The following is a 57,671-nucleotide window of genomic DNA, read 5'->3' on the forward strand; positions in this document are numbered from 1 at the left end:
GAGCTGCCGCGTTCGAAGCGGCGGGCGACGGTGTCGTAGCAGAGCTCGGGGACGTCTGGCGGGATGTGCGTGCACAGCACGTCCACCGACCCGACCGCCTCGATCTTGGCGGCGTACTCCTCGTCACTGATCTCGTACGGCGTGCGCATCGCCGTGCTCAGCCCGCCGCCGACGAACCCGAAGACCAGCCCGCCGATCTCCACCCGCTCGCCGTCCAGCACGGTGGTACCGGGCCCGGCGTACTCGTGCCACAGACCCGGCATGTCGACATTGCCGTAGGTGGCGTACGTCGGGGTGGGGAAGGCGGCGAACAGTTCGGCGTACTGCTTGCGGACGGCCTGCTCTATGACGGCCTGCCGCCCGCCGGGGAGGTCGGTCACCCCGCCCCACAGCCGGCGGCCCAGTTCCCGGGCCTCCTCGAAGCGGCGGGCGTTGCGCAGCTCCACCAGCCGGTCCGCGTTCTCGACGCCGAACAGGTCGGGGAAGATGCCGCGCGAATGGTCTGCGTAGTCGAGGAAGAGGACGAGGTCGCCCAGGCAGACGAGGGCGTCGGCGCCGTCGCCCGCCGTGGCGAGGTCCCGGCTGTTGCCATGTACATCACTGACCACGTGCACGCGCATGACGGCCACCCTAGATCCCTCCACCAGGTCTCCGGGAGGGCCCTGCGACCTGCGGTTACTTCCGCGTCACCGAAAGCCTGGTCTAGTCTGCGCCCAGTCGTCCCAAGGGGTGAGCCGCCGGGCCCTCCGCGGCGTGTGACGCATCGAACATCTGGCCACGACCCCCTATCCCTAAAGCAATACCGGTGGGTAACGTCCGGGCAGTCCAAATCCCCCTGCCCGATCGTGGACCGCAGCCGGCCGGCACACAGCGGCGTGACGCCAATGAGGAGCAGCAGTCTTGCGCGAGTTCAGCCTTCCGGCCCTGTACGAGGTCCCCGCGGACGGCAACCTGGCGGATCTCCCCCGCCGCAACGCCGCGCAGCGCCCAGACATCGCCGTCATGGGCCGCAAGGTCGACGGCCGCTGGGAGGACGTCACCGCCGCCGCCTTCCTCGCCGAGGTCCGCGCCGTCGCCAAGGGCCTGATGGCGGCCGGCATCCAGCCCGGCGACCGGATCGGGCTGATGTCGCGCACCCGGTACGAGTGGACGCTGCTGGACTTCGCCATCTGGAGCGCGGGCGCCGTCACCGTCCCCGTGTACGAGACGAGCTCCGCCGAGCAGATCCAGTGGATCCTCGGCGACTCGGGCGCGGTGGCCTGCCTGGTGGAGAGCCCCGCCCACGAGGCCGCGGTGGAGTCCGTCCGGGATCAGCTGCCGGAGCTGGCGAACATCTGGCAGATCGAGCGGGACGCCGTCGCGCGGCTGCGCGCGGCCGGCGGCTCGGTCTCCGACGAGGAGGTGGAGGAACGCAGCGCCCTCGCCGACGCCGACTCCCCCGCCACCATCGTCTACACCTCGGGCACCACCGGCCGCCCCAAGGGCTGCGTGCTCAGCCACCGCAGCTTCTTCGCCGAGTGCGGCAACGTCGTCGAACGCCTCAAGCCCCTCTTCCGCACCGGCGAGGCGTCCGTCCTCCTCTTCCTCCCGGTGGCGCACGTCTTCGGCCGGCTGGTGCAGGTGGCCTCCGCCATGGCCCCCATCAAGCTCGGGCACGCGCCCGACATCAAGAACCTCACCGACGACCTCGCGTCCTTCCGGCCCACGCTGATCCTGGGCGTCCCCCGGGTCTTCGAGAAGGTCTACAACGGCGCCCGCGCCAAGGCCGAGGCCGACGGCAAGGGCAAGATCTTCGACCTGGCCGCCAACACCGCCATCGCCTACAGCCGCGCCCAGGACACCCCGCGCGGCGCCTCCCTCGGCCTGCGGATCAAGCACAAGGTCTTCGACAAGCTCGTCTACGGCAAGCTGCGCGCCGTCCTCGGCGGCCGGGCCACCCACGCCATCTCCGGCGGCGCTCCCCTGGGCGAGCGGCTGGGCCACTTCTACCGGGGCGTCGGCTTCACCGCCCTGGAGGGCTACGGCCTGACGGAGTCGTGCGCGGCGACCGCCTTCAACCCGTACGACAAGCCGAAGATCGGCACCGTCGGCCAGCCGCTGCCCGGCTCGGTGGTGCGGATCGCCGACGACGGCGAGGTGCTGCTGCACGGCGAGCACCTGTTCACGGAGTACTGGAACAACGAGAAGGCGACCAAGGAAGCCCTCTCCGACGGCTGGTTCCACACCGGCGACCTCGGCACCCTGGACGCCGACGGCTTCCTGACGATCACCGGCCGCAAGAAGGAGATCCTGGTGACGGCGGGCGGCAAGAACGTCGCGCCCGCCGTGATCGAGGACCGCATCCGGGCGCACGCGCTGGTCGCGGAGTGCATGGTCGTCGGCGACGGCCGCCCCTTCGTGGCCGCGCTGGTCACCCTGGACGAGGACTTCCTGCCGCGCTGGGCCGCCGACCACGGCCGCACCGGCCGCAGCACCGCCGAACTCCGCGAGGACCCGGAACTGCTGGCCGCCGTCCAGCGGGCCGTGGACGACGGCAACGCGGCGGTCTCCAAGGCCGAGTCCGTCCGCAAGTTCCGCATTCTGCCGACCCAGTTGACGGAGGAGTCGGGGCACATCACGCCCTCGCTCAAGCTCAAGCGGAACATCGTGGCGCGCGACTTCGCCGAGGAGATCGAGGCGCTGTACCGGAAGTGACGGGGTCCCCTCAACGGCGAGGGGCCGACGACAGGGAAGGGCCGATCGCGTCGTAGTTCGCGACCGGCCCTTGCCTCGTCAGAGAGGGACATCAGCCCCTCCCTCCCCTACAGCAACTCCCGCAGCCGCTCCGCCAGCAGGTCCCAGCGCCACTTCTCCTCTACCCAGGCGCGGCCCCGCTCGCCCATCTTGCGGCGCAGACCGGGGTCCTGAAGGAGGGCCACCAGCCGCTCGGCGGTGGGGGTGGGGGCGCCGCCCGGCACCACCCAGCCGGTCTCGCCGTCCAGCACCGCGTCCGGTGCGCCGCCCGAGTCGCCCGCCACCACCGGGAGCCCGGTCGCCGACGCCTCCAGGTAGACGATCCCCAGCCCCTCGACGTCCAGCCCGCCCCGGCGGGTCCGGCACGGCATGGCGAAGACGTCCCCCGCGCCGAAGTGCGCGGGCAACTCCTCCCACGGCACCGCGCCCGTGAAGCGCACCGCGTCCGCGACGCCCTTCTCCGCGGCGAGCGCGCGCAGCCGGCCCGCGTACGGGCCACCGCCGACGATCAGCAGCACCGCGTCCGGGACGGCGGCCAGCACCTGGGGCATCGCCTCGATCAGCGTGTCCTGCCCCTTGCGCGGCACCAGCCGCGACACGCACACCACCACCGGCCGCCCGGTCAGCCCGAGCCGGGCCCGTACCTCGTCCCCGCCCGAACCGGGGTGGAAGGTCGTCTCGTCCACGCCCGGCGGAAGCTGCACCATGCGCGCCGCGGCGGCGGGCGTCAGCGCGCGGGCGATCCGGGAACGGGTGTACTCGCCGAGATAGGTGATCGTGTCGGTGCCCTCGCCGATGCGGCGCAGCAACTCCCGCGAACCGGGGAGCTGCGCCCAGCCCGCCTCGTGCCCGTGGGTGGTCGCCACGATCCGCCGCGCGCCGGCCCGGCGGAGCGCCGGAGCCATCAGGCCGAGCGGAGCGGCGGCCCCGAACCACACCGACGTGCAGCCGTGTTCCCGCAGCAGTTCCACGGCGCGGGCGGTGACGCGGGGCGTGGGCAGCAGCATGGTCGTACGGTCCCGCACGACGGGGTACGGCTGCTGCGCGTCGAACCGCGCGGTGGCCTCGGCGCCCTCCCGGCCGCGCTTCCAGGTCGAGGCGTAGACGACGACCCGTTCCGGGTCCAGGCGCAGCGCCATGCTGTGCAGGAACGCCTGGATACCACCAGGTCGGGGCGGGAAGTCGTTCGTGACGATCAGCGTCTTGTCCATTGCCCTGGCACAGTACCGGGTTCTCTTCACGGGCCGGGTGAGGGCATCGCCTCATTCCCGGCCCGCCCGGTGCCCGGCTCCGGCACCGGGAGCCGAGGCCCGCACCTTTCGGGCCGGGCCCGCCATATTCCAGCCCGTCCGGCGCTTGAGGACACAGTGACGGAAGCCGCGACGAGCCGCGATTTCCCTGCCGGGCCGAGATCGGGCCGGGCCCGCCACCTCCAGCCCGTCCGGCGCTTGAGGACGCAGTAACAGGAGCCGCCACGAGCCGCAGCCGGCCACATCCGTGCTCCGGGAGCCGAGCCCGCCACATTCCAGCCCGTCCGGCGCTTGAGGACACCCCGGCGAGCGCGGGTACAGGCTCACGGGCGGGCGGCAGGTGATTCTGGGACCCGGTAAACGCCGGAGGCGTTGTCCTCAAACGCCGGACAGGCTTGATACTGCCGAGCCACCGTCTACTGGTACAGGCCGGGCGAGGGCAACGCCTCATCTCCAGCCCGTCCGGCGCTTGAGAACACCCCGGCGAGCGCGGGTACAGGCTCACGGACGGGCGGCGGGTGATTCTGGGACCCGGTAAACGCCGGAGGCGTCGTCCTCAAACGCCGGACGGGCTTGATACTGCCGGGCCACCGTCGCAGGTTCAGGCACAGGCCGTACGCCCCCGCACGCCCGCCACAACCTCCGGCAAACGATCAACGACGCCGCGACCAGCAACCCGTTCCGCACCGCCAGCAAGGCGATACCGAGCCAGTCGCCCTCCACGACGTGCGAGAACCAGATCGGGAACTCCAGGAACGTCACCCCGGTCGCGGCCAGCACCAGGACGGCGGGCAGGCCCTGGCGCCCGGACCGCGCGGTCACGCAGACGGCGGCGAGGCCGACCAGCCAGACCATGTACTGCGGGCTGATGACCCGGCTGGTCGTCGTGAACAGCAGCACGGCGGCGAACGAGGCGTCCGCGAGCACCGTGGGCGGGAAGGCGCGGGCCCGCAGCCGCCACAGCAGCAGCCAGCCGAACGCCGCGCCGGTCAGCGCGAGCGCCGCGCCGCTGACGACCCCGACGTAGGGGCCGACGTACTCCACGGAGCCGTAGTTCAGCAGCACCTCACCGGGCCAGCCGAAGTGCCGGGCGACGTGGAAGACGAGCGCGCCCAGCGACTCCACCTCCGTGCCCCGGTCCCGTTGGAAGGACAGGAAGGCCAGCGCGCCGGGCGCGGCGGCCACCAGGAGGACGGCCAGCACGACGACGCCCGCCAGCGCCGCTCCCCAGATGGCGCGGGCCCGCCGACCCCGTGCCGCGCCCCACAGCAGCAGCGCGGGCCAGACCTTCAGCAGCGCGCCGAAGGCGATCAGCGCGCCCGCCACGCGCGGGTGCCGGGCGGCGGCGAAGAGGGCCGCGACGGCGACGGCGGTCACCATCAGGTCGTACCGGGCGTAGGCGGTCGGCCCCAGGAGCGGAACCCCGGCGACCCACACCCACGCCCCGGCCAGGCGTTTGCCCGGGCGCCGGCCCGCGTACAGGAACAGCGCGAGCACGGCGGCGTCGGCGGCGCAGGCCAGGACGAAGAAGGCCGGCGCGTAGCCGAGGAAGGGCAGCAGACGGGGCGCGAGGACGGGCAGCGCGGCGGCCGGCGGATACTGCCAGGTCACGTCGTCCATGGGGAAGGTCCCGGTGCCCAGCACCTGGGCCCAGCCCTGATAGATGACCGAAACGTCACTGGTGACGTCCGGGCCCGAGGGCGTCAGCACCTTGAAGACGCAGAGCAGCAGCACGGCTCGGGTCGCGGCCCACCCGGCGATCGGCGCCGCGACACGCATCGCGCCCACCCTGCCGGGGACGCGCCGGGCGCGGTCACCGTCCCTGGTCCTGGTCCTGGTCCTGGTCCTGGTCAACGCGCACCTCCGCCAGGTTCGTCCGCCGTGCTCACCGGCCGTTCCGCTGCCTGCATCATGCCCGTCGCCCGCGGTCACGACCGTGGACGAGGACGGCGCGGCGCGGCGCCCCACAAGCAGCCGCCCACAAGCGACGCACCACAAGCAGTCTCCCGAGCGACGCAAGCGATGCCCCACAAGCAGCCCCCGAGCGACGCCCACCAGCGATGCACCACGAGCGACGCCCCACAACCAGCCGCCCTACGACCGACGTACCGAACACCGCCCCCGAACAAAGACCACGGGAAGCACCTCCGGCCGGACCGCATCAAGCCACCAACCGACCGCATCAAGCCACCAACCGGACCGCATCAAGCCACCGGACCGCCCGCGCCCGAACCCCGGAACCGGAAAGGGCCACCGACCCCCACGGCCCGGACCCCTCAGTCCAGCGCCCCCACCACATAAGCCCGCCACGCCCGCGTGAACTCGCCCAGATCCACTCCCAGCTCGGCGCGCAGCGCCTGCCGTACGCCGTGCGCCCGCGCCCCGCTCCGGTCGGCGGCCGTGCCTTCGGCGGGGTCCGCGGGTGTCGTCCGCCTGCCCACCGCCTGGTAGAAGGACGTCAGCCGCCGTTCCCCCCACTTGTCGGCGATCATGCGGCAGGCCAGCCAGCCGCCTTCGTACGCCTGGGCCAGCTGGTCCGCGTCCCGGCTGAAGGTGAAGTCGCCGTCGGCGGGCAGGGCGCGCGGGGTCCGGCCGGTGGCGACGGCGCGGGAGAGTTCGGGGGCCGCGATGCCCGCCGGGCGTTTCGTGCCGCGGTAGGCCACCCAGTCCGCGAACCCTTCGGAGAGCCACAGCGGGGTCGCGGGCGTCGTGGCCGTCCGCGTCGCGACGTGGGTGGTCTCGTGGGTCAGGACGATCTGCCGCCCGAGGTCGTTCAGTTCCTCGTACGCCTCCGGATTGACGATGACCCGGTCGGCCGGGGTCGCCCCGGACGCGGCCCCGGTCTCGCCCGTGGTGACCGCCGCGATGCCCCGGTAGCCGCTCGGGTCCGTGGCGCCCAGCAGCTGCGCCATCCGCTCCAGCGACGCGGGGGCCTGCACCACCACCCGCCCGGCCCACTTGCCGGGCCACGCCTTCCGCACGGCGGGCACCGCCGCGTCCGTCCGCTCGGCCAGCTCGCGCAGCCGTCCGGGATCGCCCGCGCCCAGGACGATGCTGTGCCGGCCCCGGACGAGGTCCACGGGGCCCTGGTCCCACAGTTGCCGCGCGGTGCGCCGTCCGGTCCGCGCGCCGTCCGCGTCGGAGGCGATGCGCCAGCGGCCGTCGCGGTCGACGAGCGTGAGGTACTGGACGGCGGTGACCGGCGCGGTGTCGTATCCGTCGAGCCGGTACCGCAGCCGGACTTCGGCCGCCACCCGCCGGTCGCCGGAACCGGCCGCAGGGAGGTCGAAGGCGCCGGTGCGCACCAGCTCGTAGCGCCAGTCGGCCAACGGCACCTCGGCGAGATTGGCGAACATGCGCCGCTCCCGGTCGCGGAAGCCGGTGGCGCGCGGATCGACGGTGGTGAGGAAGGCGCCGGCGTTCCGGTCCAGCACCGCCGCCGCCCGGGCGTCCAGGAGCCGTTGGATCTCCGGCGTGCCGGAGTGCCCACCGCTCGGCCCCGTACAGCCGGCGACCACGACCAGCAGCAGAACGAGCAGCACCGAAGATCCCACGACTTTGAACGGTCGTCCCCGGCCCGGCCGTCGCTCCGCCCGTCGGCCCACCCGTTGACCTGCCACGAAACTGATCGTATGGGTGGCCCGCACGGGACGGGAAACGAGCGGGAAAGGAAATAGTCAGCCCGGAACGCGCCACTGACCAGGGACGATCGAACACCGACCGCCACGACGCGTCACAGCACCAACGAGGGCCGCTGGTGCCCGGCCCCACCCCGAAGGCGAGGCGCTCACGGCCGCGTCACCGACGACACCGGCATCATCCCCACCGGGTCGTACCGCACCCGCGCGCCGGGGTAGGGCGCGTGCACCACCTGCCCGCCGCCCACGTACATGCCCACGTGGCTCGCGTCGCTGCGGTAGATCACCAGGTCACCGGGCCTGGCCTGGCGCAGCGACACCGCCCGGCCCGCCGACCGCTGCGCCTGCGAGGTGCGCGGCAGCGAGACCCCGGCGCGGGCGTAGGCCCACTGCATGAGCCCGGAACAGTCGAACGCCGAGGGCCCGGACTGCCCCCACGCGTAGGGCAGTCCGACGGCCGACCGCGCCGCCGCCACCGCGATCGCGGCCCGCCCGGACGCGGCGACCGCGCCGTACAGGCCGGGCAGCGTGCCATCGCGCCCGTCACCCCGGGAGGCCCGGTCGTACGCCTTCCGCTCGGGGGGCGCCATGGAGTCCAGCAGCCGCCGGGCGGCGGCGAGCCGGTGTTCGACGGACTTCTTGTGACGGGCCACCTCACGGCGGCTGGCCTCCATGTCGGCCAGCCGCTCCCCCGTCTCGTGCCGCCGCTGCTTCAGCGACCGCTGGGCCTGCTGGAGTTCGCGCACCTCGTCGGCGTGCACGCGGTTGACGCGGTCGAGGGCCGCGGCCTTGTCGAGGTAGTCGGCGGGGCGCTCGGAGAAGACGAGCCGGACGGTGGGGTCCATGCCGCCGGAGCGGTACTGGGCGGCGGCGAGGGCGCCGATCCGTCCCCGCATCCGGTTGATCCGCTCCTGTTCGCGGGCCATGCGGTCCTGGAGGCGGGCGGTCTCGTCGCGCAGCTTCTTCACGCGCTCCTCGGCCGCGTTGAACTTCTCGGTGGCGCGCTCGGCCTGGACGTAGAGGGCGTCGACACGTGCCCTGACGTCGGAACGGGAGGGGTGGGGGTCGGCGTTGGCGGGGGCAGCGGGGGTGAGCGCCGCGGCGGTGGCGGCGAGGGCGGACAGAACGGTGACCCTGGTCACCGCGACCCGTCCGGGTTGCGAGGTACGGCGGTGGGACGCCACGTGGGCCGCACTCCTTCCGTAGGCAGCCGCTGCCGCCCGGGACGGGCGGTCGCTGACCGGCGGCTGCGCTGCGAGGGCAGACAGTAACCGCGCCGATACGCCGCGGCCAACGACCTCCGCTCGTGCGACAAAAGCCGCCCCGCCGACGACTTCGCAGGTCACCGGCGGCGCGGGAAGTCAGCGGCGGGGGCCGCGATTCGCTCGATCGGGCGGCACGTCGGAGTGGGAAGGGCCCGTTCGGCGCGCGCCCCGTCGCTCAGCGTGGTCATACGGGCGTGAGCGAACGGCCTCCGGACGGCGCCCGGGACCGCGCGGACCCGCGCGGCGGGCGGCATACGGGGTCGCACGCCCGTACGCTCCGGACGCGAACACACCGGCCGCGTCCGCTCCGTACGAGCCGCCGCCCGCCCTCCCGTCCTCAAGGACGCCACGGCCCGGACGCGCCGCGGCACGCCCCGCACGCGCGGTCGCACCCCCTCAACACACATGTGTGGGCCCCGGGAGCACCCGGGGCCCACACATCGGCACAGCTCGCTGGGATCCGCACGCTTCGGATCCGCACTCTTCGGCGTCGCGCGCCCCCCACCGCGCACGACGCCTCAGATCCGTACGCCCTCAGAGGCGGACGCCTTCAGGCGCGTACGCACCGGTCGCATACGTCTCAGGCGCGTACCTGCCGGCCGCGCACATCTCGGACGCGTACGCACCGGTCGCGCACGTCTCAGGCGCGTACCTGCCGGTCGCGCACATCTCGGACGCGTACACACCGGTCGCGCACGTCTCAGGCGCGTACCTGCCGGCCGCGCACGTCTCAGACCCGCACGCCGAACTGGAACGGCATGTTGTTGATCGACTCGTAGCGCACCGACGCGCCCGGCTTCGGCGCGTGCAGGACCTGGCCGTTGCCCGCGTACAGGCCGATGTGGTGCAGGTCGCCGTAGAAGAGGACCAGGTCGCCCGGCTTGAGCTGGCTCATGCCGAGCCGGGTGCCGGCCCCGGCCTGCGCCTGCGAGGTGCGCGGCAGCGGCTGGCCGGCCTGCTGGTACGCCCAGGAGGTCAGGCCCGAGCAGTCGAAGGACGAGGGGCCGGTGGCGCCCCAGACGTAGGGCGAACCTATCTTCGTGGCCGCGGCGGCGAGCGCGGCGGCGGCGCGGCCCGAGGACGGCGCGTCCTTGCCCAGGTCCGGCTTGGCCGTCGTCCCTCCACCGCCGCCGTTCAGGGTCGGCCGGTCGCCGGTGCCGCGGCTGGCGCGCTCCTGCTCCTGCTTCTGGAGTTCCGCGCGCTCCTTGGCGGTGAGGGAGTTCAGCAGTTCCTGGGCCTTGGCGAGCTTGCCCTTAACCTGGTCCTTCTGGTCGCCCAGCGACTTGCGGGTGTCGGCGAGGTCCTGAATCTTCTTCGAGGCCTCGTCGCGCTCCTGCGCCAGACGGTGCTGCTTGTCCGCGATGGCCTGCAGCTGCTGGGCCTGCTGGCCGCTCAACTGGTCCAGCGTGGAGGCCTTGTCCAGATACGTCTCGGGGTCACCGGAGAGGAAGAGCTGCACCGACGGGTCGATGCTGCCGCTGCGGTACTGGCCGGAGGCCACCGCACCGAGGCCCTTGCGGAGCTCGTTGAGCTCGTCCTGGCCGCGCGCGACCTTGTCCTGGAGGCGGTCCACCTCCTTCTGCAGCTTCTCCTGCTTCTCCTTGGCGCCGTTGTACTTCTCGGTGGCCTGCTCCGCCTGCTCGTAGAGCTTGTCCACCTCGGCCTTCACGTCCTGCTTGGAAGGCTTCGGGGCGGCTTGGGCGGCAGCCTGCGATGACAGAGCGACAGCAGCCGCTGCGGTGGCGGTGAGCACGGTCACGCGAGTACGGCTCGGCTGCTTGGGTCGACGGTGGGACGCCACGAAGGCGAGCTCCTTCTTCCTCCAGCCGCCTACCGGGTAAGTGGGGGGTGTCAGACCCCGGCTCCGCGCGAACGCCGCGGACTCGGCGGTTCCTTCACTGTTCATCCCCGATGGATGATCACCTGCATGAAGGTTCGAGGCCCGACCTTAGTAACCGAGTTGTGATCCCTTCAAATCCTCATAGGAAAAATCTGCGTCACGGGCCCCATCCTTTACCAACGTCACACGGGCCGTAGTGAGGACTTGACGCTCCGGCAGCAACCCCCGACCCGCACCAGGCACGTGACGGCACGACAACCGACACACACCGAGCACGGGACGGCACGACAACCGACAACGCCGGACACATGACGACACGACACCCGGCACGCACCTGGTCATCGCGACGACACGGCACCCGGCACTCGGCAACCGAGACCCGGCACCGACGGCCGACCCCTCAGGTCCGCGCCAGCCGCTTCAGCAGCAGCGCCGACGCCACCGGCCGGGCACCGGCCTTCGCCACCCCGTCGGCCACCTCGCGGTCGGTGGAGACCACGACCACCGGGCGGCCGGGCGGCTCGGCCCGCACGAGCTGGCGGATCAGCTCGTCCGCCGTCACGCCGGGCTTGCTGAACAGCACCCGCACCCCGCGCGGCGGCGCGAGCAGCACCGGCGCCGCCAGCTCCGCCCCGTCGAACACGCAGGTCATCTCGGCGCCGGTCTGCGCGGCCAGCACCGCGAGCCCGCCCAGCAGCCGCAGCCGCTGCTTGTCCAGGGGCATCGTGGGATAGCCGGTCTTGGTGACGTTGTAGCCGTCCACGACCATGTGGGCCTGCGGCAGCGCGAGGAGCTGGTCCAGCAGCGCCGGGTCGGTCTCCGAGAGGGCGCGGGTGGCGATGTCCTTCGGGGTCATCTTCCCGGGCGCCACCGCGTCCACGGTGTCCGCCGGGCGGACGCCGGCGGGCGGCAGCGCCAGCTCCCGGCGCAGCCCCTGGGCCGCGTCCAGCACCGTGTCCAGCAGCAGGCGCAGCCGGACGTCCTCGATGCTGCGCCCCTCGCGCGTCGCGCGGCGGCTGGCCTCCAGCGCCGCCTCGGCCTCCGCGACCCGGGCGCGCAGCCGCCGGTTCTCGCTGTCGGCCTGGGCCTTCTCGGCGGCGGCCAGCGCCCGCATGGATTCGATCTCGCCCTCGGCCTTGCGCACCGCGGCCTCGCCGCGCCGCACGTCGTTGAGGGCGCTGCGCAGCTTGCGCTGCAGCGAGTCGTTCTCCTTGCGCGCGGCTTCCAGGTCCGCGCGCACCCGCTCGGTGTCGGTCCGCGCCTGCGCGCGCGCCTGCGCGAGCTCGTCACGCAGCCGTGCGAGCTCGCGCTCGGCCTCCTCGCCGGCCCGTTCGGCGCCCGCCCGCTGCGCCTCTTCTGCCGCCGCCTCCACGATCTTGACCCAGCCCTGCGGGCGCAGCACGTAGGCCGCCGCCGCGACGTCCAGCGGGTCGGCGGCGGCGGGCGGGGTGCCGTGGTCCAGCGCTTCGGCCAGTTCCGCGTGGGCCAGCCGGACCTTGCCCGCGATCCGCTGCCGGAAGACCGCGTCGTTCTCCAGCGCGGTCGCCATGGCGTTCCCGGCGAACTTGGCCCGGCGGCCGGGCGTGAACCGGGCGTACTGGCGCAGCGGCGGCGGGAGTTCGGCGACCGTCAGGCCGCCGAACGCGTCCGCGGTGAGCGCCACGACCCGGCGCCGCACGCCTTCGGGCAGTGGACGGTCCAGCACTTCTTCGGCGTCGGCCGCCGCACCGCCCACGGCATCGTGCTCCGCCGCCGCGGACTCTTCTGGACGCTCCACCACTACTGCATCGCTCCGTTCTCAGGCGCTGGTCTCAGGCGCTCGCGCCCGGCCGGTCCACCAGTTCGATCTGGTCGACCGCGTCGCACCAGCGGCAGCGCACGGACTCGATGCTCTCACTGAGGACCTTGCGTTCCTCCACGTTCGGCACCCCGGCCAGGTCGAGGTGCACGTACTCCACGGTCTCCGACCGGCGCGTCACGTCAAAACGCGTCAGGTTGCCGCACAGGGCGCAGCGCCACCGGGTCCCGTCCGTCGGCAGGGGAACAGCCATGATGTCGTCCTCTTTCGTCAGGCTCGACGGCCCGTGCGTACGCGCGGACCGTCGTTCGGGGGATGCACGCGGTGCGCCGTCGGACTGCGTCGGTACGTGTCGTACCGACCGTTACCCTACGGCCTGACGGACACCGGATGCGGTGCGTGCCCACCGGGGAGCCTACGGCGAGGCGCTCTGTCCTGATTGCGACCGATTGCGCCATGATCACTTCATGACGGCCCCGCTCCGGTCCCTTCTTCCCCGGTCGCCCCGCGCGGCCCGTGCCGTGTTCTCCCGGATGACGAACGTCCTGATCGCCGCCTGCTGCGTGGTCTTCCTCGTCGGGCCCACCTGCGGGCTCACCGGGACGTACGGCGCCGGTGCCGCTCTCGTTCGGGCCCAGACGGTGTATTTCGAACGGTGGGGGGTCATCCCGCGCGAACTGTGGAGCGGCGCCACGCGCGCCCTGGCGACGCCGCTGACCGCGCTGTTCGTCCACGGGGGCTGGCTGCACCTGCTGGGCAACATGCTCTTCCTCCACGTTTTCGGCGGTATGACCGAGGCGCGGATGGGCCGACTGCACTTCGCGGTCTTCTACGTCCTGACCGGCTACGTCGCGCTGCTCGGCTACGCCGCCGCGCATTCCGGGTCCGACGAAACCCTGGTCGGCGCCTCCGGATCGATCTCCGGGGTGCTCGGGGCCTTCCTCTATCTCTTTCCCCGGGCGCGGGTGACCAGCCTCTACCCGTTCCTCTTCTTCCTGCCGCTGCGCTTCCCGGCGTGGGTGGTGCTGCTGTTCTGGTTCGCCCTCCAGGCGGTGGCCGCCCAGCGGGACGCCGGCGGGCCCGGCGTCGCCTACCTCGCGCACGTCGTGGGCTTCTCCCTCGGATTCCTGTACGCGTGGGTGCGCTACCGGGGAGATAGTGTGGTCGCCGGCAAGGCGGAACGGGCGACCGAGGGAGAGAGCCAACCGTGATCACGTCGATCGTGCTCATCAAGACGAGCGTGGACCAGATCCCGGAGATCGCGGAGAAGATCGCCGCGCTGGAGCACGTCAGCGAGGTCTACTCGGTCACCGGTGTGTACGACCTGATCGCGCTGGTCCGCGTGCCCAAGCACGACGACCTCGCGGACGTCATCCCGGGCCGGATCAGCAAGATCCCCGGCGTGGCCGGCACCGAGACGCACATCGCCTTCCGTACGTACTCCCAGCACGACCTGGAAGCGGCGTTCGCCATCGGCCTGGACTCCTGAACCGGCGGGCGGGCCGACGGGGTGGTGACGCCCCGCCGGCCTCGCTGCATCAGGCCGACGCCCCACCGGCACCGCGCCGTCACGCCGACGCCCCACCGACCCCCAGGGTCACGCCGACGTGTCCGGCACGCACCGCCCGCCCTCGGTCCGGTAGTTCCAGCGCGCGCCGTCCCGGACGAGTTCCCCGACGGCCCGCAGGAACCGCTCCACATGCTCGTCCGGGGTACCGGCACCGAAGCTGACCCGGATGGCGTTCAGCGGCTTCTCGCCGGGCGCCGCGTCCGGCGCGCCGCACTCCGCCGGGCTGTCCGGCTCGCCGCCGAGCAGCGTCCGCACCAGCGGGTGGGCGCAGAACAGCCCGTCGCGCACGCCGATCCCGTACTCCGCGGAGAGCGCCGCCGCGAAGTGCGAGCTGTTCCACCCCTCCACCACGAACGACAGCACGCCCACCCGCGGCGCGTCGTCCCCGAACAGCGAGAGCACCTTCACCTCGGGGACCTCGGCCAGCCCCGCCCGCAGCCGCGCGATCAGCGCCTGCTCGCGGGCGACCAGGTTCTCCAGGCCCGCCTCGGTGAGCGCCTTGCAGGCGGAGGCGATGGCGTAGGCCCCGATGACGTTCGGGGAGCCGGCCTCGTGGCGGGCTGCCGTGGTGTGCCAGTCGACGGCCACCCCGCCGTCCGGGCGCCGGGTCACCGACCGGCTGGCGCCGCCGCCCGCGAGGTACGGCTCGGCGTCCCGCAGCCAGTCCGCGCGTCCGGCCAGCACGCCGGCGCCGAAGGGCGCGTACAGCTTGTGGCCGGAGAAGGCCACCCAGTCGGCGTCCAGTTCGGCGAGGTCCACGGGGTGGTGCGGGGCGAGCTGGGCCGCGTCCAGCACGATGCGCGCCCCGTGCGCGTGCGCCGCCGCCGCGAGCTCCCGCACGGGCCACAGCTCGCCGGTCACGTTGGAGGCACCCGTGACGCACACCAGCGCGGGCCCGTAGGGCTCCCGCTCCGTCAGCGCCCGCTCCAGGATGTCCACCGCCTGCCCCGGCGTGCGCGGCGCGTCGAGGTAGGTCACCGCGAGGTCGGCGCGCCGCTCCCAGGGCAGCAGCGAGGCGTGGTGTTCCGTCTCGAAGACGAACACCCGGGTGCCCGGCGGCAGTACGGCGGCCAGCAGGTTCAGCGAGTCGGTCGTCGAGCGGGTGAAGACGACCTGGTCGTCCGCCCGGCAGCCGAGGAACTCCGCGACCGTGGCCCGGCTGTTCTCGAACAGGTCGGTGGAGAGCTGCGAGAGGTAGCCCGCCCCGCGGTGCACGCTGCCGTAGTACGGGGCGTACGCGGCGACGTCGTCCCACACCCGCTGGAGGGCGGGCGCGCTGGCCGCGTAGTCCAGTGCCGCGTAGTCGATCTGCCCGCCGGTGACCAGCGGGACCAGGACGTCGCGCCCCAGGACGGGCAGCGGATCGCAGACGGCGGTGTCGGTGGCGACGGCGGAAACAGACATGGCGAACTCCGTGGAGAGGCAGGCGAACGCACCGCGTGCGCGGGCACGGCGGAGCGGAAGGAGAAGCGGAACCGCAAGCGGTCCGAAGGAGCCGGAAGTGGCCCCGGAAGAACCGGAAACGATCCCGAAGGAACCGGGCTACGCGCCCGGAGAAGCGGAGAAGGGGGCCGACGGCCCTATCGCATTCGCTGAATCACGGAAGAACTCCCTCGAAGACCAGGATCCCTGGCGAGGGATCCGCGCTTGCCGCAGACCTCGTTGCCTGCGACCTGGTCATCACCCGGGGCACCCCGCCACGGACGGAGGGTTGCCGGACAGCGGGCCGGGGCCTGTGTCGCTGTCACTCGTGACCTGTCCTGCATCATGCCACACGATCAACACTGCACAAGGCCGGGTCCGCATTCCGGAACCGGCCTTGCCGCAACAGCTGTTCATCGCCCCGCACGCCTCACGGGACATTCCCGTACGCCTCACGGAACATCCACGGACGGACGCCTACGAAGCCCCTATCCGTCCCCGTTCCGCCGCAGGGCACTCTCACGGGCAGACGGACACGAACGAACCCCGCCCGTCCCCGTCCCGCCCCAAGGCCCCTTCACGGACGGACGGACACGAACGAACCCCGCCCGTCCCATCCCGCCACACGACACCTTCACGGACGGACACGAACGCGCCCGCACTTCTCAGAAGTCCTCAGAGAACGATCACCAACGGACGCCTACGAAACCCCGCCCGCGCCTCCTCAAGGGACGTACGCGCGAGGACGCGTACGCGCCCCCGCCCCGCCTCACGCGTTGCTCGCCACGACCCACCGCTCCAGCACCCGGCGGGCCGCGCCCGAGTCGATCGATTGGGCGGCCCTGGCCATGCCCGCCGTGATCTGCTCGGTCAGCGGCGCGTCCGTGGGCTCCAGCGCCACCAGCGCCGCCGCGGAGTTGAGCAGCACGGCGTCGCGGACCGGGCCGTCCTCGCCGGACAGCAGCCGCCGGGCCACGTCCGCGTTGTGCGAGGCGTCGCCGCCGCGCAGCGCGTCCACCGGCACCAGGTCGATGCCCACGTCCCGCGGGTCGAAGGACTCGGCGCGCACGGCGCCGTCCCGGACCACCCAGACCTTGGAGGTGGCCGTCGTCGTCAGTTCGTCCAGGCCGTCGTCGCCGCGGAAGACCAGGGCGCTGGAGCCGCGTTCGGCGAGCACCCCGGCGAGGATGGGCGCCATGCGGGCGTCCGCGACGCCGGTGGCCTGGGCCCGGACGCGGGCCGGGTTGGTCAGCGGGCCCAGCACGTTGAAGGTGGTGCGCACGCCCAGTTCGCGGCGGGCCGGCGCGACGTGCCGCAGCGCGGGGTGGAACTTCACCGCGAAGCAGAAGGTGATGCCCGCCTCGGCGGCGACCCGCACGACCTGGTCCGGGGACAGGTCGAGGTTGACGCCGAGCTTCTCCAGGACGTCGGAAGCCCCGCTGGCGGAGGAGGCGGCGCGGTTGCCGTGCTTGACGACCTTGGCGCCGGTGCCCGCGACCACTATGGCGGACATGGTGGAGATGTTGACGGTCTTGGCGCCGTCGCCGCCGGTGCCGACGATGTCCACGCTCGGTCCGGGCACCTCGATCAGGCGCGCGTGCGCGTACATCGCGCGGACCAGGCCGGAGATCTCGGCGACCGTCTCGCCCTTGGCCCGCAGCGCCACCGCGAACCCGGCGACCTGCGCGTCGCTGGCCTCACCCCGCATGATGCGGTCCATGGCCCAGGCGGTGTCGTCGGCGGCGAGGTCCCGGCCTTCGAGGAGGGCGTTCAGTACGGCCGGCCAGGTGTGGGCCGCCACGCTGCCGCCGCCGTCCGGGGTCACAACGTTCATGGTCCACGCTCCTGGTTTCGTCTGCCGTGTTGGACAAAACCCTATCCGGACGCGGACATGCCGGAGGGCCCCGTCCATATTGGGGACTCCCCTGCTCCGTGCGGAGCGCGGGGAGGGACGGGGCCCTCTGGGTGGCGTACTACTGCTGCGTCCTGGCGGACGCGGGGGAGATCAGTGGTGGCCGTGGCCGCTGGTGATCTCCTTGTACTCCTCGACGGTGGCCTTCGGGATGACGTTGTCCTCCCCGTAGAAGCCCTTCGAGAGCTTGGCGCGCAGCTTCTGCGAACGCTTGATCTTGCGCTCCACGCCGTTCTCGTCGATCTCCGGACCGATCTCCAGGGGCTGGGGCTGCTCGTGCTGCGTGAGCTTGTGCAGCTGCTCCTGGTTGAGCGGCTCGTGGACCTCGATGAACTCACCGTGCGGCAGCCGCTTGATGATGCCGGACTCGCGTCCGTGCAGCACCTTGTCGCGGTCGCGGCGCTGGAGGCCCAGGCAGATCCGCTTGGTGACGATGAAGGCGATGACCGGCCCGACGAAGAACCCGATGCGGACGAACCAGGTGATCGAGTTGATCGACAGGTGGAAGTGCGTGGCCCACAGGTCGTTGCCACCACCGACGAGCATGATCAGGTACGCGGTCAGCCAGGCGACACCGAAGCCGGTGCGCGTCGGGGCGTTGCGCGGGCGGTCCAGGATGTGGTGCTCGCGCTTGTCGCCGGTGACCCAGGACTCCACGAAGGGGTAGACCGCGATCGCGACCAGCACCAGCGGGAAGATCAGGATCGGGATCAGCACACCGAAGTTGATGGTGTGGCCCCAGATGTCCCACTCCCAGCCGGGCATCACACGGACCAGGCCCTCGGCGAAGCCCATGTACCAGTCGGGCTGGGCGCCCGTGGACACCTGATCCGGCCGGTACGGGCCGATCGCCCACACCGGGTTGATGCTGGCGACCGCCGAGATCACCGCGATCACACCGAAGACCAGGAAGAAGAAGCCTCCGGCCTTGGCCATGTAGACCGGCAGCAGCGGCATGCCGACGACGTTGTTGTTGGTCTTGCCGGCACCCGGGAACTGCGTGTGCTTGTGGTAGAAGACCAGGATCAGGTGCGCCACCAGCAGGCCCAGCATGATGCCGGGCAGCAGCAGCACGTGGATCGTGAAGAACCTCGGGATGATGTCGTGCCCCGGGAACTCCCCGCCGAAGATGAACATCTGCAGGTACGAGCCGATCAGCGGCATCGCCAGGATGACACCCTCGATGAACCGGACACCCGTACCGGAGAGCAGGTCGTCCGGCAGCGAGTAGCCGGTGAAGCCGGTGAACATGCCGAGCACCAGCAGCAGGAAGCCGAAGAGCCAGTTGACCTCGCGCGGCTTGCGGAAGGCGCCGGTGAAGAACACCCGCATCATGTGGACCATCATCGCGCCGATGAAGATCAGCGCCGCCCAGTGGTGGATCTGCCGGATCAGCAGACCGCCGCGCACGTCGAAGCTGATGTCCAGCGTCGACTCGAACGCCTGGGTCATCCGGATCCCGTGCATGGGCACGTACGAGCCGTGGTAGACGACCTCGGCCATGCTCGGGTGGAAGAACAGCGTCAGGTAGACACCGGTCAGGATGATGATGATGAAGCTGTAGAGGCAGATCTCACCCAGCATGAAGGACCAGTGGTCCGGGAAGATCTTGCGCATGTTGGCCTTGGCCAGGCTGTAGATGCCCAGCCGGCCATCGGCCCAGTCGGCGATCCGCTCGCCCCGCGGCGCCGGGCCGCGGCGCGCCGTCGTGGCGCCAGTCTTGTTACTCATCCGCGCTCCCAGAAGCTCGGGCCGACGGGCTCCGCGAAGTCGCTGACGGCCTCAAGGAAGCCGTCCTTCACCGTGATGTTCAGCTGCGGCAGGGCGTGACCGGCCGGGCCGAAGATCACGCGACCACCGTCGGCGAGGTCGAAGGTCGACTGGTGACACGGGCACAGCACGTGGTGCGTCTGCTGCTCGTACAGGCTGATCGGGCAGCCGACGTGGGTGCAGATCTTGGAGAAGGCCACGATGCCTTCGTGCGACCAGTCCAGTTCCTGCTTGTCCTTGATGTTCTGCGGCTGGAGCCGCACGAGCATCAGGGCGTCCTTGGCGATCTTGTTGTTGAACTCGTGGTCGTCCTCCTCCAGGCCCTCGGGCTTGGCGAAGGTCAGCGAGCCGACCGCGATGTCCTCAGGACGCAGCGGGAGGTTGGTGGCCTGGTTGACCAGCCGCACACCCTTCTTCCAGCTCGTCGTCCGCAGCTTCTTCTCCGGCAGCGGACCGAGGTCGCGCAGCAGCACCACACCGGAGAGCGGCACCAGGGCCAGCGCGCCGTACATGGTGTTGCGGATCAGCTTGCGGCGGCCGAAGCCGGACTCCTTGGCGCCGGCGGCGAAGTCCTCAAGGACCTTCGCCTTGACCTCGGGGGCCGCCTCGATCGGGTGCCGCTCGTCGGCGACCTCGACGTCCGACATCAGGGTGCGGGCCCAGTGGACGGCGCCCGCGCCGATGCAGAAGAGCGCCACACCGAGCGTCAGGCCCAGCGCGAAGTTCAGCGCGCTGACGTGCCCGAACGGCCAGATGTAGACGATCTTCTCGATGGGGAAGATCACGTACGAGGCGATGAAGCCGACCGTCGCGAGCATCGACAGGGCGAACAGGAAGGCGACCACGCGCTCGGAGCGCCGGGCGGCCTTCTCGTCGATGTCCTGGATGCGGTGCTCGTGGGGCGGCAGCCCCGGGTCCGCGAACGGGTTGTCCGCCTTGCTCACCGCGCCCTCGTGAGCGTCCCGCTCACTGGGGAGGTTTTCTTCTGGCACGTCGTTGTGTCGTCCAGTCTGACTCATGACTTCTTGGCCTTCGTTGTCCGGGCTGCGACCCAGATGGCAACCGCGATCAGCGCGGTGAGGCCCGCGATCCAGCCGAAGAGGCCCTCACTGACCGGTCCGAGACCGCCCAGGCTCAGACCACCGGGGTTCGGAGTGTCATCGCTGTTGACCGCGCCGAGGTACGCGACGATGTCCTTCCGGTTCTGCGCCGACATGGTGCCGTCGCCGAAGGAAGGCATGTTCTGCGGGCCGGTTTCCATGGCCTCGTAGATGTGCTTGGGTTCCACGCCCTCAAGCGTCGGTGCGAACTTGCCGTTGGTGAGGGCGCCGCCCTTACCGGTGAAGTTGTGGCACTGCGCGCAGTTGGTGCGGAACAGCTCGCCACCCTTGCCGATGTCGGCGCCCTTCGGACCGTAGTCGTCCGCGTTCGGGATGGCGGGACCAGCGCCCAGCGAGGCCACGTACGCGGCGAGCTGGTCGATGTCCTTCTGGCTGTAGATGTTCTTCTTCCGCGGCACCTGAGCGCCGGGCTGCTGCGCCGGCATCCGGCCGGTGCCGACCTGGAAGTCGACCGCGGCGGCGCCCACGCCGACCAGGCTCGGGCCGTCGGACGTACCCTGGCCGCCGGTGCCGTGGCAGCTTGCGCAGCCCACGGCGAAGAGCTTCTTGCCCTCCTTGATGGCTAGAGACTGGGCGGTGTCATCGGCCTGAGCCTTGTCCGCGGGCGCGAACGCGGCGTACAGCCCCCCAGTGACCGCCAGCGCGAAGAGTAGGACGACGAGCGCCGCCAGCGGATGGCGCCGTCGTGCGGAGAGCTTTTTCACGGATTACCCCGGTGTCAGGATCTTCTGCGTCGATGCTTTGGCTATGTCTGAAGTGCGGGTCCGGTGCGGGACCGGTTACCGGATCAGGTAGATCGTGGCGAAGAGGCCGATCCAGACGACATCGACGAAGTGCCAGTAGTAGGACACGACGATGGCCGCGGTGGCCTGCTCGTGGGTGAACCTCTTGGCCGCGTACGTCCTGCCCAGGACCAGCAGGAAGGCGATCAGACCGCCCGTCACGTGCAGTCCGTGGAAGCCGGTGGTCAGGTAGAACACCGATCCGTACGGCCCGGACGAGAGCGAAAGGCCCTCGTGCTTGACCAGCTCGGTGTACTCGAACACCTGGCCACCGATGAAGATCGCACCCATGATGAAGGTGACCACGAACCAGGCACGCAGCTTCTTGACGTCGCCACGCTCGGCCGCGAACACGCCGAGCTGGCAGGTCAAGGAGCTGAGAACCAGGATCGCGGTGTTCGTCCCGGAGAACGGAAGATTCAGCGCATCGGCGGATTCCTTCCAATACTCGGCGCCGGTCACCGATCGAAGGGTGAAGTACATCGCGAAGAGGGCCGCGAAGAACATCAGCTCGGAACTCAGCCAGATGATGGTTCCGACGCTGGTCAGGTTCGGCCGATTGACCGACGGGTGCGCGTGCCCGGTTTCTACTGTCGTTGCTGTCGCCACGACCGACATTATGTCGGTCGCTTATCCCGCCCTCACCCCGGGGGGTGCCGTTCGGTGTGTCAAGGGCGCGTGTCCTGCTCGTACGGCCCATTCAACGGATCGTCCGGAGGGGCAAACGCAGTTCCGTCCTCGCCTGTGAGAGCCCCCGCGAACCCGTTCTGACGCGTCGTCGGGCCGATCTTGGGGCCGTACGGACCCTGCTGTGCGCGGCCCTCGCCGGAGTAGCATCCGCGCAAGGTCCCACCTGAGCTCAACTGCCGAGATCCACGGAGGAACGATGCAGGCGACTGCCACGGTGCTGGTCTACAGCGACGACGCGGGCACCCGCGAACAGGTGCGGCTGGCGGCCGGCCGGCGGCCCGCCCCCGACCTGCCGGAGCTGGAGATCCTGGAGTGCGCGACCCTGCCCGCCGTGCTGGAGGCCCTGGAACAGGGCGGGATCGACGCGTGCGTGCTGGACGGCGAGACCGCGCCCGCGGGCGGCATGGGCGTGTGCCGGCAGATCAAGGACGAGGTCTTCCGCTGCCCGCCGGTGCTGCTGCTCATCGGCCGCCCCCAGGACGCCTGGCTGGCCACCTGGAGCCGCGCGGACGCCGCCGTGACGCACCCGGTGGACCCGGTGGAGTTCGCGGACGCGCTGGCCGGTCTGCTGCGCCGCCGGCTGCTCGCGAAGGCCTGAGCGGACCGGCGGCGGGGCGTCCCCGGCAAGGGGGCGTCACGGCGCCGCGCTGCCTGGGGGCGCCCGTCGTGCGAACGGGCGCCCTCACGCACGCCAAGGCCCCCGCGAGGGCCGGGAGGACCGCTCAGAGCCCCGGGCGCAGCCGGGCCGCGCCGCCCGGCCCCGGCTGCCGTTCGGCGCCCGCGCCCGTGAAGCCCGCCTGGTCCAGGGCGCTGCCCTTGCGCCACTGCGCCCAGGACAGGTTCCAGTCCCCGAAGCCGTTGTCGAACGGGGTCATGTTCTCCCCCGCGCTGTTGACGACGGTGACGAGGTCCCCCACCTTCACGGTGTTGAAGAACCACTGGGCGTTGCCCGAGGACATGCCGGTGCACCCGTGGCTGACGTTGGCGGCGCCCTGCGACCCCACCGACCAGGGCGCGGCGTGCACGTATTCGCCGCTCCACGTCACCCGGGTGGCCCAGTAGACGGGCAGGTCGTAGGAGTCCGAACTCCCCGTGGGGATGCCGATGCTGGAGCCCGTCATGCGGACGAAGCTCTCCTTGCCCAGGATCACTTTGGTGCCGTTGCGCGTCGAGTAGCCGGGTTTGCCGGTCGTGACGGGGATGGTGTTGATTTCCTCACCATTGCGCTTGACGGTCATGTAGTGGCCCGCCGCGTCGGTGATGGCCTCCACCCGGTCCCCCGTACGGAGTTTGACGGGCTTGGCGGGGCCGCCGCGCAGCGCGCCGGAGACCTTCAGGCCCTCCAGGTTGCTGCGCACGTCGATGACGGTGTGCGCGGGCCAGTACGCGCGCGGGCGGAAGTGCAGCGTCTTGCTGTCCACCCAGTGCCAGGAGCCCTCCACACGGGGCGTGGAATCCACTTTGAGGGCGCCCTCGACGATGGCCCGCGCCTTGCGGTCCTTGACGGGCTTGCTGAGCTCCGCCGTGACCGGCTGGCCCACGCCGTAGGTGCCGCTCTCGGGGCCGAAGGTGACGTGCAGCCGGTTGTCCGCCTCGGCGGTGTCGACCTGGAGGACCTTGCGGCCGGGCTCGCCGTCCTCGTCCTCGGTGCTCACCCGGACGGTGTAGCGGGTACCGGCGGCGAGCGGCTGGGTGGTGTGCCATCGGGTGCCGTCCGCGTTCAGTGCGCCGCGCAGGTAGCGGCCCGCGGCGTCGGTGGTGGTCACGTCCGTGATGCGGGCCTCGTCCACGTCGGTGGCGGTGACCTCCAGCGGCCGGTCGGGGTCCGCTTTCCGGTTGCCGCCGGGGACGTTGGCGGCGATCTCGCCGGCGGCGTCGTACGGCTCGGCAGCCAGCGGGTCCGACGACGAGCCCGAGCACGCGGTGGCGCCCGCCACCAGGGGCGCCAGGAGGGCGGCGCAGCCGAGCGCCGCCCCGCGTCGAGATCTGTGACTCATGTTCTCAAGCTATGAACATCCGTCATCTCCGGCGCGCTGGGACGGGCAAACGGGCGGGCCCGGACACCCGCGAGGAGGTGTCCGGGCCCGCCCGGTGTGCGTGTGTCACGCGGCGCGTGTCACGGGGTGCGTGTCACTGCGTGCGGTTCTCGCCCCGGTAGTACTCGAAGACCCAGCCGAACAGGCCCACGAAGATGATGGGGAGCGAGAAGTACAGCAGCCACCAGCCGAAGACGACGCCCAGGAAGGCGAGCGCGCCGCCGACGCCCAGGGAGAGCGGCTGCCAGCTGTGCGGGCTGAAGAAGCCCAGCTCGCCGGCGTCGTCCGAGACCTCGGCCTGGTCGTTGTCCTGTGCGCCCGCGTCGACCCGCCGGGCCGTGAAGGCCAGGTAGTAGCCGATCATGATGCACAGGCCGAAGGCCAGGAACAGCGCGGTGGTGCCCGCCGGCTCCTTCGACCACACGCCATAGACGATCGCCATGGCGAGGACGAAGACGGAGAGCCAGATGAACATCTTGCCCTGGATCTTCACTTGCCGGCCTCCTTGCCACCGAGCAGCGCCGCGTCCTTCTGGCCCTCGTGCTCGGCCAGTTCCAGTGCGGCGATCTCCGGGTGGTGCAGGTCGAACGCCGGGGATTCGCTGCGGATGCGCGGCAGCGAGGTGAAGTTGTGCCGCGGCGGCGGGCAGGACGTCGCCCACTCCAGCGAACGGCCGTAACCCCACGGGTCGTCGACCTCGATCTTCTTGCCGTACTTGGCGGTCTTCCAGACGTTGTAGAAGAACGGCAGGATCGACAGGCCGAGCAGGAAGGAGAAGATCGTCGAAATGGTGTTCAGCGTGGTGAAACCATCGGCGTTCAGGTAATCGGCGTAACGCCGCGGCATTCCCTCGGCACCCAGCCAGTGCTGGACCAGGAACGTGCCGTGGAATCCGACGAACAGCGTCCAGAACGTGATTTTGCCGAGCCGCTCGTCCAGCATCTTTCCGGTGAACTTCGGCCACCAGAAATGGAAGCCGGAGAACATCGCGAAGACGACCGTTCCGAAAATGACGTAGTGGAAGTGCGCCACCACGAAATACGAGTCGGAAACGTGGAAGTCCATCGGCGGCGAGGCCAGGATGACACCGGTCAGACCACCGAAGGTGAAGGTGATCAGGAAGCCGACCGCCCACAGCATCGGCGTCTCGAAGGACAGCGAGCCCTTCCACATCGTGCCGAGCCAGTTGAAGAACTTCACACCGGTCGGGACGGCGATCAGGAACGTCATGAAGGAGAAGAACGGCAGCAGCACGCCGCCCGTGACGTACATGTGGTGCGCCCACACCGTCACCGACAGACCCGCGATCGCGATCGTCGCCGCGATCAGACCGAAGTAACCGAACATCGGCTTGCGCGAGAAGACCGGGATGACCTCGGAGATGATGCCGAAGAACGGCAGCGCGATGATGTACACCTCTGGGTGCCCGAAGAACCAGAAGAGGTGCTGCCAGAGCAACGCTCCGCCGTTGGCGGCGTCGAAGATGTGCGCCCCGAACTTGCGGTCCGCCTCCAGGGCGAACAGCGCGGCGGCCAGCACCGGGAAGGCCAGCAGGACCAGCACACCGGTCAGCAGCACGTTCCAGGTGAAGATCGGCATCCGGAACATCGTCATGCCCGGCGCGCGCATCGTGATGATCGTGGTGATGAAGTTGACCGCACCGAGGATCGTGCCGAAACCGGAGAAGGCCAGACCCATGATCCACATGTCGGCGCCGACACCCGGCGAGCGGATGGCGTCCGACAGCGGCGAGTAGGCGAACCAGCCGAAGTCGGCGGCACCCTGCGGGGTGAGGAAGCCGGCCACGGCGATGATCGAGCCGAACAGGTACAGCCAGTAGGCGAACATGTTCAGCCGCGGGAACGCCACGTCGGGCGCGCCGATCTGCAGCGGCATGATCCAGTTCGCGAAACCGGAGAACAGCGGCGTCGCGAACATCAGCAGCATGATCGTGCCGTGCATCGTGAACGCCTGGTTGAACTGCTCGTTCGACATGATCTGCGTGCCGGGACGGGCCAGCTCGGCGCGCATGAGGAGCGCCATCAGGCCGCCGATGCAGAAGAACGCGAACGACGTGACCAGGTAAAGCGTGCCGATCGTCTTGTGATCGGTGGTGGTCAGCCACTTGACCACGACATTGCCCGGTTGCTTTCGGCGTACGGGTGGTGCTGCCGGAGCCGTTGCGGCGGCGGCACCCTGAGATTCGTTGAGGATGCTCACTGGTTGTTGGTCTCCGCGTTCCTGGCGTGATCCGTCTGCTTGATGCCCGACGGCAGGTAACCGGTCTGGCCCTTCTTCGCCAGATCCTTCAGGTGCTCCCGGTACTCCTTCGGGGAGACGACCTTGACGTTGAAGAGCATCCGGGAGTGGTCGACGCCGCAGAGCTCGGCGCACTTGCCCATGAAGGTGCCCTCCTTGTTCGGGGTCACCTCGAAGACGTTGGTGTGGCCCGGGATGACGTCCTGCTTCATCAGGAACGGCACCACCCAGAAGGAGTGGATGACATCACGGGAGGTCAGCACGAAGCGGACCTTCTCGCCCTTGGGCAGCCACAGCGTCGGGCCGGGGTTGCCGGTGTCCGGGTCCCGCGTGCCCTGGATGCCCGCGTCGTAGACGCCCTCGGCACCGGCCGGGACACCCTTCTTCCACTTGTCAGGGATAGCGGAGAGTTCCTTGGAGTTCATGTTGTCCGTGTCCGGGTCACCGTCCACGTTCTCCATGTAGTTGAACGCCCAGCTCCACTGGAAGCCCACCACGTTCACGACGTGGTCCGGCTTCTTGGAAGTCTTCAGGAGTTCGCTCTCATCGCGCGCGGTGAAATAGAAGAGCACCGCGATGATGATGAACGGAACGATGGTGTACAACGCCTCGATCGGCATGTTGTACCGCGTCTGAGCGGGGACCTCCACCTTGGTCCGGCTGCGGCGGTGGAAGATCCAGCTCCAGATGATCAGGCCCCACACCAGCACGCCCACTGCGAGGGCGGCGGCCCAGGAGCCCTGCCAAAGGGAGAGGATCCGCGGCGCCTCGTCCGTGACGGGCGATGGCATGCCGAGGCGGGGGAAGTCCTTGTATGTGCAACCGGTCGCGGTCGCCAGGACCAGGCCCGCAGCCAGCACCTGCGGCAGCTTCCGCCGCATCGGGCGCCGCGACGAGCGGTCGGAGCCGTTGGGACTCACGTAGCGCCTTCCCGAGAGTCTCGCCCGCGATAACCGGCTGCGGCCGTCTCAGCTGGTCGGTCGCCGGCCCGTCACGGGCAGGGGTTTGGATGTTTATGCGGACCAAACCCTACTGGACGCTATTTAGGGCCGCGCGGGGAGGGTGCCCAACGCGCCGGATCACTCCCCGAAGAGATGGAATCCCCGCTTCCGCCGGGGTTCTGACGGGGTGCTCGGGGGGTGGGGGGCGGTGGTTCGGCCGGGGGTGAGCGGGTGGGGGTGCCGTTCCGTACGGGGCGAGGCGCGGTACTGCGGTCGGAGCGAGTCGGGTGGGGGGTGCCGTTCCGTACGCGCGGTCGACCGGCCGCTGTCCGCGGGAGCCCCGGCCCGTCCTCCCGGCGGCTCCCGGGCACCGACACGCTAGCGTCGTCCCCGTGCCTTACTTCGACGCCGCTTCCGCCGCCCCGCTGCACCCGGTCGCCCGCGAGGCGCTGCTCGCCTCGCTCGACGAGGGGTGGGTGGACCCGGCGCGCCTGTACCGGGAGGGCCGCCGGGCACGGTTGCTGCTGGACGCCGCCCGCGAGGCCGCGGCGGAGGCCGTCGGCTGCCGTCCGGACGAACTGGTGTTCACGCCGTCCGGGACGCAGGCGGTGCACCGCGCGGTGGCCGGCGCGGTGGCGGCGCGCCGGCGGACCGGCCGCCATCTGGTCCACTCCGCCGTCGAGCACTCCTCCGTCCTGCACGCCGCCGAGGCGCACGAGGCGGCGGGGGGCAGCGCCGATCCCGGCGGCACCCGTACCGAGGTGGCGGTGGACCGTACCGGCCGGGTGGCGGCCGAGGAGTTCGCCGCCGCGCTCCGCCCGGACACCGCGCTGGCCTGCCTCCAGTCCGCCAACCACGAGGTCGGGACCGAGCAGCCGGTGCCGGAGGTCGCCGAGGCGTGCCGGGAGGCGGGCGTACCGCTGCTGGTGGACGCGGCCCAGTCACTAGCCTGGGGGCCGGTCGAAGGCCCCTGGTCACTGCTGGCCGCCAGCGCGCACAAATGGGGCGGCCCGCCCGGCGTCGGCCTGCTGGCCGTCCGCAAGGGCACCCGCTTCTCCCCGCAGGGCCCGGCGGACGAGCGGGAGTCCGGCCGGGTGCCCGGCTTCGAGAACATCCCCGCCATCGTCGCCGCGGCGGCCTCCCTGCGGGCCGTGCGCGCCGGTGCGGCGGACGAGGCGGCGCGGCTGCGGGGGTTGGTGGACCGGGTGCGCACGCGGGTGCCGGAGCTGGTGCCGGACGTGGAGGTGGTCGGCGACCCGGTGCGCCGCCTCCCCCACCTCGTCACCTTCTCCTGTCTCTATGTCGACGGGGAGACCTTGCTGCACGAGCTGGACCGGGAGGGCTTCTCCGTCTCCTCCGGTTCCTCCTGCACCTCCAGCACGCTGACTCCCAGCCACGTCCTGCGGGCGATGGGCGTGCTGTCCGAGGGCAACGTCCGCGTCTCGCTGCCCGTGGGCACCACGGACGCGGACGTGGACCGCTTCCTGGAGGTACTGCCGGGTGCCGTCCGCCGGGTCCGGGAACAGTTGGGCGCCCCGACGGACGCGCTCGAAGCGGATGCCTCCCCCGCCCCCGAGCCCGGCCTCGTCCTGGACGCCCTGGGCAAGCGCTGCCCGCTCCCCGTCATCGAACTGGCCAAGGCGATCGACGGCGTCCCCCTCGGCAGCACGATCACGGTCCTCGCCGACGACGAGGCGGCCCGCCTGGACATCCCGGCGTGGTGCGCGATGCGCGGCCACGAGTACGTGGGCGAGCACGCGGCCGAGCGGGGGGCGGGGTATGTGGTGCGGCGGGTGGGGTAGCCGGGGGACGTACGAACGGGTGGCGGGCAGCCGGCAAATCCAGGCTCCCCGTCCATCTCGGGCAGGCAGCAGACGGACGGCCGGCAAATCCAAGCCCGTCCGGCGGTTGAGGACAAGACCGACGGACAGCAGGCGGTCGACGGCGCAAACCAAGCCCACCGCCCATCACGAGCACGCAGCAGACGGACGACCGGCAAATCCAAGCCCGTCCGGCGATTGAGGACAAGACCGACGGACAGCAGGCGGTCGACGGCGCAAACCAAGCCCACCGCCCATCACGAGCACGCAGCAGACGGGCGGCCGGCGAATTCAAGCCCGTCCGGCGATTGAGGACAACGCCCCCGGCGTTCACCGGCACCCGAAATCACGGCCGCACCCCACCGCCCCACCCGGCCAGCGCACCCAGCCGACCCAAGCGGCCCCCGAAAAGGCCACCCGGCCAGACCGAGCACCCCGCCGGACGGGGCGGCACCCCGTCAGACAAAGGCCCCGGCCCGGCCGGACAGACACCCCGCCGAACGGGGTACGGCAACCGGCGGTCAGGCCAAATGCCCCTGAATCTCCGCCGCGGCCTGCTCCCCATACGCCTTCGCGAACCGCTCCATGAAGTGGCTCCGCTGCAGCTCGTACTCCTGCGTCCCCACCGTCTCGATGACCAGCGTCGCCAGCATGCAGCCGACCTGCGCCGCCCGCTCCAGCCCGACGCCCCACGCCAGCCCGGACAGGAAGCCCGCGCGGAAGGCGTCGCCGACGCCGGTGGGGTCGGCCTTCGCCTTCTCCTCCGGCGGGCTGACCTCGATGACCGGCTCGCCGACCCGCTCGATGCGCACGCCGTCGGCGCCGAGGGTGGTGACGCGGGTGCCGACCTTGCTCAGGATCTCCTCGGCGGTCCAGCCCGTCTTGGACTCGATCAGGCCCTTCTCGTACTCGTTGGAGAAGAGGTACGCCGCGCCCTCCATCAGGGTGCGGATGTCGTCGCCGTCCATCCGGGCGATCTGCTGCGAGAAGTCGGCACCGAAGGGGATGCCCCGGGTGCGGCACTCCTCGGTGTGCCGGATCATCGCCTCGGGGTCGTCCGCGCCGATGACGACCAGGTCCAGCCCGCCGACCCGCTCGGCCACCGTGTGCAGCTCGATCAGCCGGGCCTCGCTCATGGCGCCGGTGTAGAAGGAGCCGATCTGGTTGTGGTCGGCGTCGGTGGTGCACACGAAGCGGGCGGTGTGCAGCACCTCGGAGATGCGCACGGAGCGGGTGTCCACGCCGTGCCGGTCGAGCCAGGCGCGGTATTCCTCGAAGTCGTTGCCGGCGGCGCCGACCAGGATCGGGCTGGTCCCGAGCTGGCCCATCCCGAAGCAGATGTTGGCGGCGACACCGCCGCGCCGGACGTCGAGCTGGTCGACCAGGAAGGAGAGGGAGACCGTGTGCAGCTGGTCCGCGACCAGCTGGTCGGCGAAGCGGCCGGGGAAGGTCATCAGGTGGTCGGTGGCGATGGAGCCGGTGACTGCGATACGCACGGCGGGTGAGCTCCTGCGGGAGGGAAAGGGGCGTTGCCGGACGTTGGCCAACGCTACCGCGTCCCCCGCCCGGCTCCTACGTGGCAAAACTACCCGATAGTAGGGCTTTTTCGGCTGCCCAGGGGGTGCATACCGTGCGCCTATGACTCGACCTGTGAAGCCCGTCACTCCCCTTTCCCTCGCCGTGTACGCCACCGGCGCCGACGCCCCCGCGGAGTGGGACTCCATGGACCAGGTGCGCGGCGACTGCGCGCGGATGGTGCCGCACTGGAGAAGCGAGCACCGGACTCCCCCGGCCCCGGGCTCCGCCTCCGAACTCCACGGCATCAGCGTGCCCGCGGCCTGTACGGCGCTCCTTGACGGCACGTCGGAGTACGGCGCCTCGCCTTCCCGTCCGTAACCCGCTTCCCAGCCCTCGTGACGAACCGGGTACGGGCCCGCCGCCCCGTACCCGGGAACCCGCCGCGCCCCCGCTCCGTCCAAGCGACGTCCCCTCACCGGGGGACGGCACGTCAGTTGTTGAGCGGAGCCGAAGGAGCGATGCGGTGAGCACCGAGGACACCCCCTCCGCGACGAGTGGGGAGACCACCGCCGAGGACATCCACGAGCCCGCCGCGCGCCACCGGCGCAGCACCCTGGTGGTCGCCTCGATGGCCGCGGCCGTGCTGCTGGCCGGGGGCGGCGTGGCGTACTGGTCGGCCGGCGCGGACGGCCCCCCGGACCGCGCGGGCGCGCCGGCGAAGGGCGGCCCACCACCGCTCGCCCTGGCCGGACAGACCCGGCAGGAAGGGACGAGCCCCGGCATCGCCCCCGGCGAGCCGAACCCGCAGGCCCCGGCCTACCGCGCGACCGTCGCCCTCCCCACCGGCCCCGGCTCGGCACCCGTGTACCGCACCCGCGGCGAGGTCCCCCGTGACGCGGTGGCCCGGCTCGCCGAGGCGCTGGGCATGTCCGGCCCGGTGTGGTCCGACGGCGGGACGTGGCGGGTCGGCGGCGCCGAACGGGACCCCCGCGGCCCGGACCTGCGGGTGACGAAGACCGGGACGGGCGCGTGGACGTACGCCCGGTACGGCGCGCTCGGCGGGGAGGGCTGCACGCCGTACGCGATGCCGGGGAACGCGGGCGGGAAGTCCGCCGAGCCGGGCTCCCCCTCAGGGCAACGCGCCGAGCGGCACGCCACCGAGGAAAAGGGGAAGGACCGCGCCGGGCAGGCAACCCCGCCCGACGGCACCAGGACCGCCCCCGTCTGCCCCCACCGCGCCGACGCCGACGCCTCCGGCCGGAACGCCGTCTCCCCCGACGCGGCCAAGCGCGCGGCCCGTCCGGTCCTGGAGGCGCTCGGCCAGCGGGACGCCCGGCTGGACGCGAGCGGGCTGTCCGGCGCGGTGCGCGTGGTGATGGCCGACCCCGTGCTGGGCGGGCTCCCCACGTACGGCCACTCGACCGACCTGCGGATCGGCGCGGACGGAAACGTGGTCGGCGGCAGCGGCCAACTGGCACAGCCGGTGAAGGGCCCCGGGTACCCGGTACTGAACGCCACGCGGACGCTGGCGCTCATGAACAAGAACGTCACCGCGCGCGGCGGCATCGGCGGCTGCGCGACGGCGGTGCCGCAGACGGAGGACGACGCCACCGGTCCGCGGGACATCCCGCCGTGCGGCCCGGCCGCGCCCGAGCCCTCCGAGGTGACGCGGGCGGTGTTCGGGCTGGCCGCGCAGTACGTGGACGGGGGCCCGGCGCTGGTCCCGTCCTGGCTGTTCACGGTGCGGCGACCGGACGCGGGCAGCGGGCCGGACGCGACGGGCACGGTGGCGTACCCGGCGGTGGACCCCCGTTACGTCGTCCGCGCGAACGGCGGCAGCCCGGCACCGGGCGGCGAGGACACCGTGACCGCCACCGCCCAGCCGCCCACGAAGCCCACGGCGGTGGACCTGGACTCCTACTCCCTCGGCGACGGCGGCCGGACCCTGAAGCTGCACTTCTGGGGCGGCGTGTGCAGCGTCTACACCGCGTCCGCCCGGCAGTCCGACGCCTCCGTACGGGCCGGGGTGACCGGCCGGGACGAGAAGCCGGGCCAGGTGTGCGTCAAGATCGCCAGGGAGTTCACGCGGACGGTCAAGCTGTCCGAGCCCCTGGCCGACCGCGAGGTGATCGACGCCTCGACGGGGCGGGAGCTCCCGAAACGGTAGCCGCCCCCCACGTACGGCATGACGAAGGCGGCGCCCCCACAAAGGGAGCGCCGCCTTCGTCGCGCGTCCTGGCATATCGCCCGGGACCGCTTGGTCGACCTCAGTCGACCTCAGTTGAAGGAGTCGCCGCAGGCGCAGGAGCCCGTGGCGTTCGGGTTGTCGATCGTGAAGCCCTGCTTCTCGATGGTGTCGACGAAGTCGATGGAAGCGCCGCCCAGGTACGGAGCGCTCATCCGGTCGGTGACGACCTTGACGCCGCCGAAGTCCTTCACGACATCGCCGTCCAGCGAGCGCTCGTCGAAGAAGAGCTGGTAGCGCAGTCCGGAGCAGCCGCCGGGCTGCACGGCCACCCGCAGCGCGAGGTCGTCCCGGCCTTCCTGCTCCAGCAGGCTCTTGACCTTCGACGCAGCCGCGTCGGACAGGATGATGCCCTCGGTGACGGTGGTCTCGTCCTGAACGCTCATCTACATCTCTCCCGGGTTGTACGGACCGCTTGCCCTCGGCTGCAACCGTCGGGGCCCCGGAGATATTCCGGGTGCGCAGAACCTGTCGGAATTTTTACGAACTCATCGGAAGCTCTCCGCGTTCCTCGCGTCGCTTCCGTCTTCATGCTCGCACACCGGTGGCGTACCGCTTCATGCTCGCACACGCCAGATGTACGGCCGTGCGGTCGCGCACCGGGATGCCACTGCGACCCCGTACGCGCCCGGGCCGACCACCACCGGGCCATGGAGCGCGGCGCGGAGAAAGGGCCACGTCCAAATCAAAGGGCGGGAAAAGGGTGGCGCCACGGGCGGCAAAGGGGATTGCGTCACATCGACACGATGGCCATCGTCAAACTGACATGAAGGGGCTATGATAGATAGCGTCAAATCGACGAAAAGGCTGTTCTCCGGCCGTCTTGCAGAAAAGAGAGGGTGCGTGACGTGACCACCGCCCAGCCCCTGGACGTCCAGCCCACGCCGCTGGCGCTGCTCCTGCTCGGCCGCGAGGCCGACCCCAAGAGCGAGCGCGGCGTGGAGTGCCCCGGCGACCTGCCGGCTCCGTCCGATCCCGGTCTCGTCGAGCGCGCCCGCGCCGCCAAGGCGAAGCTCGGGGACAAGGTCTTCGTCCTGGGGCACCACTACCAGCGTGACGAGGTGATCGAGTTCGCGGACGTCACCGGCGACTCCTTCAAGCTCGCCCGCGACGCCGCCGCCCGGCCGGACGCCGAGTACATCGTCTTCTGCGGTGTGCACTTCATGGCCGAGTCCGCGGACATCCTCACCACCGACGACCAGCAGGTCGTCCTCCCCGACCTGGCCGCCGGCTGCTCGATGGCCGACATGGCCACCGCCGAGCAGGTCGCGGAGTGCTGGGACGTCCTGACCGAGGCCGGGATCGCCGACCAGGTGGTGCCCGTCTCGTACATGAACTCCTCCGCCGACATCAAGGCCTTCACCGGCAAGCACGGCGGCACCATCTGCACCTCCTCCAACGCCAAGCGCGCCCTGGAGTGGGCCTTCGCGCAGGGCGAGAAGGTGCTGTTCCTCCCCGACCAGCACCTCGGCCGCAACACCGCCGTCCGCGACCTGGGCATGTCCCTGGACGACTGCGTCGTCTACAACCCGCACCGCCCGAACGGCGGCCTGACCGCCGACGAGCTGCGCGACGCCAAGATGATCCTTTGGCGCGGCCACTGCTCCGTCCACGGCCGCTTCTCCCTGGACTCCGTCCGGGACGTGCGCGAGCGCATCCCCGGCGTCAACGTCCTGGTCCACCCCGAGTGCAAGCACGAGGTCGTGGCCGCCGCCGACTACGTCGGCTCCACGGAGTACATCATCAAGACCCTGGAAGCCGCCCCCGCTGGCTCCAAGTGGGCCATCGGCACCGAACTGAACCTCGTCCGCCGCCTCGCGAACCGTTTCGCGGATGAGGGCAAGGAGATCGTCTTCCTCGACAAGACGGTCTGCTTCTGCTCGACCATGAACCGCATCGACCTCCCCCACCTGGTCTGGGCCCTGGAATCCCTGGTGGCCGGCAAGGTCGTCAACCGGATCCAGGTGGACCGGGAGACGGAGTCGTTCGCGAAGATGGCGCTGGAGCGGATGTTGGCGTTGCCGTAGGGGTTGGCTGATTGGCTGGGCTGCTTCCGGGCCGCCTTCTCCGTTTGGGAGGGGGCGGCCCGGCTCTGTGTTCAGGGCCTCCGCGAGATGGCCTGGCTCATCCCCGCCAGTATTTGGCCACCGCCTGGGCGTAACCGATCCTGCGGTCGAGTCGGTCACCACGCACACGGAACCGGCCCCGGGCGGACTCTGTCATCACCGTTCCGCCACCCGTGCCGCCGACCGGTTTCCAAGCGGTACGCAGCGGACTGGACAGGGTCCCGGCCGGGGAATCCGACAGGGCGATAACCACGTAGTAGAGCACCACGAGCGGCAGCAGCAGTACCCACAACACGAGGGACGGAACGGTCCCCTCACGGCCTCGAATGACCCCGCCGTCCGGCAAGTGGATTTCGTGGGCGGGGCGCCAGCGCTGCTTCTTGGGAGGCAGCCGCAGTTCGGCAAGAAGGTGATGCCCTGAGTCGAAGACGGCGAGACGCTGTCCGTCCCGAACCACGACCGCCAGCGGAACAGACGCGTTTCCCTCGGCGTACAGACTGAAACGAGGCTTGGCCCCGCGAGGCAGCGGCCAGCCGTCCGGAACCCCACGCCGCACCTCGACGGTGTCACCGTCACCTGTCGTCAGCACGTAGCGCGGGGACCCGTCCTTGCGATCGGCGTTCGGCCGACGATCGAAGGTGATGGTCGTTCTGGTCTTCATCGCCTCTTCTTGCCTTCCGGCTTCGGTCTATGGGGCCTTTATCGTCGCCGAGCCACAGGACTTGGTGCGCTCGGCAGCGACATCTCCCGGCCCCATTGGCTCACAAGTAGAGCTGAAACCTGCACGACCGGCAGAAGGTCTTCCCGCCGCAGTGCTCGGTCTCGTCGTGGTCGCAGGGGTCCGGGCCTGGAGCAGCCAGCCGCGCTCCCCTGCTCGTCGCGATGCGCAGGGCATCCCGTAGGGCCTTGTCGAGGAGCACCACCATGCGGTGCAGCTCGGACGGGTCGGCGCCGGGCGTGACGGACAGCGGCTCGCTGACCGTCAGCAGGTCTTCCGCGTCCATGAGCAGGTCTTCTTCCACCTCGTCGGCCAGCAGGGACAGGTGGCTGCTCGGATCGTCCGTGCTGAGGTAGCACGGCCCGCCGGTCGGCGTGGTCCACGGCAGCAAGCGCAGTGGCGGCACAATTCCTCATTTCCTCTGACATACACAGATACGTACCCCTACTCTGTGTATCGCCATCGTCGCTCTGTGACATGTGGCCTCAACAGGGGTGCCACATCCCGCTGTTGTGATCGGGACGACAGGAAGGTGCACGCCGTGAAGTTCACCCCACAGGCCCTGACCCCGTACCGCTCCGCCCGCCACTACTTCGGCGCCGAACAGCGCCGCCACCGCGAGCGCGCCAAGCTCTCGCTCGTCCAGCTCGCCGACATCGTCAACTCCAGCAAGAGCGCCCTCGCCCGCGTCGAGACGGCGGAGCTGATGCCACCACCCGACCTGCCACCACGGCTCGACGCGGCCTTCGGGACGGAGGAGTACTTCCAGGGGCTGTATGAGTTGGCGAAGCGGGAGGCGCATCCGGATCAGTACCGCAGGTACATGGACTTCGAGGCGCGGGCGGAGGTGATCGAGCAGTATGGCTCGCAGGTGCTCCCAGGGCTGCTGCAGACCGAAACGTACGCGCGGCAACTGTTCTCCCGATGGGGCGGCCTGACGGACGAGCAAGTCGAGCAGCGGGTCTCTGCCCGAATGTCTCGACAGGAACGTCAGCGTTCGGGCTGTCCTCCTTGTCGCTGGGCAATCGTCGACGAGTCGGTGCTCCGGCGGCAGGCGGGAGAAAAGGAGCACATGCACGAACAACTGGCATCGCTGCAGAGGCAGGCGGATACTCCGCACAGTGGCATCCAGGTGATGCCATTCAGCGCAGGTCTGCACACGCTGATGAGCGGCGCACTGAGCTTGCTGACGCTGCCCGATGGGTCATCGGTGGCTTACGAAGAGGGAATCGAGGTCAGCCACCTCTACGAGGGCTGGGAAGCAGTGAAACGGTGGCGACGGCGGTACGAAGTACTGCGGGCCAACGCCCTCTCGCCGGCCAAGTCGGCAGATCTGATCCGAAAGGCAATGGAGGATTTCAGGACATGCGAAACACCCCCGAACTGAGCGCCGCTCACTGGCGCAGCAGCAGTCACAGCAACGCCGCCGGGGGCGAATGCGTCGAGATCACCGAAGACCTCCCCGGCACCGTCCCCGTACGCGACAGCAAGAACCCCCACCACCCCGCGCTCCTCATCCCGACCGACGCCTGGACCGCGTTCGTCACGGCCCTGAAAGACAACGCGATCCCCACCCCCTGACACCCCCGAGAAACGACCTCAGCCCGTCCCAGAAACCTCCTGGGACGGGCTGAGCTATTTACCTACGGGGACCGGTGGGTCACACCCCCGCCGGTTCCGGCACGCGCGGCTGCTCCTCGGACTTGTCCTCGGACTTGCGGGCAGCCTTCTTTTTCGCGCGGCGTTCCTTGCGGAGTTCGATCATCGCGTAGAGCGTCGGGACGAGCAGCAGGGTCAGCAGCGTGGAGGTGATCAGGCCGCCGATGACGACCACGGCCAGCGGCTGGCTGATGAAGCCGCCGTCGCCGGTGATGGACAGGGCCATCGGGAGCAGGGCCATGATCGTGGCGAGGGCCGTCATGAGGATGGGGCGCAGGCGGTGGCGACCGCCCTCGATGACCGCCTCGATGACGCCGTAGCCCCGCGAGCGGTACTGGTTGATCAGGTCGATCAGCACGATCGCGTTGGTGACGACGATGCCGATGAGCATCAGCATGCCGATCATCGCGGGGACGCCCATCGGCGTGCCGGTGGCGAGCAGCAGGCCCACCGCGCCGGTGGCCGCGAACGGGATGGAGACCAGCAGGATCAGCGGCTGGATCAGCGACCGGAAGGTGGCCACCAGCAGCATGAAGACGATCGCGATGGCCGCCAGCATGGCCAGGCCGAGCGAGGAGAAGGCCTTGTCCTGGTCCTGGGTGACGCCGCCGATGTGGGCGGTGGCGCCCTCGGGCAGCTTGAGGGCCTTGATCTTCTTCTGGAGGTCGGCGGAGACGGCGCCGGTGTTGTCGCCGACCGGCTTGGCGGTGACGGTCGCGGAGCGCGCGCCGTCGATCCGGGTCGTCTTGACCGGGCCCGCGACCGTACGGACCTCCGCCAGGTCGCTCAGCTTGGCCATGCCCGCCGGGGTGGGGACCGGCAGGGCCTTCAGCTCGGCCTCGGTGGTCGCCGGGTGGGCGGACTTGACGACGATGTCGCGTTCGGCGTTGTCCAGGACGGCCTGGCCGCTGGTCGTGCCGCGTACGGACTGGGCGACGATCTGGCCGAGGGTGGCCTGCGTGTAGCCGGCCGCCGCGGCCTTGTCGTTGGCGGTGACGGAGATCCGCGGCACGCTGCGGGACAGGTCGCTCTGCACGTCGGTGACGTTCTTGAGCCCGGCGACGGCGTCGCGCACCTGGTCGGCGGCCTTCTTCAGCACGTCGGCGTCGGCGGCCTTGACCACCACGCTCAGGTCCTGACTGCCGAACGCGCCGCCCGCGGTGACGGTGGTCTCGCCGATGCCCTTGCCGAGCTTGTCGAGGCCGGACCGCAGGTCGCCGGTGACCCGGTCGGCGTCGGCGGCGTCCTTGAGCTTGATCTGGTAGGTGGCCTGGTTGGCGCTGCTGCCGCCGGTGAAGGCCGACATGAAGCCGGAGGAGCCGATCGTGACCTGGTAGTCCTCGATCTCCTTCGTGTCGGCGAGCAGCTTCTCGATCCTCTTCGCCTGCCGGTCGGAGGCGTCGAGGCTGCTGCCGGGCGGCAGTTCCTGCTTGATGCTCAGGGTGTCCTGGCCGCCCTCGTCCATGAAGTTGGTCTTGAGCAGCGGGGCCATGCCGAACGTGGCCACCAGGACGACGACGGCGATGACGAGGCTGGTGACCCGGCGACGGGTCGCGAACCGCAGCACCGGCACGTACAGCCGCTGGAGCGCGCCGCGGCTCTCCTTCTCCTCGACCTCGCGGCGCAGCGCGTCCGGGTCGGCGCCCTCGGCGGCCTTCGGGGCGCGCAGGAACCAGTACGACAGGACCGGCACGACCGTCAGCGAGACGATCAGCGAGGCCAGCAGGGCGACGGTCACCGTCAGGGAGAAGTCGCTGAACAGCGCGCCCACCATGCCGCCGACCAGGCCGATCGGCAGGAACACCGCGACCGTGGTGAGGGTCGAGGAGGTGATCGCGCCGGAGACCTCGCGGACGGCGGTGAGGATGGCGGACCTGCGTTCCTCGCCGTAGCTCAGGTGCCGTTTGATGTTCTCCAGGACGACGATGGAGTCGTCCACCACCCGGCCGATCGCGATCGTCAGCGCGCCCAGGGTGAGCATGTTGAGGGACAGGTCGCTCGTCCACAGGACGATGAGCGTCAGGACGACGGACAGCGGGATCGAGACGGCCGTCACCAGCGTCGAGCGCAGGCTCAGCAGGAAGACCAGGATCACGATCACGGCCATGACCAGGCCGAGCAGACCCTCGGTGGTCAGCGACTCGATGGACTTGGAGACCGCCGGTCCCTGGTCGGAGGCGACGGTGACGTCCGCGTCCTTGCCCAGCTTCGCCTTGATCTCCGGCAGCTTGTCCTTGACCGCGTCGGAGATGGCGACGGCGCTGCCGTCCTGCGACATCGTGACGACGACGGCCAGGCTCGGCTTGCCGTTGGTGCGGGTCAGGGAGACGGGGGCCGCCGCCTCTTCCTTGACGGTGGCGACGTCACCGAGCCGGACCGCCTTGCCGGAGCCGCCGGCGGCACCCGCGCCGCCCGCCGCGGCCGGGGTCACCATCATGTCCTGGATCTGCCGCACGGAGGTGAAACCGCTGCCGACCTGCACGGTCTTGCTGCGCCCGTCCTCGGAGAAGGCGCCGGCGGGCACCGACGCGCCGTTCGACTGCAGCGCCTGGCCGATCGCCGCGGGGGTCAGTCCGGCCCGGGCGAGCTTGGCGTCGTCCGGGGTGACCGCCACGATGCGGTCCCGCACGCCGCTCACGCTGACCTGGCCGACGCCGTCGATGTTCTTCAGATCCGGTACGACGCCGCGGTCCAGCCGGTCGGCGAGCGCCTGCTGGTCCTGGCGGTCGGAGGACACGGCCAGGATGACGGTCGGCATGTCGTCCGTGGAACCGGCGACGACCTGCGGATCGACGTCCTTCGGCAGCTTGGCGCGGGCCCGGTTGACGGCCTGCTGGACGTCGGCCACCAGGCGCTTGGAGTCGTTGCCGTAGTCGAACTCGGCCATGATCACGGCCGAGCCCTCGCTCGCCGTGGACGTGACGCCCTTGATGCCGTCGACCGCCTGGATGCCGTCCTCCAGCGGCTCGACGACCTGCTTCTCGACGACATCGGGCGACGCGCCCTGGTACGGCGCCACCACGGACACCATGGGGAGCTCGATGGAAGGCAGCAGCTGCTGCTTGAGCTGCGGGATCGCAATGGCACCGAAGGCGATCGCGACGATCGATATCAGCGCTATCAGGCCCCGTTGTACGAGGCTGATTCTGGACAGCCAGGACATGGATGGGGTCTCTCTTCTGTTCTGAAACGTACGCGTCGGGAGGGCCGGACGGCCCACTTACACGATCCGCCATGAAGGGGACGTTCCCTGTCGGTCCCAGGTCGGTTTCCGGGGGGCGGGTGTACCGCGTTGGGAGTACGTGGGGGTACTCCGGGGGGTGGCGGGGTGGGCCCCGCCGGGCCCCGCTCGTGGGCCCCCGCTGTTCCCGCGCGTGGGTGGCGGGGGTGCCCCGCCGGGGCGTTTGGCCTGCGCCTTTGGGTGGCGGGCCGGCAACATCGAGCCCGTCCGGCTCGGCTGGTGGAGGGCGGCCCGCCATCTCCAGCCCGTCCGGCGATTGAGGACAACGCCCCCGGCGTTCACCGGCACCGAAGATCACCCACCACCCGCCCATGAGCCCGTACACGCGCTCTCCGGGGTGTCCTCAAACGCCGGACGGGCTGAAAGTGGCGGCCCGGCCCCCAAAGCATGGATGTGGCCAGCCGCGGCCTGTCGCGGCTCCTGTTACTGCGTCCTCAATCGCCGGACGGGCTGGAAATGCCGAGCCCGGCCCGAAAGGTGCAGGCCCCGGCCGGGTGGCAGGCTGATGTCATCGGGCACATGACGCCCGTCGCTACTCCCGTCACTGTGTCCTCAATCGCCGGACGGGCTTGAATTTGACGGCCCGCCGACCATAGGCAGGGGCGGAAGGTGCGGCGCTCAGGCCGAAAGGTGCGGGCCCGGCCCGAGGAGACGGGAAAGGCTGGGGCCGCGTCACCGCCCCCGCGGTCGGACCAACCCCGTCTCGTACGCGATGACGACGAGCTGCGCTCGATCGCGCGCGCCCAGTTTCGCCATCGCGCGGTTGACGTGCGTTTTGACCGTCAGGGGGCTGACCGACAGCCGTTCGGCGATCTCGTCGTTGGAGAGGCCGCCGGCGACCAGGATGAGGACCTCGCGCTCCCGTGAGGTCAGGGCTGCCAGGCGGGCCGCCGCCTCCTCGCCGTCGGAGGAGGCGTCCGGGTGGCCGTCTGCCTGGGCCAGGAACTGGGCGATCAGGCCCTTCGTCGCGACGGGGGACAGCAGCGCCTCCCCGGCCGCCGCGATGCGGATCGCGTTCAGGAGTTCGTCGGGCTCGGCGCCCTTGCCGAGGAAGCCGCTGGCCCCGGCGCGCAGCGCCTGCACCACGTACTCGTCCACCTCGAAGGTCGTCAGGATGACCACCCGGACGGCGGTGAGTTCGGGGTCCTCGCTGATCAGGCGGGTGGCGGCGAGGCCGTCCACGCCGGGCATGCGGATGTCCATCAGGACGACGTCGGCGCCCGTGGAACGCGTCAGCTCGTACGCCTGGGCGCCGTCGGACGCCTCCCCCACCACCTCCATGTCCGGCTCGGAGTCCACCAGGATGCGGAAGGCGCTGCGCAGCAGGGCCTGATCGTCGGCGAGGAGGACGCGGGTGGGCCTGGCGGTCCGGTCGGGCCGGTCGTCGGCGGGCTCGGTCATGCGGTCAGGGTAGGCAGGGCGGGCACGGGGGTCGCGGGGAGGGGGGCGTTGGGGCCGCGCCTGGGGGACGGGCCTCAGCCACGGGCGCGCAGGCGGCGCAGCATCCGCGCGTCCTGGAAGCCGACCGCGCGGGCCGCCGCTTCGATGGTGGAGCCGTGGGAGATGAGGTGTTCGGCGCGTTCCAGGCGCAGTTCCTGCTGGTAGCGGAGTGGGGTCAGGCCGGTGGTCTGGGCGAAGCGGCGGGTCAGGGTGCGTTCGCTGACGCCGGTGGCGGCGGCCAGGTCGCTCAGGGCGAGGCGGTCGGTGAAGCGTGCGTCGATGAGGTCCTGGGCGCGGTGCACCGCGTCGCTGAGGTGGCCGCGGTGCCTCAGCATCGCGCTGTCCTGCTGCTCGTCACCGTTGCGGCGGGTGTGGACGACCATCTGGCGGGCCACCTTGGCGGCCACGGCCGGACCGTGCCGGGTGGCGAGGAGGTGCAGGGCGAGGTCGATGCCGCTGGCGATGCCCGCCGAGGTGACGACCCGGTCGTCGACGACGTAGAGCACGTCCGGGACGACCGTGGCCCGCGGGTAGCGGCGGGCCAGGTCGTCCTGGAGGTCGTGATGCGTGGTGCAGCGACGGCCGTCCAGCAGGCCCGCCCTCGCGAGGGCGTAGGCGCCCGAACAGACGGAGGCGACGGCGCCGCCCGCCGCGTGGTGGGCGGCCAGCCGCCGCAGCGTTTCGGGGCGCAGGGCGGCGTGCGCGCCCGTGGGCGGGGAGCGCCAGCCGGGGACCAGGAGCCAGTCGGCGGGCGCCAGGGACGGCCACTCGGTGGCGGCCCGGAGGGTGACGCCCTGCGCCGTCGGCACGTCCTCCTGCTCGGCCACGTACGCGATCTCGTACCCGTAGCCGAAGTCGGCGGCGGTCGAGAAGACCTGCGCGGGTCCCCCGAGGTCGAGCAGGTGCAACTGCGGCGTGAGCAGGAAGACGACGCGGGTCACGATCCGGTCAGCTCCTTGGTCGTCCCGGTGGACTCCTCGCTGATCACGATCCGGTCAGCTCCTTGACGGTGGTGACGGTGGCGAACCGCCCGGCGAGCGCGTACACGGTGCGGGCGATGATCTGGTCCGTGGGGAGCGTACGCGGGTCGGCCAGCACCTCGGCGAGCGGGCGGTCCTTGGGGGCGTCCGGGTGCGGGATCGGCTCGGTGGCGGTGGCGTCCACGACGAACGTCACGTCGTACCCGAAGTCGCAGGCGACCCGGCTGGTCGTCTCCACGCACTGCTCCGTCTTGATGCCGCAGGCGACGACCTCGCGGATGCCGTGCTCGGTGAGGAGCTGCTGGAGGTTGGTGGTCGTGAACGCGTTGTGCGAGGTCTTGACCAGGACGGGTTCGCCTTCCTGGGGGTCCAGGCCCTCGATCGGGCGGTTGTGGCCGAGGGCCGGGTCGAAGACGGTGCCGCTGCCGGGCTCGGAGTGCAGCACCCAGACGACGAGGTCGCCGCGCTCGCGGGAGTGGTCCACCAGGCGTGCCACCTTGGCGGCGATCTCGGGGTCGGAGGCCGCCTGCCAGGACTCTCGTTGACGGAAGGATTCCTGGACGTCGATGACGAGGAGGGCGCGGGGGGTGCGGATGTTCTGTGTCGGGTTCATGATCTGATCCTCGCCCTCCGGGCGGGGGTGCCGTAAGGCCGTATCGGGACTGGGGGCGGAACGATCTGGTCAGGCTGTCACCCTTCGGGTGGTCGGCCTTGAATTTCAGCCCGTCCGGCGTTTGAGGACACCTCGGTGAGCGCGCGTGCGGGCTCGGGGGCGGGTGGCGGGTGATTTCTGGGTACCGGTGAACGCCGGGGGCGTTGTCCTCAATCGCCGGACGGGCTTGATTTAGGCGGGCCATCGTCCATTGGTGCGGGCCCTACGGGCTGGATATTGCCGGGCCACCGTCCCGCCACTGTGTCCTCAATCGCCGGACGGGCTTGATTTAGGCGGGCCGTCGTCCATTGGTGCGGGCCGTGCCGGGAAAGCATGGGCCTGGAAGGTGCAGGACGGACCGGGAAAGGGCTCAGCAGCCTCGCTCGCCCATCGGGGCTGTTTGGAGTGGTAGGCGGACGCGTACCTGGAAGCCGCCGTTCGCGCGGGGGCCCGTTTCGACCGTGCCGTCCAGGGCCGTGACGCGTTCGCGCATGCCGATCAGGCCGTGTCCCCCGCCGGGCGCGGGGGTCTCGGTACCGGAGGGGCGGCCGTCCGGCGCGGGGGGCTCCGGCGAGGGGGAACCGCCGGCCCGGCTTCCCCCGTCGTCCAGCACCGTCACCGTCACCGCGTCGCGGGCCCGGACGATGCGGACGTGGGCGCGGGCCCCGGCACCGGCGTGCTTGTGCACGTTGGTGAGGGCTTCCTGGACGACTCGGTAGGCGGTGAGGTCGACGGCGGCGGGGAGGCCGGTCCGGCGTTGGGGGGCTTCGAGTTCGACCGGGAGGCCGGCGCGGACGAAGCCGTCGATGAGCTGGTCGAGGACGCCCAGGCCGGGCGCGGGTTCGGTGGGGGCCTGCGGGTCGCCGGACTGGCGGAGCAGGCCGACCGTGGCGCGTAGTTCGTCCAGGGCCGAGCGGCTGGCCTCGCGGACGTGCGCGAGCGCCTGTTTGGCCTGGTCGGGGCGGCTGTCCATGACGTGCGAGGCGACTCCGGCCTGCACGTTCACCAGCGCGATGTGGTGGGCGACGACGTCGTGCAGTTCGCGGGCGATGCGCATCCGCTCCTCGGCGACCCGGCGGCGCGCCTCCTCCTCGCGGGTCCGCTCGGCGCGCTCGGCGCGTTCCCTTATGGCGGCGACGAAGGCGCGGCGGCTGCGGACCGCGTCGCCGGCCGCCGCGGCCATGCCGGTCCACGCGAAGATCGCCAGGTTCTCCTGGCCGTACCAGGGCCGGGGGCCGAACAGCATCGCGGCGGCGGTGAGCGTGACGGCGGTGAGCGCGCCCACCCGCCACGTGGTGGGCCGGTCGGTGCGGGAGGCGAGGGTGTAGAGCGCGACGGCCGCCGCGCCGGCGACGGGCGGGTGGTGCGCGCTCGCCTGGGTGAGGAGTTCGGCGACGGTGAGCACGCCGGTGACGGCGAGCACGGTGCGCGGGTAGCGGCGGCGCAGGGCCAGGGCGGTGGCCGCCAGGAAGGCGAGCACCACGCCGGAAGCGGTCGGTTCCCGGACGCCGAAGCGGGAGCCGCGCGGATCGGCGAAGCCGGCGCTCACGATCGCGATGAAGGCGGCCACCGCCAGCACCACGTCCAGCGCGGTCGGGTGGGCGCGCACCACGGCGAGCCAGGACCGTTCGGCGCGGGTGCCGCCGGGGGCGGGGGCGCTGGGGGCGAGAGGGGTCACGAACAGAAACGGTAGCGCCCCGGTCCCGCCGAGCGGCGGGGTCCGGGGCGCTGCCTGCGCTGGAGGGTCCACGGGCCGGGTGGCCACGGGACCGGGCGTGCGGTCGAGGTTCCGTATGTATGAGTCCGGACGGGGTGCGCCCCGGGGTCGGGCACCCGGCTGGAGCCGTGTCAGCCGGGCAGGCCGCCGGACGGCGGTGCCGACCGGGCCCGGGGCCGCGGGTCGCGGGAGGGGTCAGCCGGGGATGAGCCCGTCGTCGCTGAGCATCTCCCGGACGTCTTCCAGGGTGGCGTCCTCGCTGGGGAGGATCAGCTCCGACGGTTCGAGCGCGTCGTCCGGGAGCGGGGCGCCCAGTCGGCGCACCGCCTCCAGGAGGGCGCCGAGCGTGCGCGCGAAGCCGGCCTCGTCGCCGCTCTCCACCTCGGCGAGCAGTTCGTCGTCCAGTTTGTTCAGCTCGATGAAGTGGGCGTCGTCCAGCTTCACCTGCCCCTCGCCCATGATCCGTACGATCACGACGGTCTCCCTCTGGTCCGGCTGACCGGGCGCTGCGGTCGCTCCGCGGCGACCGTTCCCGGCGGCGGTGGTCTGTGATGTGGCGGTGGTGGTGTGACGGTGGTCGGTGGCCTGTGTGCGCTGACCTGCCTGTCGGTGGGCCTGGCACGCGGTGCGTTCCGCCGTCTTGGTCCTCGTCCTCGTATGAGGGCCCTATCGTCCTCGTCCGAAGCCTCGTCCGAAGACCCCTCGTCCTCGTCCGAAGACCGCTCGTCCTGGCCCGAAGACCCGAGGGTCTCGTACGAAGACCCCTGGACCCCGTACGGAGCCCGTGGGACCCGTCACGCGGCCCGTGTACGGAGGTTCGCGTACCGCTCGGGTACGAAGACCTCCGCACGGAACCCGCGGAACCGAGCACGGAGAACCGACGACGGCCCTGGCGGCCGGCGACCCGTCGGCCGCGCGCGGCAACCCGTCACCCTACGGCGACGGCCCGTCCGCGCGCGGCGGTCCCGACGAGGCTAACCGCCACAGGCCGTCACTGCTTGTCGAAACGCGGCTGGTCCTGCTGCTGGGCGGGACGGGCCTGGCCCGCCTGGCCGCCCTCGATGGCCTGCTGGCCCGCCGACGGGCCGCCGGCCAGCTCGGCCTTCATCCGCTGGAGCTCCAGCTCGACGTCGGTACCGCCGGAGAGCCGGTCCAGCTCGGCGGCGATGTCGTCCTTGGCCATGCCCGTCGGGTCGTCCAGGGCGCCGGAGGCGAGCAGCTCGTCGATGGCACCGGCCCGCGCCTGCATCTGCGCGGTCTTGTCCTCGGCGCGCTGGATGGCCATGCCGACGTCGCCCATCTCCTCGGAGATGCCGGAGAACGCCTCGCCGATCCGGGTCTGCGCCTGGGCGGCCGTGTAGGTGGCCTTTATCGTCTCCTTCTTCGTACGGAAGGCGTCGACCTTGGCGTGCAGGCGCTGCGCGGCGAGCGTCAGCTTCTCCTCCTCGCCCTGCAGCGTCTGGTGCTGCGCCTCCAGGTCGGAGACCTGCTGCTGGAGGGCGGCGCGCCGGGAGAGCGCCTCGCGGGCCAGGTCCTCACGACCGAGCGCGAGGGCCTTGCGGCCCTGGTCCTCCAGCTTGGAGGACTGGTTCTGGAGCTGGTTGAGCTGCAGCTCCAGGCGCTTGCGGGAGGTGGCGACATCGGCGACGCCGCGACGCACCTTCTGCAGCAGCTCGACCTGCTTCTGGTACGAGTAGTCGAGGGTCTCGCGCGGATCCTCCGCCCGGTCCAGGGCCTTGTTGGCCTTCGCGCGGAAGACCATCCCCATCCGCTTCATGACACCGCTCATGGGCCTCGCGCGCCCCCTTCTGACCGAGTTACATCGGGCTTCGGCTCCAGCACATCTACAGACCCCACACTACGGGCCTCGGTTCCATTACCGCATCGATAGCGTCGCGATGGGCTCATCCTGGAGGACGATCAAAAAACGTTCTTCTCCGGCGCAGGGAGTAGGGCGGCCTCCGGGTGCCGGCGCGGTGTCCGGTTCGGTGTCCGGTTCGCCCCGGTACGGCGGCGGTCGGGGCGCTGCCCTGTCGCGGACGGGCCCCTGCCCTGTTGGGGACGGACCCCTGTCCTGTCGCGGACGGACTCCTGCCCTGTTGCCGGATCGTGCCCGACACCACTGCGGGCTTCGCGCCGGCACACCGTACCCTTGCCGTGTGTTCCGAAGCCGTTCGAAGGATGAGCAGGCCGCGACCGCCAAGGCGACCGCGGACCAGCCCCAGAAGCCCCGCGACCCGCAGGCCCCCAAGGGCCGCCCGACGCCCAAGCGCAGCGAGGCGCAGTCGCAGCGCCGGTCGCGCGCCCACACGCCGACCAACCGCAAGGACGCGATGCGCGCCCAGCGCGAGGCGCGGCGGGCCGACCTGGCCCGGCAGCGGGAGGCACTGGCCAACGGTGACGAGCGTTACCTGCCGGTGCGCGACAAGGGCCCGGTGCGCCGGTTCGCGCGGGACTTCGTGGACTCCCGGTGGAGCGTTGCGGAGTTCTTCCTGCCCATCGCGGTGATCATCCTGGTCCTGACGATGATCCGGCAGCCGGGCATCCAGAACATCGCGCTGCTGATGTGGCTGTTCATCATCGTTCTGATCGTGCTCGACTCGATCGTGATCTGGTTCCGGCTGGGCAAGCGGCTCAAGGAGAAGTTCCCGAACGAGAGCCACAAGGGCGTCAAGCCGTACGCCCTCATGCGCACGCTCCAGATGCGTCGGCTGCGGCTGCCGAAGCCGCAGGTCAAGCGCGGAGAGCGGCCCTGAGCGCAGCGATCGGCCCGGCCTCGTACACCCCCGTCCAGCAGGAACTGCTCGCCCGCCAGCTCGACGAGCAGATAGCCGCGCGGTTCCCCGTGGGCCGGCGGCTGGACGTCCTGGACGCCGGGCCGGGCGGAGACGGCCAGGCGCTGCGGCTCGCCCGCGCCGGACACAAGGTCACCGCCCTGGAACCGGACCCGGCCGCGCTGGAGGCCGTGCGGACGGAGCTCGCGGGGGAACCCGAGGGCATCCAGGAGCGGGTGCGGCTCGTCCAGGGCGACTGCGGGGAGACCGGCGTCCACTTCACGCCCGGCTCGTTCGACCTCGTGCTCGGGCACGGCGTCCTGATGGACGCCCCCGAGCCCGATCCGCTGCTCGCGGGGCTGGCCCGGATGCTGGCGCCCGGCGGGCTGCTCTCCCTCGTCGTACGGAACGCGGACGCGCCCGCGATGCGGGCCGGGATCGCCGGCGACTGGGCCGGGGCGCTGGCCGCCTTCGACTCGGGCGCGCCACGGCATCGGCTGGAGGCGCTGACGGCGACGTTGGCGGGGATCGGGGCGCCGTTGCACGCGTGGTACGGGGTGGGGGTTTTCGGGGAGCCGTCCGGCTCCGCCGCGGCTGCTGATCCTGCCGGGGCCCTCCTCGCGGAGGGGGCGTGGGAGGCATTGCTGAGCGTGGAGGAGCGGGCCGGGAAGACGGATCCGTATCGGGCGGTGGGGGAGTTCGTGCATCTGTGTGGGGTGCGGGACTGAGGTTTTCCCCTGTGTTGGGAGGCCCCCTTGCGGGGGTCTTCTTCGTTTGAGGGGCGAGGTCATGGGCGGGCTCGTAGGCGGTCGCGTCGGTGGTGCGGTGCGGGGGCTTATTGACGCCGGTGAACGCCGGGGCGTTGTCCTCAATCGCCGGACGGGCTTGATTTTGTCGGACGCGGATTCGAAAAAGTTGGGGTCCTTCCTCAGGTGAAAAGCCCCGTGCTGCGTCCTCTCGTCCGTGAGTGCGGATCAAGGGGATCGGCAGAGGGCGGGGAGCATGGGGACGGCCGTGGAGGTGGAGGGGACGTCGGGGGAGGTTGAGCGGCTGCCGGCGCGGCGGACGTGGCAGGTGCTGTACGGGCATGTCCGGCCGTATCGCGCCGTCATTGCCTTGGGTGGGCTGTTCACGCTCGTCGGCGCGGTCAGTGGGCTAGCCCAGCCGCTTGCCGCCAAGGCGCTGGTGGACCGGCTCGGCGGGCAGGGTTCGATCACTGTGCTGCTCCTCGTGCTCACCGGGCTGGTGGTGGTCGGCACGGCGGTGGAGGCGGTCGGCGCGTACGTCCTGGAGCGGACGGCCGAGTCGGTGGTGCTGACCGCCCGGCGGCAGCTCGTCGCCCGGTTGATGCGGCTGCGGATGACGGCGGTGGAGCGGTCCCAGCCCGGGGACCTGATGTCTCGGGTCACCTCGGACACCACGCTGCTGCGCGCGGTGACGACGCAGTCGCTGGTCTCCGCCGCCACCGGGAGCCTCTCCCTCGTCGCGTCGCTGGTGATGATGGGGCTGATGGACCCGGTGCTGCTCGGCGTCACGGTCGCGGTGATCGTGGTGGTCGGGGGTGCCGTGGGGCTCGTCCTGCCGAAGATCGCGCGGGAGACGAAGCGGGCGCAGGAGTCGGTGGGGGCGATCTCCACGGCGCTGGAGCGGACGTTCGGGGCGTTCAAGACGGTCAAGGCGTCCGGGGCCGAGCGGCAGGAGGTCGCGGCGATCGGGGCGGCGGCTCAGGAGGCGTGGCAGCACGGCATCCGGGCCGCGAAGTGGCAGTCGGTGGCGCACACCGCGAACGGGCTCTCCGTGCAGATGGCGTTCCTGGCCGTGCTGGGCGTCGGCGGCGCGCGGGTGGCGTCCGGGGCGATCGAGGTCTCCACGCTCGTCGCCTTCCTCCTCTACCTCTTCTACATGATCGACCCGATATCGCGGCTGGTGGAGGCAGCGTCCGCGTACCAGGTGGGTTCGGCGGCGGTGGCGCGGATGGCGGACGCCGAGCAGTTGGAGGTGGAGCCGGAGGACGCCGGTACGCCGGACGAGGACGAGCGCGCGGCGGGGCCGCCCGCGAGCGTGGCGTTCGAGGACGTGGTCTTCCGGTACCGCGAGGACCTGCCGCCGGTTCACCACGGGGTGAGTTTCACGGTGCCCGGGGGCGGTCTGACGGCGTTCGTCGGGCCGTCGGGTGCCGGGAAGACGACCGTCTTCGGGCTCATCGAGCGGTTCTACGAGGCGGAGGCCGGGCGCGTCCTCGTCGACGGCAAGGACGTGCGGGACTGGCCGCTGCGCCGGCTGCGGGCGGACATCGGTTACGTGGAGCAGGACGCGCCGGTGCTGGCCGGGACGCTGCGCGAGAACCTGGTGTTCGCGGCGCCGGACGCCACGGACGCGGACATCGCGCGGGTGCTGACCCGGACCCGGCTGGACGGGCTGGTGGAGCGGCTGCCGGACGGGCTGGAGACCCTGGTGGGCCACCGGGGCAGCAAGCTGTCGGGCGGCGAGCGCCAGCGGGTGGCCATCGCGCGGGCGCTGCTGCGCGAACCCCGGCTGCTCCTGCTGGACGAGGCGACCTCGCAGCTCGACGCGGTGAACGAGCTGGCGCTGCGGGAGACGATCGCGGAGGCCGCGCGGACCACGACGGTGCTGGTGGTCGCGCACCGGCTGTCCACGGTGACGATGGCCGACCGGATCGTGGTGATGGAGGCGGGGGTGGTGCGGGCCGTGGGCACGCACGCGGAGCTGGTGGCGGGGGACTCGCTGTACGGGGAGCTGGCGGCGACCCAGTTCCTGGCCACGGCTCCGGATGTCCGGGCGTGACCCGTCTGGCTCGTCCGGGCGCGGGCTGTCCGGGCACCCGGCGGAAACCGTCCGGAGGCCCGGCGGGAACCATCCGGAGGCCCGAACGCGCACAGCCCAGAGGCCCGAGCACAGACAGCCCGGATGCCCCGATGTGCGGGCGTGAGAGGGTGGCAAAAGCGACAATCCTGGTATGACTCCAGGATTGACGCCTTTCTTGAGCGCCCGTCACCTGACGGCTCGCCGGGCGGCGCGCCGTCACCCCAGGCCGGGAACAGGCCCGTCGCCTCGTCACCGGGTACGGCTCGCCGCGGCCGTCACCCTGTGCGCGACCGCGCTCGTCGCGGGCTGTTCGGACTCCGGTTCCGGCTCCGGCACCCGTGGCCGGCCGGACGAGGCCGGGTCCTCCTCCCACGCCGCCGTGTCCGGCGCGCCGCAGGCGGCGGCCCCCAGCGTCAGCACCGACCTGCAGAACGCCTACCAGAAGGTGGTCAAGGACGTGCTGCCGTCCGTCGTCCAGATCACCACCGGGCAGGACCTGGGCTCCGGCGTGGTCTACGACGGACAGGGGCACATCGTCACGAACGCCCACGTCGTGGGGGACAGCGACCGGTTCAAGGTCACGCTGGCCACCGGCGGCGGCTCGCTGGACGCCCGGCTCGTCGCCTCCTACCCGGACCAGGACCTGGCCGTCATCAAGGTCGACAAGCCGCCGAAGGGGCTGAAGCCCGCCGCCTTCGGCGACACCTCCAAGGTGGAGGTGGGCCAGATCGTGCTGGCCATGGGCAACCCGCTGGGCCTGTCCAGCAGCGTCACGCAGGGCATCGTCTCGGCGACCGGCCGGACGGTCAGCGAGGGCCGCAGCGGCGGCGGCACCGGCGCGACGATCGCCAACATGGTGCAGACCTCGGCCGCCATCAACCCGGGCAACAGCGGCGGCGCCCTGGTCAACCTCTCCAACCAGGTCATCGGCATCCCGACGCTGGCCGCGACCGACCCGCAGATGGGATCCGCGGCGGCGGGCATCGGCTTCGCCATCCCGGCCGCGACGGTCCGCAACATCGCCGACCAGATCATCAAGAACGGCAAGGTCACCAACTCGCACCGGGCCGCCCTCGGCATCGGCGGGCGCACCGTCCTGGACACCGGTTTCGAACCGGCCGGGGTCGCGGTCGCCTCCGTCAACCGGGACGGCCCCGCCGACAAGGCGGGCATCGAGCAGGGCGACATCATCGTCCGGTTCGGCGGGACGGACATCTCCACGATGCAGTCGCTGACCGAGGCGCTGGCCGGTCGCCAGCCGGGCGACAAGGTGGACGTGACGGTGGACCGGGACGGCGGGGAGAAGACCGTGCGGGTCACGTTGGGTGAGCTGTGAGGCGGGTCGGTTGGATGGCGCTGGGGTGCTGGGGCCGGTCCGTTCGATGGCCCTGTGGGTTTGGGGTCGGTCGGCTGAGCGGCCTTGGGGAGGCGACGTCGGTCCATCCGGCGGCCCTGCGGCTGCTAGCCCGGTCGGTTGGATGGCCGAGTGGCACTGCGGCGGTGTGGCCGGTGCCGTCACGAGGCTCGTTCGTCCGTGGGGCCGGTCCGTTCGATGGCCCTGCGGGTGCGAAGCCGGTGCCGTCACGGGACTCGTACGCCCATGAGACCGGCACCGGCCACGACGACGAAGAAGGAAGAAGGAAGAAGGACGAAAGAAGGACGAAGATGGACGAAAAGGGGTGCCCCCGGCCGATCGACCGGCCGGGGGCACCCCCACAACCAAACAGCGGGCCCCCTCTGCGGCCGGACGCCGGGCCGTCAGCGGGAGCCCCGGGACCCGTCCCTCACCCCTCCTCGGCGTGCAGGCTCATCGGCGCCGGGTAGATCTCCGTGCCGTCCTCGAAGAGCCTGACCTGGTCCACCCCGCCATCGAGGAGCGCCTTCCACTCCTCGCCGATCCAGGACTCCGCGTCCCCCTGGGTGGCGAATTCCTCCGGCTGCACCGCGGGCGTCGCCTCCGTACCGTCGGCCTTCTCGAACCGCCACGTCCATGCCATGTCCGCCTCCTGGTCCACCGAGTACGTACCGAGTACGTGCTGCTGTAGCGCGGCGGGGCGCCTCCTGCCGCGCCCCGCCGCGTCCTGCTTCCGTGCTGATCCGCAGCCTAACGGCCGTGTCGAGCCGGGCCCCCGCGCGCCCGCGCACCCCGGGCACGAGAAAATCGCCGGGTGGAACTCACTCTCCTCGGCACCGCCGCCCCGAGCGGCCTGCCCCGCCCCGGCTGCCCTTGCGCCGCCTGCGCCACCGCCGTCGGCGACGAGGCGCGCGCGGCCACCGCGCTGCTGATCGACAGTGCGCTGCTCCTGGACCTGACGCCGGGCGCCGCGTTCGCCGCCGCCCGCGCCGGGCAGTCGCTGACCGGCGTGCGGCAAGTCCTGCTCTCGCACCCGCACGAGGGGCCGGCGGTGGAGGTGCCCGCCGGGCTGCCGCAACCGGGCCGGGTGGCGGACGGGCGGGAGCTGGCGCTGCTGGACGGTCACCGGGTGCGGGCCGTCGCCGTGGACGTGCCGGGTACGGGGTACGAGGTGAGCGGCGCCGACGGGGAACGGCTGCTGTACCTGCCGCCGGGTGCGGCGCCGGCCGGGCTGGACGAGGGCGAGGGGCACGCGCGCGGCCGGGCCGCCGGGCAGCCGCACGGCAGCGGCCCGTACGACATGGTGGTGCTGGACGTCCTGGGACGGCCGGACGGGCTGGCGCGGCTGCGGGCCTGCGGCGCGGTGGACGCCGCCACGGACGTCATCGCCGTCCACCTCGACCACGACGTACCGCCCGGCCCGGAACTGCACCGGCGGCTGGCGGCGGCGGGCGCGCGCACCGTGCCGGACGGCAGTTCGCTGCTGGTCGGCGAGTACCACGCGGTGCCCGACCTGCCGCGCCGCACGCTCGTGCTGGGCGGGGCGCGCAGCGGGAAGTCCGTGGAGGCGGAACGGCGGCTCGCGGCGTTCCCGGACGTGCTGTACGTCGCCACGGGCGGCGACCGGGGCGGCGACCAGGAATGGGCGGACCGCGTCTCCCTGCACCGCGAGCGCCGCCCCGCCACCTGGCGCACCGCCGAGACCTGCGACCTGGTGCCGCTGCTGGCGGACACCCCGGACGCGGAGACCGGCCGGGACACCGACGAGTCGCCCTTGCTGATCGACTGCCTGTCCCTGTGGCTCACGCATGCCATGGACGAGGTCGGGGCCTGGGACGACGACCGCTGGGCGGCGGGCGGCGAACGGGCGCTGCGGCGGCGGGTGGACGAGCTGGTGGCGGCCGTCCGCGCGACCAGCCGCCCCCTGGTCGCCGTCAGCAACGAGGTCGGCTCCGGCGTGGTCCCCGCCACGGCGTCCGGCCGCCGCTACCGGGACGAACTCGGCCGCCTCAACGCGGCGTTCGGCGCGGAGTGCGAGCATGTGCTGCTGGTGGTGGCGGGTCAGGCCGTGGCGTTGCGGGGGTGAGGGGGCGGCCTGTGCCTCGGGGCGGCCCTGCGCCTCGGGGCGGCCTTGTGCCTCGGGGTGGCCCTGCGCCTCGGGGTGCCCCTGCGCCTCGGGGTGGCCCTGCGCCTCGGGGCGGCGGGTCGGTTTTTCCAGCCCCGACCGGCACGCGCCAATGGGCGGCGAGTTCGCCATCTCCAGCCCGTTCTACCCGCGCCAATTGGGCGGCGGCCCGCCGAAATTCAGCCCGTCCGGCGATTGAGGACAACGCCCCCGGCGTTCACCGGTACCAAAGAATCACCCGCCACCCACCCAAGAGCCCGCACGCGCGCTCACCGGGGTGTCCTCAATCGCCGGACGGGCTTGAATTTGCCGGGCCACCGTCCATTGGTGCGGGCCGGACGGGCCAAAGAAGTCGGCCTGCAACCCCCAAGCGCCATCGCAGCCGGTGCCCACCCACTGAGTAGGCTCCAACCCCGCGGCAGGGACAGCGCGAATTCCCTGCCCCGTTCCCTCCCGCTCACCAGGAAGCCAAGCCTTCATGCCCGTCCAATTCTCCTCCTGCACCTTCCGCTACCGCCGCAACCGCCGCGTCCTCCGCCGTTTCACCTGTCAGCTTCCGCCCGGGCGCACCGTGTTCCTCGGCCCGAACGGTGCGGGAAAGAGCACGGTTCTCGGCCTTGCCGCCTCGGCTTTGTCTCCGCACACCGGAAAAATCAGTTATCAAGGGCTGAGCACCACCGACCGGGGTTCCCTGCCCGCTTATCGTCGGCGCGTCGCGTGGATGCCGCAGCAGCTCGCCGCCGTGCCCGGGCTGACGGCGCGGGAGCAGGTCGCTTACGTCGGCTGGCTCAAGGGCATGTCCCGTGCTCAGGCGTGGGAGCAGTCGTTACGGGCCTTGCAACGGGTCGAGTTGGGTGATCGGGCCGGAGAAAAGATCAACCGGCTGTCGGGTGGCCAGCAGCGCCGGGTCGGGGTGGCGCAGTCCCTCGTCCACGGGGCGGAGGTCCTGCTGCTGGATGAGCCCACCGCGGGCATGGACCCACGGCAACGGACCGTCTTCCATGAAATCCTCGGGAATCTCCCGCGTTCGGTCCACGTTCTCCTGTCCACCCACGACACGGTCGACCTGGAATCCGTATACGACAACGTAGTGGTGTTGCTCGACGGACGGCTGACTTTTCAGGGCACTGTGGACGAATTCCTCTCCCACGCGGCCCCGGGCGCGTCGGCGGGGCGGCAAGCCGACTCCGCCTACCACGCGTTGACCGAGTGGAGCCGGGCGTGAATTTCCTGAACGCATTGCGGCGCTCGTCGCTCCCCTGGGCCGGTCCCGTTCTCTTGGGCATCGCGCTTTTCTACGCCTTCACCTGGCGGATTCGCGCCACGGGATTCGGCGGTGACACCGTCTTCGTCATGGCCCGCGCGCTGGGCCCCATTCCGGGAGCTCTCGCGGGAGTCGCCGCCTGGGAGGCGGGTCGGCTGCGGGCGGGGCACGTATGGCGACTGACGCCTTCTCTGGGCCGGTACCGCGTCGCCTTCGACGCATTGCGTCTCGTTCTGTTTCTCGCCGTCCTCCTCGACGCCGTCGTTCTCGTGGCCGCATCGGTACGGGTCTCCGCGCTGCCGCGATTCGAGGACCTTCCGCAAGTGGCGTCATTGCTCGCGGTGCAGTGCGGCGCGGTCATCGTCGGTTTCGGCGCCGGGTGCCTGCTGCCGCGCGCCCTGGCGGCTCCCGTCGTCCTCGTCGTGCTGTCGCTGTGGACGATGATCCCGGCCACGCTGGAGGCGACGCCCTGGCTGCGCCATCTCAACGGGCTCCCGAGCGATGCCGCCACCGTCACCGACAGCATCGCCCCGCAGGCGCTGCTCGCGCCCGCCCTGCTGGCGGCGGGCGCTGTGGCGGGGGTGCTGCTGGCGTCCGTTCCTTGGCGCAGCCGGCTTCTGCGAGGGGCGGCGGCCGTGTGCTGTGTGGTCGCCGGGGCGGTACCGGCGCAGGCCATGGTGGCCGACGCCGGGTACCGGATGCCCACCGTGCCCCGCGACGGCGCTCAGGTCTGCGAGGAGGGCGCCCCGCGCATCTGTGTGCCGAAGGAGTTCGCCGACGCCCTCCCCCGGCTGCGGAAAGCCGCGGAGACCGCGCTGCCCAGGCTCGCGGCCGTCGGCCTGCGGAAACCCGACACGCTGGCGTACGTGTCCCTGGACGCGCCGGTCACCTCCGGCACCTGGCGCCTCCACCTGGAGAAACCCGTGACGGAGGCACGTGCGCTGAGCGCCGTGGCCACCGCGCCCGTACCGGTGTGGCGTTACGGCGCATGCCCGAAACTTCGCGACGACGTGGCGACGCCGTCGCCGGGTCCCGTCACGGCCTGGCTGCGGCTGGCGGCGGGAACGGACGAGCGCGGTGTGAAGGGGGACTACGACGCGGCGACGGTGCGGCGGGTCGCCGAGGTGCGGAGGAAGCCGCCCGCCGCGCAGAAGGCATGGGCCGATCGGCAGATCCGGGCGCTGCGCAGCTGCGATCCCAAGGTCCACGCGGAGGCGCTCCGGTGAGTCCCTGGGTGTCCGTGCGACGTCCCTGGATCGTCGCGGTGGGTGTCGCTCTGTACACGGCGTTGCTGCTGGTCGTCCGAGAGCACGTGATCTTCATGCCGTCGATCACCGTCCTCGGTACCGCCGGCATGAAGCTGATGAACTTCCTCCCCCTGATCGTCTGCCTGGCGGTGCTGCTCTGCCTGGAACGCAGGCTCGGCCCCGCCGAGCTCACCGGAGTCCGCCGGGTGGTGGCGGCGGACCGCGCCCTGGTGCTGGTCACCGGGGGTGCCGTGCTGCTCGTCGGGCTGGCGGCCCACGGATGGCTGAACATGCCCACGGCCACCGCCGCCGGGCGCAACGTCCTGTTCCTGACCGGCCTCGCCCTGCTCGTCCGGTCCCGCTTCGGGGCCGCGGTGGCCGCCTCCGTCGCGGTGGGGTGGCTGTTCCTCACCGCGGCGGCGGGGCTCCGCACGCCGCAGGACCCCTATCCGTGGGCGGTGCTCCTGGAGCCGCCGGGGCACCTTCTCGCCGCCGTGGCCACGATCGGCATGACGCTGCTCGGTGTCCTCGCGCTGGGGCATGAGCCACCGCGCAGGTGAGAGATCGGGGCACCGTCGGCGAGCACCGAATGGCCGCTCGTCGCGGCGCACGGCCCCCTGCACCCCCTCCGGTCGGCCGTTCCCGGTAATCTGCGCCGAATGAGCGCCCTGAACCTCGATGACTTCGCCGGCCTGATCGAGCGCCCCGATGGCGGCACACGCCGTGACGCCGAAGAACGACGGGAACGGCTGACCGTGCCGCCGGGTGCCCTGGGGCGCCTGGGCGAGCTGGGCGAGTGGCTGGCCGCCGCGCAGCAGCGGGTTCCGGTCCGGCCGGTCGAGCGGCCGAAGCTGGTGCTGTTCGCGGGGGACCACGGTGTCGCCGGGCTGGACGTCTCGGGCCGTCCGGCGGGCTCCACCAAGGAACTCGTCCGCTCCGTGCTGGACGGCGCCTCCCCCGCCGCGATCCTGGCCCGCCGCGCCGGGGCGGGGGTGCGC

Annotated in this window: 49 protein-coding genes and 1 riboswitch (2 of these 50 cut by a window edge); of the genes, 19 read left to right on the top strand and 30 right to left on the bottom strand. The window is 71.4% G+C overall.

Translation table 11 applies throughout. From position 1 onward, the window contains the following. Positions 1 to 608: the 5' portion of a metallophosphoesterase gene (locus ABZX96_RS07525; protein WP_355539592.1), read on the bottom strand. 157 nt of this gene lie to the left of the window's left edge; the window shows 608 of its 765 coding nt (coding positions 1-608); it begins with the start codon at positions 606 to 608; the stop codon falls past the left edge of the window. A gap of 292 nt (positions 609 to 900) precedes the next feature. Between ABZX96_RS07525 and ABZX96_RS07530 the strand changes: the two genes are divergently transcribed. Further along, positions 901 to 2,694: an AMP-dependent synthetase/ligase gene (locus ABZX96_RS07530; protein WP_355539395.1), complete on the top strand. Its 1,794-nt coding sequence runs from the start codon at positions 901 to 903 to the stop codon at positions 2,692 to 2,694. A 107-nt stretch (positions 2,695 to 2,801) separates the two neighbouring features. Here ABZX96_RS07530 and ABZX96_RS07535 read toward each other — a convergent pair whose 3' ends face one another. From ABZX96_RS07535 to ABZX96_RS07565, 7 genes are all read right to left on the bottom strand, one after another. Further along, positions 2,802 to 3,944: a glycosyltransferase family 4 protein gene (locus tag ABZX96_RS07535; RefSeq protein ID WP_355539398.1), complete on the bottom strand. Its 1,143-nt coding sequence runs from the start codon at positions 3,942 to 3,944 to the stop codon at positions 2,802 to 2,804. 540 nt (positions 3,945 to 4,484) lie between these two features. Further along, entirely contained in the window at positions 4,485 to 5,762 is a 1,278-nt protein-coding gene (locus ABZX96_RS07540; protein ID WP_355539401.1) for a glycosyltransferase 87 family protein, read from the bottom strand. 497 nt (positions 5,763 to 6,259) lie between these two features. Then, positions 6,260 to 7,537: a hypothetical protein gene (locus ABZX96_RS07545; protein WP_355539404.1), complete on the bottom strand. Its 1,278-nt coding sequence runs from the start codon at positions 7,535 to 7,537 to the stop codon at positions 6,260 to 6,262. A gap of 233 nt (positions 7,538 to 7,770) precedes the next feature. Beyond that, on the bottom strand, positions 7,771 to 8,805 hold the full coding sequence (locus tag ABZX96_RS07550) for an NlpC/P60 family protein (protein ID WP_355539407.1): 1,035 nt from the start codon (positions 8,803 to 8,805) through the stop codon (positions 7,771 to 7,773). Between the two features lie 811 nt (positions 8,806 to 9,616). Continuing rightward, complete coding sequence (locus ABZX96_RS07555) at positions 9,617 to 10,687, bottom strand: NlpC/P60 family protein (RefSeq protein ID WP_355539410.1); 1,071 nt, start codon at positions 10,685 to 10,687, stop codon at positions 9,617 to 9,619. 439 nt (positions 10,688 to 11,126) lie between these two features. Next, complete coding sequence (locus ABZX96_RS07560) at positions 11,127 to 12,461, bottom strand: NYN domain-containing protein (protein WP_355539595.1); 1,335 nt, start codon at positions 12,459 to 12,461, stop codon at positions 11,127 to 11,129. 76 nt (positions 12,462 to 12,537) lie between these two features. Next, the gene (locus ABZX96_RS07565) at positions 12,538 to 12,777 is read right to left on the bottom strand and encodes a hypothetical protein (protein ID WP_355539413.1); all 240 of its coding nucleotides are present in this window, start codon (positions 12,775 to 12,777) and stop codon (positions 12,538 to 12,540) included. 214 nt (positions 12,778 to 12,991) lie between these two features. Between ABZX96_RS07565 and ABZX96_RS07570 the strand changes: the two genes are divergently transcribed. Continuing rightward, positions 12,992 to 13,735, top strand: a complete 744-nt coding sequence (locus ABZX96_RS07570; RefSeq protein ID WP_355539416.1) for a rhomboid family intramembrane serine protease — start codon at positions 12,992 to 12,994, stop codon at positions 13,733 to 13,735. After that, on the top strand, positions 13,732 to 14,013 hold the full coding sequence (locus ABZX96_RS07575) for an Lrp/AsnC ligand binding domain-containing protein (RefSeq protein WP_355539419.1): 282 nt from the start codon (positions 13,732 to 13,734) through the stop codon (positions 14,011 to 14,013). The genes ABZX96_RS07570 and ABZX96_RS07575 overlap by 4 nt, the downstream gene beginning before the upstream one ends. Positions 14,014 to 14,121: 108 nt before the next feature. On the opposite strand, the gene ABZX96_RS07580 is transcribed toward ABZX96_RS07575, so the two are convergent. From ABZX96_RS07580 to ABZX96_RS07605, 6 genes are all read right to left on the bottom strand, one after another. Next, positions 14,122 to 15,498, bottom strand: a complete 1,377-nt coding sequence (locus tag ABZX96_RS07580) for an aminotransferase class V-fold PLP-dependent enzyme (protein ID WP_355539422.1) — start codon at positions 15,496 to 15,498, stop codon at positions 14,122 to 14,124. Positions 15,499 to 15,732: 234 nt separating this feature from the next. After that, positions 15,733 to 15,850, bottom strand: a riboswitch (SAM riboswitch). Positions 15,851 to 16,285: 435 nt separating this feature from the next. Then, positions 16,286 to 17,350, bottom strand: coding sequence for an anthranilate phosphoribosyltransferase (gene trpD / locus ABZX96_RS07585; protein WP_355539425.1), 1,065 nt, complete (start codon positions 17,348 to 17,350; stop codon positions 16,286 to 16,288). A gap of 171 nt (positions 17,351 to 17,521) precedes the next feature. Beyond that, on the bottom strand, positions 17,522 to 19,159 hold the full coding sequence (locus ABZX96_RS07590) for a ubiquinol-cytochrome c reductase cytochrome b subunit (protein WP_355539428.1): 1,638 nt from the start codon (positions 19,157 to 19,159) through the stop codon (positions 17,522 to 17,524). Next, entirely contained in the window at positions 19,156 to 20,217 is a 1,062-nt protein-coding gene (locus tag ABZX96_RS07595) for a Rieske 2Fe-2S domain-containing protein (protein ID WP_355539431.1), read from the bottom strand. The genes ABZX96_RS07590 and ABZX96_RS07595 overlap by 4 nt, the downstream gene beginning before the upstream one ends. After that, positions 20,214 to 21,023, bottom strand: coding sequence for a c-type cytochrome (locus ABZX96_RS07600; protein WP_355539434.1), 810 nt, complete (start codon positions 21,021 to 21,023; stop codon positions 20,214 to 20,216). Before ABZX96_RS07600 ends, ABZX96_RS07595 begins: the two co-directional genes overlap by 4 nt. A 75-nt stretch (positions 21,024 to 21,098) precedes the next feature. After that, positions 21,099 to 21,719 (bottom strand): heme-copper oxidase subunit III, encoded by a 621-nt coding sequence (locus tag ABZX96_RS07605; protein WP_355539437.1) that lies wholly within the window; start codon positions 21,717 to 21,719, stop codon positions 21,099 to 21,101. A 268-nt stretch (positions 21,720 to 21,987) separates the two neighbouring features. Between ABZX96_RS07605 and ABZX96_RS07610 the strand changes: the two genes are divergently transcribed. Then, entirely contained in the window at positions 21,988 to 22,389 is a 402-nt protein-coding gene (locus ABZX96_RS07610; RefSeq protein WP_355539440.1) for a hypothetical protein, read from the top strand. A gap of 124 nt (positions 22,390 to 22,513) precedes the next feature. Here the strand turns inward: ABZX96_RS07610 and ABZX96_RS07615 are convergent, their stop codons facing one another. From ABZX96_RS07615 to coxB, 4 genes are all read right to left on the bottom strand, one after another. Further along, positions 22,514 to 23,788 carry an Ig-like domain-containing protein gene (locus tag ABZX96_RS07615; protein ID WP_355539443.1) on the bottom strand — a complete coding sequence of 425 codons (1,275 nt, stop codon included), beginning with the start codon at positions 23,786 to 23,788 and terminating at the stop codon, positions 22,514 to 22,516. A gap of 133 nt (positions 23,789 to 23,921) precedes the next feature. Further along, entirely contained in the window at positions 23,922 to 24,320 is a 399-nt protein-coding gene (locus tag ABZX96_RS07620; protein ID WP_355539446.1) for a cytochrome c oxidase subunit 4, read from the bottom strand. Continuing rightward, complete coding sequence (ctaD, locus tag ABZX96_RS07625) at positions 24,317 to 26,047, bottom strand: cytochrome c oxidase subunit I (RefSeq protein WP_355539449.1); 1,731 nt, start codon at positions 26,045 to 26,047, stop codon at positions 24,317 to 24,319. The genes ABZX96_RS07620 and ctaD overlap by 4 nt, the downstream gene beginning before the upstream one ends. Continuing rightward, the gene (gene coxB / locus ABZX96_RS07630; protein ID WP_355539452.1) at positions 26,044 to 27,006 is read right to left on the bottom strand and encodes a cytochrome c oxidase subunit II; all 963 of its coding nucleotides are present in this window, start codon (positions 27,004 to 27,006) and stop codon (positions 26,044 to 26,046) included. The genes ctaD and coxB overlap by 4 nt, the downstream gene beginning before the upstream one ends. Before the next feature lie 413 nt (positions 27,007 to 27,419). Here coxB and ABZX96_RS07635 point away from each other — a divergent pair, with 413 nt between their 5' ends. Next, on the top strand, positions 27,420 to 28,829 hold the full coding sequence (locus tag ABZX96_RS07635) for an aminotransferase class V-fold PLP-dependent enzyme (protein WP_355539455.1): 1,410 nt from the start codon (positions 27,420 to 27,422) through the stop codon (positions 28,827 to 28,829). A gap of 539 nt (positions 28,830 to 29,368) precedes the next feature. Here ABZX96_RS07635 and ABZX96_RS07640 read toward each other — a convergent pair. Then, entirely contained in the window at positions 29,369 to 30,343 is a 975-nt protein-coding gene (locus ABZX96_RS07640; RefSeq protein WP_355539458.1) for a carbohydrate kinase family protein, read from the bottom strand. 142 nt (positions 30,344 to 30,485) lie between these two features. Between ABZX96_RS07640 and ABZX96_RS07645 the strand changes: the two genes are divergently transcribed. After that, positions 30,486 to 30,743 carry a hypothetical protein gene (locus tag ABZX96_RS07645; protein WP_355539461.1) on the top strand — a complete coding sequence of 86 codons (258 nt, stop codon included), beginning with the start codon at positions 30,486 to 30,488 and terminating at the stop codon, positions 30,741 to 30,743. 145 nt (positions 30,744 to 30,888) lie between these two features. Further along, positions 30,889 to 32,532 carry a hypothetical protein gene (locus ABZX96_RS07650; RefSeq protein WP_355539464.1) on the top strand — a complete coding sequence of 548 codons (1,644 nt, stop codon included), beginning with the start codon at positions 30,889 to 30,891 and terminating at the stop codon, positions 32,530 to 32,532. Positions 32,533 to 32,642: 110 nt separating this feature from the next. On the opposite strand, the gene ABZX96_RS07655 is transcribed toward ABZX96_RS07650, so the two are convergent. Further along, positions 32,643 to 32,996: an iron-sulfur cluster assembly accessory protein gene (locus ABZX96_RS07655; RefSeq protein WP_355539467.1), complete on the bottom strand. Its 354-nt coding sequence runs from the start codon at positions 32,994 to 32,996 to the stop codon at positions 32,643 to 32,645. 462 nt (positions 32,997 to 33,458) lie between these two features. Here ABZX96_RS07655 and nadA point away from each other — a divergent pair, with 462 nt between their 5' ends. Next, positions 33,459 to 34,637, top strand: coding sequence for a quinolinate synthase NadA (nadA, locus tag ABZX96_RS07660; RefSeq protein WP_355539470.1), 1,179 nt, complete (start codon positions 33,459 to 33,461; stop codon positions 34,635 to 34,637). A gap of 97 nt (positions 34,638 to 34,734) precedes the next feature. On the opposite strand, the gene ABZX96_RS07665 is transcribed toward nadA, so the two are convergent. Both ABZX96_RS07665 and ABZX96_RS07670 read right to left on the bottom strand, forming a co-directional pair. Continuing rightward, positions 34,735 to 35,337 (bottom strand): hypothetical protein, encoded by a 603-nt coding sequence (locus tag ABZX96_RS07665; RefSeq protein ID WP_355539473.1) that lies wholly within the window; start codon positions 35,335 to 35,337, stop codon positions 34,735 to 34,737. Positions 35,338 to 35,437: 100 nt separating this feature from the next. After that, entirely contained in the window at positions 35,438 to 35,800 is a 363-nt protein-coding gene (locus ABZX96_RS07670; protein ID WP_355539476.1) for a hypothetical protein, read from the bottom strand. Between the two features lie 135 nt (positions 35,801 to 35,935). On the opposite strand from ABZX96_RS07670, the gene ABZX96_RS07675 reads away from it, so the two are divergent. Both ABZX96_RS07675 and ABZX96_RS07680 read left to right on the top strand, forming a co-directional pair. Continuing rightward, positions 35,936 to 36,781, top strand: coding sequence for a helix-turn-helix transcriptional regulator (locus tag ABZX96_RS07675; RefSeq protein WP_355539479.1), 846 nt, complete (start codon positions 35,936 to 35,938; stop codon positions 36,779 to 36,781). Then, entirely contained in the window at positions 36,760 to 36,975 is a 216-nt protein-coding gene (locus tag ABZX96_RS07680) for a DUF397 domain-containing protein (protein WP_355539482.1), read from the top strand. Before ABZX96_RS07675 ends, ABZX96_RS07680 begins: the two co-directional genes overlap by 22 nt. Positions 36,976 to 37,054: 79 nt before the next feature. Here ABZX96_RS07680 and ABZX96_RS07685 read toward each other — a convergent pair whose 3' ends face one another. The 7 genes from ABZX96_RS07685 to ABZX96_RS07715 all read right to left on the bottom strand — a co-directional run bounded on the left by ABZX96_RS07685 (position 37,055) and on the right by ABZX96_RS07715 (position 46,872). Further along, positions 37,055 to 40,216, bottom strand: a complete 3,162-nt coding sequence (locus tag ABZX96_RS07685; protein WP_355539485.1) for an efflux RND transporter permease subunit — start codon at positions 40,214 to 40,216, stop codon at positions 37,055 to 37,057. Positions 40,217 to 40,966: 750 nt separating this feature from the next. Next, positions 40,967 to 41,695, bottom strand: a complete 729-nt coding sequence (locus ABZX96_RS07690) for a response regulator transcription factor (RefSeq protein WP_355539488.1) — start codon at positions 41,693 to 41,695, stop codon at positions 40,967 to 40,969. A 74-nt stretch (positions 41,696 to 41,769) separates the two neighbouring features. Further along, on the bottom strand, positions 41,770 to 42,675 hold the full coding sequence (locus ABZX96_RS07695; RefSeq protein ID WP_355539491.1) for a DJ-1/PfpI family protein: 906 nt from the start codon (positions 42,673 to 42,675) through the stop codon (positions 41,770 to 41,772). A 43-nt stretch (positions 42,676 to 42,718) separates the two neighbouring features. Continuing rightward, entirely contained in the window at positions 42,719 to 43,327 is a 609-nt protein-coding gene (locus tag ABZX96_RS07700) for an isochorismatase family protein (RefSeq protein WP_355539494.1), read from the bottom strand. Positions 43,328 to 43,736: 409 nt separating this feature from the next. Beyond that, positions 43,737 to 44,978: a sensor histidine kinase gene (locus ABZX96_RS07705; protein ID WP_355539598.1), complete on the bottom strand. Its 1,242-nt coding sequence runs from the start codon at positions 44,976 to 44,978 to the stop codon at positions 43,737 to 43,739. 300 nt (positions 44,979 to 45,278) lie between these two features. After that, positions 45,279 to 45,557: a hypothetical protein gene (locus ABZX96_RS07710; RefSeq protein ID WP_355539497.1), complete on the bottom strand. Its 279-nt coding sequence runs from the start codon at positions 45,555 to 45,557 to the stop codon at positions 45,279 to 45,281. 517 nt (positions 45,558 to 46,074) lie between these two features. Beyond that, positions 46,075 to 46,872, bottom strand: coding sequence for a PspA/IM30 family protein (locus ABZX96_RS07715; protein ID WP_355539500.1), 798 nt, complete (start codon positions 46,870 to 46,872; stop codon positions 46,075 to 46,077). Positions 46,873 to 47,242: 370 nt separating this feature from the next. On the opposite strand from ABZX96_RS07715, the gene ABZX96_RS07720 reads away from it, so the two are divergent. From ABZX96_RS07720 to ABZX96_RS07735, 4 genes are all read left to right on the top strand, one after another. Next, positions 47,243 to 47,839, top strand: a complete 597-nt coding sequence (locus ABZX96_RS07720) for a DUF3043 domain-containing protein (protein ID WP_355539503.1) — start codon at positions 47,243 to 47,245, stop codon at positions 47,837 to 47,839. A gap of 8 nt (positions 47,840 to 47,847) precedes the next feature. Next, entirely contained in the window at positions 47,848 to 48,585 is a 738-nt protein-coding gene (locus ABZX96_RS07725) for a methyltransferase domain-containing protein (RefSeq protein WP_355539601.1), read from the top strand. Between the two features lie 274 nt (positions 48,586 to 48,859). Beyond that, positions 48,860 to 50,662 (top strand): ABC transporter ATP-binding protein, encoded by a 1,803-nt coding sequence (locus tag ABZX96_RS07730; RefSeq protein ID WP_355539506.1) that lies wholly within the window; start codon positions 48,860 to 48,862, stop codon positions 50,660 to 50,662. Between the two features lie 301 nt (positions 50,663 to 50,963). Then, positions 50,964 to 52,019, top strand: coding sequence for a trypsin-like peptidase domain-containing protein (locus tag ABZX96_RS07735; RefSeq protein WP_355539604.1), 1,056 nt, complete (start codon positions 50,964 to 50,966; stop codon positions 52,017 to 52,019). 448 nt (positions 52,020 to 52,467) lie between these two features. On the opposite strand, the gene ABZX96_RS07740 is transcribed toward ABZX96_RS07735, so the two are convergent. Beyond that, on the bottom strand, positions 52,468 to 52,680 hold the full coding sequence (locus ABZX96_RS07740; protein WP_355539509.1) for a hypothetical protein: 213 nt from the start codon (positions 52,678 to 52,680) through the stop codon (positions 52,468 to 52,470). A 171-nt stretch (positions 52,681 to 52,851) separates the two neighbouring features. Between ABZX96_RS07740 and ABZX96_RS07745 the strand changes: the two genes are divergently transcribed. The 5 genes from ABZX96_RS07745 to cobT all read left to right on the top strand — a co-directional run. Further along, positions 52,852 to 54,123, top strand: coding sequence for a bifunctional adenosylcobinamide kinase/adenosylcobinamide-phosphate guanylyltransferase (locus ABZX96_RS07745; protein ID WP_355539512.1), 1,272 nt, complete (start codon positions 52,852 to 52,854; stop codon positions 54,121 to 54,123). A gap of 517 nt (positions 54,124 to 54,640) precedes the next feature. Continuing rightward, positions 54,641 to 55,387: an ATP-binding cassette domain-containing protein gene (locus tag ABZX96_RS07750; RefSeq protein WP_355539515.1), complete on the top strand. Its 747-nt coding sequence runs from the start codon at positions 54,641 to 54,643 to the stop codon at positions 55,385 to 55,387. Continuing rightward, the gene (locus tag ABZX96_RS07755; RefSeq protein WP_355539518.1) at positions 55,384 to 56,652 is read left to right on the top strand and encodes a hypothetical protein; all 1,269 of its coding nucleotides are present in this window, start codon (positions 55,384 to 55,386) and stop codon (positions 56,650 to 56,652) included. The genes ABZX96_RS07750 and ABZX96_RS07755 overlap by 4 nt, the downstream gene beginning before the upstream one ends. Positions 56,653 to 56,690: 38 nt before the next feature. Further along, a complete protein-coding gene (locus ABZX96_RS07760) occupies positions 56,691 to 57,233 on the top strand; it encodes a hypothetical protein (protein ID WP_355539521.1) in 543 nt (180 codons plus the stop codon). A gap of 99 nt (positions 57,234 to 57,332) precedes the next feature. Then, positions 57,333 to 57,671, top strand: partial view of a nicotinate-nucleotide--dimethylbenzimidazole phosphoribosyltransferase gene (gene cobT, locus ABZX96_RS07765; RefSeq protein WP_355539524.1) — the 5' end (the start) only. It continues 708 nt past the right edge of the window; the window shows 339 of its 1,047 coding nt (coding positions 1-339); its start codon is at positions 57,333 to 57,335; the stop codon falls past the right edge of the window.

The organism is Streptomyces sp. NPDC003077, from assembly GCF_040611095.1.
In the GTDB taxonomy this organism is placed as follows: domain Bacteria; phylum Actinomycetota; class Actinomycetes; order Streptomycetales; family Streptomycetaceae; genus Streptomyces.

Coding starts and splice junctions, on each gene's coding strand:
- ABZX96_RS07535 (WP_355539398.1), bottom strand. CDS start 3,944: ATGGACAAGACGCTGATCGTCACGAACGACTTCCCGCCCCGACCTGGT.
- ABZX96_RS07540 (WP_355539401.1), bottom strand. CDS start 5,762: ATGCGTGTCGCGGCGCCGATCGCCGGGTGGGCCGCGACCCGAGCCGTG.
- ABZX96_RS07565 (WP_355539413.1), bottom strand. CDS start 12,777: ATGGCTGTTCCCCTGCCGACGGACGGGACCCGGTGGCGCTGCGCCCTG.
- ABZX96_RS07570 (WP_355539416.1), top strand. CDS start 12,992: ATGACGGCCCCGCTCCGGTCCCTTCTTCCCCGGTCGCCCCGCGCGGCC.
- ABZX96_RS07580 (WP_355539422.1), bottom strand. CDS start 15,498: ATGTCTGTTTCCGCCGTCGCCACCGACACCGCCGTCTGCGATCCGCTG.
- trpD (WP_355539425.1), bottom strand. CDS start 17,350: ATGAACGTTGTGACCCCGGACGGCGGCGGCAGCGTGGCGGCCCACACC.
- ABZX96_RS07590 (WP_355539428.1), bottom strand. CDS start 19,159: ATGAGTAACAAGACTGGCGCCACGACGGCGCGCCGCGGCCCGGCGCCG.
- ABZX96_RS07595 (WP_355539431.1), bottom strand. CDS start 20,217: ATGAGTCAGACTGGACGACACAACGACGTGCCAGAAGAAAACCTCCCC.
- ABZX96_RS07605 (WP_355539437.1), bottom strand. CDS start 21,719: ATGTCGGTCGTGGCGACAGCAACGACAGTAGAAACCGGGCACGCGCAC.
- ABZX96_RS07610 (WP_355539440.1), top strand. CDS start 21,988: ATGCAGGCGACTGCCACGGTGCTGGTCTACAGCGACGACGCGGGCACC.
- ABZX96_RS07615 (WP_355539443.1), bottom strand. CDS start 23,788: ATGAGTCACAGATCTCGACGCGGGGCGGCGCTCGGCTGCGCCGCCCTC.
- ABZX96_RS07645 (WP_355539461.1), top strand. CDS start 30,486: ATGACTCGACCTGTGAAGCCCGTCACTCCCCTTTCCCTCGCCGTGTAC.
- ABZX96_RS07655 (WP_355539467.1), bottom strand. CDS start 32,996: ATGAGCGTTCAGGACGAGACCACCGTCACCGAGGGCATCATCCTGTCC.
- ABZX96_RS07665 (WP_355539473.1), bottom strand. CDS start 35,337: ATGAAGACCAGAACGACCATCACCTTCGATCGTCGGCCGAACGCCGAT.
- ABZX96_RS07680 (WP_355539482.1), top strand. CDS start 36,760: ATGCGAAACACCCCCGAACTGAGCGCCGCTCACTGGCGCAGCAGCAGT.
- ABZX96_RS07685 (WP_355539485.1), bottom strand. CDS start 40,216: ATGTCCTGGCTGTCCAGAATCAGCCTCGTACAACGGGGCCTGATAGCG.
- ABZX96_RS07690 (WP_355539488.1), bottom strand. CDS start 41,695: ATGACCGAGCCCGCCGACGACCGGCCCGACCGGACCGCCAGGCCCACC.
- ABZX96_RS07700 (WP_355539494.1), bottom strand. CDS start 43,327: ATGAACCCGACACAGAACATCCGCACCCCCCGCGCCCTCCTCGTCATC.
- ABZX96_RS07715 (WP_355539500.1), bottom strand. CDS start 46,872: ATGAGCGGTGTCATGAAGCGGATGGGGATGGTCTTCCGCGCGAAGGCC.
- ABZX96_RS07730 (WP_355539506.1), top strand. CDS start 48,860: ATGGGGACGGCCGTGGAGGTGGAGGGGACGTCGGGGGAGGTTGAGCGG.
- ABZX96_RS07740 (WP_355539509.1), bottom strand. CDS start 52,680: ATGGCATGGACGTGGCGGTTCGAGAAGGCCGACGGTACGGAGGCGACG.
- ABZX96_RS07750 (WP_355539515.1), top strand. CDS start 54,641: ATGCCCGTCCAATTCTCCTCCTGCACCTTCCGCTACCGCCGCAACCGC.